This is a genomic window from Streptomyces camponoticapitis (assembly GCF_014646115.1).
Lineage (GTDB): Bacteria > Actinomycetota > Actinomycetes > Streptomycetales > Streptomycetaceae > Streptomyces > Streptomyces camponoticapitis.
In genome coordinates, this window is sequence record NZ_BMMV01000014.1 from 1 (window position 1) to 40,456 (window position 40,456).

At 72.1% G+C, this 40,456-nt stretch carries 29 protein-coding genes and 1 pseudogene; 12 read left to right on the plus strand and 18 right to left on the minus strand.

Annotated features, from left to right (window positions below; all coding sequences use genetic code 11):
* Positions 1–384: 384 nt before the first annotated feature.
* Positions 385–834, plus strand: coding sequence for a PTS sugar transporter subunit IIA (locus tag IEY79_RS21170; RefSeq protein ID WP_189109137.1), 450 nt, complete (start codon positions 385–387; stop codon positions 832–834).
* A 101-nt stretch (positions 835–935) separates the two neighbouring features.
* Positions 936–2,606, plus strand: a complete 1,671-nt coding sequence (gene ptsP / locus IEY79_RS21175; protein ID WP_189109138.1) for a phosphoenolpyruvate--protein phosphotransferase — start codon at positions 936–938, stop codon at positions 2,604–2,606.
* A 58-nt stretch (positions 2,607–2,664) separates the two neighbouring features.
* On the opposite strand, the gene IEY79_RS21180 is transcribed toward ptsP, so the two are convergent.
* Complete coding sequence (locus IEY79_RS21180) at positions 2,665–3,627, minus strand: DUF8829 domain-containing protein (RefSeq protein ID WP_189109139.1); 963 nt, start codon at positions 3,625–3,627, stop codon at positions 2,665–2,667.
* Between the two features lie 75 nt (positions 3,628–3,702).
* Positions 3,703–5,691, minus strand: coding sequence for an acetoacetate--CoA ligase (locus IEY79_RS21185; protein WP_189109140.1), 1,989 nt, complete (start codon positions 5,689–5,691; stop codon positions 3,703–3,705).
* A 225-nt stretch (positions 5,692–5,916) separates the two neighbouring features.
* Here IEY79_RS21185 and IEY79_RS21190 point away from each other — a divergent pair, with 225 nt between their 5' ends.
* Positions 5,917–8,283, plus strand: coding sequence for a glycoside hydrolase family 31 protein (locus tag IEY79_RS21190; RefSeq protein WP_189109141.1), 2,367 nt, complete (start codon positions 5,917–5,919; stop codon positions 8,281–8,283).
* Positions 8,284–8,314: 31 nt separating this feature from the next.
* Here the strand turns inward: IEY79_RS21190 and IEY79_RS21195 are convergent, their stop codons facing one another.
* Complete coding sequence (locus IEY79_RS21195) at positions 8,315–8,872, minus strand: NUDIX domain-containing protein (protein WP_229701008.1); 558 nt, start codon at positions 8,870–8,872, stop codon at positions 8,315–8,317.
* Between the two features lie 60 nt (positions 8,873–8,932).
* On the opposite strand from IEY79_RS21195, the gene IEY79_RS21200 reads away from it, so the two are divergent.
* On the plus strand, positions 8,933–9,793 hold the full coding sequence (locus IEY79_RS21200) for a M15 family metallopeptidase (RefSeq protein WP_189109142.1): 861 nt from the start codon (positions 8,933–8,935) through the stop codon (positions 9,791–9,793).
* Positions 9,794–9,940: 147 nt separating this feature from the next.
* A complete protein-coding gene (locus IEY79_RS21205; protein ID WP_189109143.1) occupies positions 9,941–10,297 on the plus strand; it encodes an Mpo1-like protein in 357 nt (118 codons plus the stop codon).
* A gap of 130 nt (positions 10,298–10,427) precedes the next feature.
* Here IEY79_RS21205 and IEY79_RS21210 read toward each other — a convergent pair whose 3' ends face one another.
* From IEY79_RS21210 to IEY79_RS21225, 4 genes are read right to left on the minus strand one after another with little or no spacing between them, the layout of a single operon-like run.
* The gene (locus IEY79_RS21210; RefSeq protein WP_189109144.1) at positions 10,428–11,036 is read right to left on the minus strand and encodes a GTP-binding protein; all 609 of its coding nucleotides are present in this window, start codon (positions 11,034–11,036) and stop codon (positions 10,428–10,430) included.
* Positions 11,017–11,412 (minus strand): DUF742 domain-containing protein, encoded by a 396-nt coding sequence (locus IEY79_RS21215; protein WP_189109145.1) that lies wholly within the window; start codon positions 11,410–11,412, stop codon positions 11,017–11,019. The genes IEY79_RS21210 and IEY79_RS21215 overlap by 20 nt, the downstream gene beginning before the upstream one ends.
* Before the next feature lie 10 nt (positions 11,413–11,422).
* Positions 11,423–11,869 carry a roadblock/LC7 domain-containing protein gene (locus IEY79_RS21220; protein WP_189109146.1) on the minus strand — a complete coding sequence of 149 codons (447 nt, stop codon included), beginning with the start codon at positions 11,867–11,869 and terminating at the stop codon, positions 11,423–11,425.
* Positions 11,866–14,781, minus strand: a complete 2,916-nt coding sequence (locus IEY79_RS21225) for a nitrate- and nitrite sensing domain-containing protein (protein WP_189109147.1) — start codon at positions 14,779–14,781, stop codon at positions 11,866–11,868. Before IEY79_RS21225 ends, IEY79_RS21220 begins: the two co-directional genes overlap by 4 nt.
* Before the next feature lie 468 nt (positions 14,782–15,249).
* Here IEY79_RS21225 and IEY79_RS21230 point away from each other — a divergent pair, with 468 nt between their 5' ends.
* On the plus strand, positions 15,250–15,741 hold the full coding sequence (locus tag IEY79_RS21230) for a hypothetical protein (RefSeq protein ID WP_229701009.1): 492 nt from the start codon (positions 15,250–15,252) through the stop codon (positions 15,739–15,741).
* 90 nt (positions 15,742–15,831) lie between these two features.
* Here the strand turns inward: IEY79_RS21230 and IEY79_RS21235 are convergent, their stop codons facing one another.
* From IEY79_RS21235 to IEY79_RS21280, 10 genes and pseudogenes are all read right to left on the minus strand, one after another.
* Complete coding sequence (locus IEY79_RS21235; RefSeq protein ID WP_229701010.1) at positions 15,832–20,715, minus strand: hypothetical protein; 4,884 nt, start codon at positions 20,713–20,715, stop codon at positions 15,832–15,834.
* An 84-nt stretch (positions 20,716–20,799) separates the two neighbouring features.
* Entirely contained in the window at positions 20,800–21,714 is a 915-nt protein-coding gene (locus IEY79_RS21240; RefSeq protein WP_189109148.1) for a hypothetical protein, read from the minus strand.
* Positions 21,711–21,851, minus strand: a complete 141-nt coding sequence (locus IEY79_RS21245; protein WP_189109149.1) for a hypothetical protein — start codon at positions 21,849–21,851, stop codon at positions 21,711–21,713. Before IEY79_RS21245 ends, IEY79_RS21240 begins: the two co-directional genes overlap by 4 nt.
* Entirely contained in the window at positions 21,848–23,392 is a 1,545-nt protein-coding gene (locus tag IEY79_RS21250) for a hypothetical protein (protein WP_189109150.1), read from the minus strand. The genes IEY79_RS21245 and IEY79_RS21250 overlap by 4 nt, the downstream gene beginning before the upstream one ends.
* 120 nt (positions 23,393–23,512) lie before the next feature.
* Entirely contained in the window at positions 23,513–27,139 is a 3,627-nt protein-coding gene (locus tag IEY79_RS21255) for a hydantoinase B/oxoprolinase family protein (RefSeq protein WP_189109151.1), read from the minus strand.
* Positions 27,136–28,146: an SGNH/GDSL hydrolase family protein gene (locus IEY79_RS21260; protein ID WP_189109152.1), complete on the minus strand. Its 1,011-nt coding sequence runs from the start codon at positions 28,144–28,146 to the stop codon at positions 27,136–27,138. Before IEY79_RS21260 ends, IEY79_RS21255 begins: the two co-directional genes overlap by 4 nt.
* Positions 28,147–28,433: 287 nt before the next feature.
* Positions 28,434–29,597, minus strand: a pseudogene (locus IEY79_RS21265) (glycosyltransferase); the annotation flags it as partial.
* On the minus strand, positions 29,594–30,823 hold the full coding sequence (locus tag IEY79_RS21270) for a glycosyltransferase family 4 protein (RefSeq protein ID WP_189109153.1): 1,230 nt from the start codon (positions 30,821–30,823) through the stop codon (positions 29,594–29,596). The pseudogene IEY79_RS21265 and the gene IEY79_RS21270, both read right to left, overlap by 4 nt.
* 271 nt (positions 30,824–31,094) lie before the next feature.
* Positions 31,095–32,513, minus strand: a complete 1,419-nt coding sequence (locus IEY79_RS21275) for a HEAT repeat domain-containing protein (RefSeq protein ID WP_189109154.1) — start codon at positions 32,511–32,513, stop codon at positions 31,095–31,097.
* A 205-nt stretch (positions 32,514–32,718) separates the two neighbouring features.
* Positions 32,719–33,135 carry an ankyrin repeat domain-containing protein gene (locus IEY79_RS21280; RefSeq protein WP_189109155.1) on the minus strand — a complete coding sequence of 139 codons (417 nt, stop codon included), beginning with the start codon at positions 33,133–33,135 and terminating at the stop codon, positions 32,719–32,721.
* A 253-nt stretch (positions 33,136–33,388) separates the two neighbouring features.
* On the opposite strand from IEY79_RS21280, the gene IEY79_RS21285 reads away from it, so the two are divergent.
* Positions 33,389–33,583: a hypothetical protein gene (locus tag IEY79_RS21285; protein ID WP_189109156.1), complete on the plus strand. Its 195-nt coding sequence runs from the start codon at positions 33,389–33,391 to the stop codon at positions 33,581–33,583.
* A gap of 46 nt (positions 33,584–33,629) precedes the next feature.
* On the plus strand, positions 33,630–35,309 hold the full coding sequence (locus tag IEY79_RS21290) for a hypothetical protein (protein ID WP_189109157.1): 1,680 nt from the start codon (positions 33,630–33,632) through the stop codon (positions 35,307–35,309).
* Positions 35,310–35,334: 25 nt separating this feature from the next.
* Here the strand turns inward: IEY79_RS21290 and IEY79_RS21295 are convergent, their stop codons facing one another.
* On the minus strand, positions 35,335–36,843 hold the full coding sequence (locus IEY79_RS21295; RefSeq protein ID WP_189109158.1) for an SCO1417 family PLP biosynthesis transcription factor: 1,509 nt from the start codon (positions 36,841–36,843) through the stop codon (positions 35,335–35,337).
* Between the two features lie 104 nt (positions 36,844–36,947).
* Here IEY79_RS21295 and yczE point away from each other — a divergent pair, with 104 nt between their 5' ends.
* The 4 genes from yczE (at position 36,948) to IEY79_RS21315 (ending at position 40,411) form a co-directional block, all read left to right on the plus strand.
* Positions 36,948–37,616 (plus strand): membrane protein YczE, encoded by a 669-nt coding sequence (gene yczE / locus IEY79_RS21300; RefSeq protein WP_189109159.1) that lies wholly within the window; start codon positions 36,948–36,950, stop codon positions 37,614–37,616.
* The gene (locus IEY79_RS21305; protein ID WP_189109160.1) at positions 37,613–38,377 is read left to right on the plus strand and encodes a glycerophosphodiester phosphodiesterase family protein; all 765 of its coding nucleotides are present in this window, start codon (positions 37,613–37,615) and stop codon (positions 38,375–38,377) included. The genes yczE and IEY79_RS21305 overlap by 4 nt, the downstream gene beginning before the upstream one ends.
* Positions 38,378–38,423: 46 nt before the next feature.
* Positions 38,424–39,782 carry an MFS transporter gene (locus IEY79_RS21310; protein ID WP_189109161.1) on the plus strand — a complete coding sequence of 453 codons (1,359 nt, stop codon included), beginning with the start codon at positions 38,424–38,426 and terminating at the stop codon, positions 39,780–39,782.
* Between the two features lie 254 nt (positions 39,783–40,036).
* Positions 40,037–40,411, plus strand: a complete 375-nt coding sequence (locus IEY79_RS21315; protein WP_003959706.1) for an RNA polymerase-binding protein RbpA — start codon at positions 40,037–40,039, stop codon at positions 40,409–40,411.
* The last annotated feature ends 45 nt before the right edge of the window (positions 40,412–40,456 follow it).

A 40,456-nucleotide genomic window follows, 5' to 3' on the forward strand; every position in this document is an offset into this window, starting at 1 on the left:
GCTTCCTTCGTACTCACCCTCTCGGGCTTTCCTCCGGGCTTCCCTTCGGTCCTGCTGTCTTGCGTTTCAAACCCTAGCAGGCCTTTTTCCTTTCCCTGACCACACCTTCCGCAGACATGCGGAAGCCGTAATCCGAGAGGGTTTCTGACTTGATAGGTGCTGCCGACCGCCGACTCGAAGTCGCGTTAGCGTCAGGCAGGGATACGACAGTACATGCCGCCCCTGTTGGCAGGCAAATCGTTTTCCGTCCGCCGTGGGACCCCGCCAACTGGCAGCTCTCGGGCGGAACCGGCACTTCATATGACTTACGCTTCTGAACGGTACGTCGTCCCATGACAGGCAGTGACGACGGCAGACAGATCTCCGCCCCCTGGGAGGCCCCCCATGACCAGCGTGACGTCCCCACTCGCCGGACGCGCCATCGGACTCAAGGCTGTGCCGGATCCGGTGTTCTCCGAGGCCATGGTGGGCCCGGGCACCGCGATCGACCCCATGCGGGAGCCGTCCGAGGCCGTCTCGCCGATCGACGGGGTCGTCGTCTCCCTTCACCCCCACGCCTTCGTGGTTCTCGACTCCGAGGGACACGGCGTGCTGACGCACCTCGGCATCGACACGGTCCAGCTCAACGGGGCGGGGTTCGAGCTCCTCGTCGCCAAGGGCGACACCGTGAGGCGCGGGCAGGGCGTCGTGCGGTGGAATCCCGTCGACGTCGAGGCCGCCGGCAAGTCCCCGGTGTGTCCGGTGGTGGCGCTGGACGCGAGCGTCGAGGCGCTGACGGACGTCGTCCAGGACGGCGAAGTGAAGTCCGGCGACACGCTCTTCGGCTGGCAGTGACCCCGCCGGACGGTCGTCAGGGCCGTCGGCCCTCTTGACCGGCGGTCAGTTCATCAACCGCGGCGATCCGGTCGGTCGTCGCACAACCGGAGACGGGTGCAATGCAGACAACGCTGCGAGGCGTCGGCGTCAGCCACGGGGTGGCCATCGGCGAGGTTCGGCACATGGGTACAGCGGTTCTCGAACCGCCGGCCAAGCAGATCCCGACCGAGGACGCCGGGCGCGAACAGGGGCGTGCGCGGCAGGCCGTCGAGGCTGTGGCCGCCGATCTGATCGCTCGGGGCAATCTGGCCGGTGGTGAGGCACAGGGAGTCCTTGAGGCGCAGGCCATGATGGCCCAGGACCCGGAGCTCATGTCCGACGTGGAGCAGCGGATCGCCGCCGGGAGTACGGCGGAGCGTGCCGTGTACGACGCGTTCGCCTCCTACCGGACCCTGCTCGCGGGCGCCGGTGAGTATCTGGCGGGGCGGGTCGCCGACCTGGACGACGTACGGAACCGGATCGTGGCGCGGCTGCTCGGGGTGCCGATGCCCGGGGTGCCGGACAGCGACGAGCCGTACGTACTGGTCGCGCGTGACCTGGCGCCCGCCGATACGGCGCTGCTCGATCCGACGCTCGTGCTCGGCTTCGTGACCGAGGAGGGCGGGCCGACCAGCCACAGCGCCATTCTCGCCCGCCAGCTCGGCGTGGCCGCCGTGGTGGCACTGCCCGGTGCCGGTGATCTGGCCGAGGGCACGACGATCGCTGTCGACGGCAGCACGGGTGAGGTCTTCATCGAGCCGAGCGCCGAGAAGCGGGCGGAGCTGGCCAAGGAGGCCGAGGAGCAGCGGGCCGCGCTGGCTTCTTCGTCCGGGCCGGGTGCGACGTCCGACGGGCACAAGGTGCCGCTGCTGGCGAACGTCGGTGGTCCCGCCGATGTGCCGGCGGCCGTGGAGGCGGGCGCCGAGGGTGTGGGTCTGTTCCGTACCGAGTTCCTGTTCCTCGACGACAGCGAGCGGGCGCCGTCGGAGGAGAAGCAGGTCGCGGTGTACCGGCAGGTGCTGGAGGCGTTTCCCGAAGGCCGGGTGGTCGTACGGGTGCTGGACGCGGGCGCCGACAAGCCTCTGGACTTCCTGACCCCTGCCGACGAGCCGAATCCGGCGCTCGGTGTGCGCGGGCTGCGGAGTCTGCTCGACCACCCCGATGTACTGCGGACGCAGCTCACCGCGCTGTCGAAGGCCGCCGAGGGGCTTCCGGTGTATCTGGAGGTCATGGCGCCGATGGTGGCGGACCGCATCGACGCCAAGGCGTTCGCCGACGCGTGCCGGGAGGCGGGGCTGAACGCCAAGTTCGGGGCCATGGTGGAGATTCCGTCCGCCGCTCTGCGGGCGCGCTCGATTCTTCAGGAGGTCGAGTTCCTTTCGCTGGGGACCAATGATCTCGCTCAGTACACCTTCGCCGCCGACCGTCAGGTGGGCGCCGTGTCGCGGTGGCAGGACCCGTGGCAGCCCGCGCTCCTCGATCTGGTGGCGATGGCCGCGGAGTCCGCCGCCGCCGAGGGCAAGAGCTGTGGTGTGTGTGGTGAGGCGGCTGCCGATCCGCTGCTGGCGTGTGTGCTCACCGGGCTCGGTGTGACGTCGCTGTCGATGGGCGCCGCCTCGATCCCTTACGTACGGGCGACGCTGGCGAAGTACTCCCTTGCTCAGTGCGAGCGGGCCGCTGCCGCCGCGCGTGCGGCGGACACCGCCGAGCAGGCGCGGGCGGCCGCCCAGGGGGTGCTGTCAGGCGAGTGACCCGCCGGTTCGTCTCCGAGGAGCTTCCCGCCGCGTCGCGGCGGGAAGCTCCTCGCGTTCAGCGGTGGATGTCCCCGTCCTCGATGCCGAGGTCGAAGCCCGCGCGGTACTCCACCCCCGGCTCCGGGGAGATGGGCTCGCCCGTGTCGGCGTCGGTGCAGTAGGCGCTGAAGACCTGGCCTTCACTGAGCGGGTTGAGGCGGCTGTTCCGGAGCCGCCAGCCGTGGAGCCGGTCCGGTGCGTCCGGCCCGGTCGTACGCAGGACGACTCCGCCGGGGCTGTCGAGTGCGATGCCCGCCGCGAGGACGGTCACGAACTCGGCGCTCTCGGACGCGTCGAGCCGCGCGGGCCCGGTGTCGGGCCTCACCACCTGGAGGGCGGCGAGGAGTTGTTCGTCCGGTGCCGGGACGCTGCACACGAGGTGGTGTGTGCCCGGTCCGGCTCGCTCGACGAGATGGGTCAGGAGCCGTGAGGCGCGGTCGAACGAGGCGCGTCCGATGTCCACGCCGCAGTCGGCGCACTCCCCCAGGTCGGCGAGGACCATGGTGGCGTACTCCCAGGTGGCCCTGCGCACAGCGGTGTTGACGAGTTGTGGGACGAGTTGTCCGACGGGCTCTCCGGTGTAGGGCACGACGGCGCCTCCGCTCGCCGCGATGCGGGCGGTGAAACGGCCCCTGGCGATGGCGGTGTCCGGATCGTGCCCGCTCTCCGCGCAGTACTCGGCGAATTCCTCCGGGTCGAAGAGGGCGACGGCGGTGTGCTCCCCCTCGGTGGCGAGGGAGCGGAGCAGTCCGTCGATCCGCCGAAGGTATTTCGGGTGGTCGTCGAAGGCGAAGGTGCGGTAGCGCCGCATGGCGGTGAAGTCCCGTTCGTCGGCGAGCAGCCCGACGACGCAGGGCACTTCGCGGCGCAGTGCGCGCAGCTCGCTCCGTGCGCGCCGCGAGGTGCGCGTCGGGCCGGTCCGTCCGGCGGTCTTCCTCCGGTGTTCGCGGTTGCTGTTCGTGCGGTCGGTGTGCGCCATGACTCCCCCTGAGCGCTGTCGATCAATGCTCACTCAGAGTAGTTGGGGGGTCTGACAACGGCGCGACGACAGACACTAATCGCGATGCGCGCGCCTCTCGCGGGCCAGGGACTCGTAGAAGTGCAGGAGTTCGAGGTTGTCGACGGATCCGGGGTTGACCGCCTTGGCCAGCTCCGTGCCCTGGAGCAGGCGTTTCACCGGGACCTCGATCCGCTTGCCGGTAAGGGTGTGGGGGACGGCCGGGACCTCGATGATCGTGTCCGGGACATGGCGCGGTGAGAGTTCCTGGCGGATGGTCGACTTGATCCGGGCTCGCAGGGTGTCGTCGAGTACGGCGCCTTCGGCGAGGTGGACGAAGAGCGGCATCCAGTAGCCGCCGTCCGGCTCTTCGAGGCCGATGACGAGGGACTCGCGGATCTCGGGGAGGCGTTCGACGGCTTCGTAGATGTCGGCCGAACCCATGCGTACGCCTTGGCGGTTGAGGGTCGAGTCGGACCGGCCGTGGATGACGACCGAGCCGCGGTCGGTGAGGGTGATCCAGTCTCCGTGGCGCCAGACGCCGGGGTACATGTCGAAGTAGCTGTCGTGGTAGCGGCTGCCGTCCGGGTCGTTCCAGAACCGGACGGGCATCGACGGCATGGGGTTGGTGATCACGAGTTCACCGACCTCGTCGGTCACGGGCTGGCCCTGCGGGTCCCAGGCCTGGAGGTCGGTGCCGAGGCAGGCGGCCTGGAGTTCGCCGATGTGGACGGGGAGCGTGGGGACGGCTCCGGCGAAGCAGGTGCACACGTCGGTGCCGCCGCTGACGGAGGCGATCCACAGGTCGTCGGCGACCTCGTCGTGGAGCCAGCGGAATCCGTCGGGCGGCAGGGGCGATCCGGTGGTGGCGACGCAGGCGATCTTGGACAGGTCGTGGTCGCGTGCGGGGTGCACGTCCGCCTTGCGGCAGGCCATCACGTACGCGGCCGAGGTGCCGAAGAGCTTCGCCCCGGTCCGTTCGGCGATTCCCCACTGGGCTCCGGTGTCGGGGTAACCGGGGCTGCCGTCGTACAGGACGATCGTCGTTCCCGTGAGCAGGCCGGAGACGAGGAAGTTCCACATCATCCAGCCGGTGGAGGTGTACCAGAAGAAGCGGTCGCCCGGGCCCAGGTCGCAGTGGAGGCCGATCTGCTTGAAGTGTTCGAGGAGGATGCCGCCCTGGGACTGGACGATTGCCTTGGGGAGGCCGGTGGTGCCGGAGGAGTACAGCACCCAGAGGGGGTGGGCGAACGGGACCTGCTCGAAGACCGGCTCGATGTCCGCGGAGGTGAGGGCGGACCAGTCGAGGGCGCCCTCGGGGGCCGGCGTGCCGAGGAGCGGAATGTGTACCACGGCGCGCAGGGTGGGCAGTTCGGCGCGGAGTTCGGCGACGGTCTTGGCGCGGTCGTGTTCCTTGCCCCCGTAGCGGTAGCCGTCGACGGCGAACAGGACGACGGGCTCGATCTGCTGGAAGCGGTCGAGGACACTGCGGGCTCCGAAGTCCGGTGCGCAGGAGGTCCAGACGGCTCCGACGGCGGCGCTCGCGAGGAAGGCGACGACCGCCTGGGGGACGTTGGGGAGGTAGCCGCTGACGCGGTCTCCGGGGCGTACGCCGACGGCGCGCAGCTCGGCGGCGAGTGAGCCGACCTGGCGGCGCAGTTCGGCCCAGCTGACGGGTGTGGGTCCCTGGGTCTCGTCGACGTGCAGGAGCGCGGGTTCGTCGGCGCGCGCCGGGTCGTCGGCGGTCCGCAGGGCGTGCTCGGCGTAGTTGAGGGTGGCGCCGGGGAACCAGTCGGCGCCGGGCATGGCGCGTTCGCCGAGGACGCGTTCGTACGGGGTGGAGAACCGTACGTCGAACCAGTCGGCGACGGCCTTCCAGAACGTTTCGAGGTCCATGACCGACCAGTGGTGCAGCGCCGCGTAGCCGCCTTCGGCGGGGGCCCCGTACCGTTCGGCCGCCCATGCCTGGAACCTGGTCACGTGCGCCGCCGCGATCCGGTCGGGGTCCGGCTGCCACAGTGGCGCTGGGCTGGCTGCTGAGGTCATGCGGTTGCTCCCCGGGCTGGCTCGACGCGTGGTGTGCGTGGGGCGCGCGCACTCGTGCGGAGGTGCGCCCCGGCTTCCACTGGACGATGCCATGTGATCGTCTCTCGCACCAGACGGGGCCCGCTGTGTGCCTGGATGGGCCGTGGGAGACATATGGCCGGACCATGGGTGAACGGGAGTTGAACGCGGTCTGTTCCGTCTCGGCCGGATGGCAGGCTGAGCAGCATGGACGGTCGTGAACTGCTGCGTTCGATGAAAGATGTCGGTTCGGTACGGGGGATGCGGACGGTTCGGTCGGCCTGGCGGCACCGGCGTGCGGACGAGCGGGATCTGCCGGCGCGTGGCGCGGAGCGGGCGAGGGTGCCCGGACCGATGAGTGGTGCGGAGCCGTTGGCGGGCGGGGGGATCGTCCGGTTCGCACGCGCCGAGCTGCGGGTGTGTGTGGCTGTCGGCGGTGCGGTCTTCTGGGGCTGGGACGGGGCCGAGCCGCTGCCGTCGTACGCGCTGGCGGGCGAGCCGCCCGAGCCGGATCCGCGGGCCGTGCTGGAGCCGGACACGGACGGCGGCTGGCGGGTGGTCTCGGAGCGCGTGATGGTGACGGTCTCCCGGCACGGCGGCGTGGAGGTGGCGACCCCGGGGGGTGTCGTGGTGCGCCGTGAGCTGCCGCCGCGCTGGTGGGAGCTGGTGGACGGGGAAGGACCGGCGCACTGGGCGCAGCGGGCCGAGGTGGCCGCCGACGCGCGTTTCTTCGGGCTCGGCGGGCGGGCTTCGGGGCCGCGGCTGCGGGACGGTGTGTACCGCCTCTGGAACACCGATCCGCGTGGTCACTTCGGTCCCGGCGACGATCCGCTGTACATCACCATGCCGGTGCAGCTCGTGGTGGCGGACGGCGGCACGCACCTCGCCTTCTACGACAACTCGTGGGACGGGCGCGTCACTCTCAAAGAGGGCGAGGAGGGCGCGGGCTCCGGTCATGACCGCCCGGGCACCTCCGAGCTGCGGATGGAGGGCGGTCCGCTGCGCTGCTGGGTGCTGCTGGGCACGCCCGCGCGGGTGCTGCACGGCTGGACGGCCCTGACGGGTGTGCCGGCGCTGCCGCCCGCGTGGGCGCTGGGGCCGCAGCACGCGCGGTGGGGTTTCGGCGGCGCGGAGGAGGTCCGGCGGATCGTGGCGGGCTACCGGGAGCGCGTGCTGCCGCTGTCCGCGCTCCATCTCGACATCGATCACTACGACAGCCATCAGGTGTTCACCGTCGACCGGCGGAGCTATCCCGATCTGCCCGCGCTCGCGAAGGAGTTGGGCGCCGAGGGGGTGCGGCTGGTGTCGATCGTCGATCCGGCGGTGAAGGCGAAGCCGGGGAACGAGACGTACGACAGCGGCTCGGCTGCCGGGGCGTTCGTACGGGACGCGCGCGGCCACGACGTACGGGGCGAGGTCTGGCCGGGCGAGTGCGTCTATCCGGACTTCACCGATCCGGCGGTGCGCGAGTGGTGGGGCGGTCTGTACGAGGAGAGGCTGGCGCAGGGCTTCTCGGGGGTCTGGCACGACATGAACGAGCCGGTGTCTTTCGCGGCGTTCGGGGACATGACGCTGCCCCGGTCGTCCAGGCACGCGCTCGACGGGCGCGGGGGCGACCACCGGGAGGCCCACAACGTGTACGGGCTGACGATGGCGATGGCCGGGTACGAGGGGTTGCGGCGGCTGCGGCCCGACAGGCGGCCCTTCCTCTTCTCCCGTTCGGGCTGGGCGGGCATGCAGCGGTACGGCGGCACCTGGTCGGGCGACGTGGAGACCGGGTGGCCGGGGCTGCGCGCCTCGCTCTCGCTGGTGCTGGGTCTGGGGCTGTGCGGGGTGCCGTACTCGGGGCCGGACGTGGGCGGTTTCACCGGGAGTCCGTCGCCGGAGCTGTTTCTGCGCTGGTATCAACTGGGCGCGTATCTCCCGCTGTTCCGTACGCGCGCGTCGATCGACGCGGGCCGCAGGGAGCCGTGGGAGTTCGGCGACGAGGTTCTCGGGCACGCGCGCGCGGCGCTGCTGGAGCGGGAGCGGCTGGAGCCGTACTTCATGACGCTGGCCCAGCTGGCGCGGCTGACGGGCGCGCCGTACGCCCGTCCGGTGTGGTGGGGCTCCCCGGAGGACCGGGCGTTGCGGGACTGCGAGGACGCGTTTCTGCTCGGGGACTCGCTGCTGGTGGCGCCGGTGCTGGAGGCCGGTGCGGACCGGCGCGCCGTGCGGCTGCCGCGCGGACGCTGGTACGACACGGCGACCGGGACCGCGCACGAGGGGCCGGGTCAGGTCCTGCTGAACGCCCCGAGGTCCCGGATTCCGGTGCTGGCGCGGGCGGGCGCGGTGATCCCGGTCCGGGGCCCGGCCGAGGCCGACGGGACGCCCGGGGGTATCGAGCTGGAGGTGTGGCCTCCGGCGCCGCGGCGTACGGGGGGCGGGCTGGTGGTGCGGGACGCCGGGGACGGGTGGGCGCATCCGGAGGTGGAGCGTTACACGTCGCGGCTGGTGGGCGACGAGGTCGTGGTCGAGCGCGTGACGGACGACGGGGTGGTCCCGCCCGAACTCCCCGTCCGGGTGCGGGGGTAGCGCCCGGCGGGGTTGACGGGGACGGACGGGGTCAGGCGGGGCGGACCGGGGGTTCCGGGGCCGTGCCGTCGTACCGGCCGGCGAACCAGGACCGTACGGCCCGTGTGTGGAGCGGGAACGCCAGCTCGGCCGGGGCGCGCAGCAGGTGCCATCCCTCCGTCTCGTCGGTGGCGACGGTCTCGGGCAGGTCGGCGACGGGGCGTTCCGGCAGGAGTGCGAAGAGCAGCAGATGGCCGCCCGGCGAGCTCATCGCGTCCGCCAGCCGTACGTCCGCCTCGGCGGCGTGGATGCCGGTCTCCTCGCGCAACTCGCGTACGGCGGCGTGCTGCCAGTCCTCGCCGTGGTCGACGAAGCCGCCGGGGAGGGCGATGTGTCCGCGCCGGGGCTCGATGGTGCGGGTGATGACGACGAGCGAGGTGCCCCTGTCGTCGGTCACGGGCAGCAGGGTGACCGCGACCGGCAGGGGGTTGCGGTAGGCGGTGTCGCCGCAGACGCGGCAGGTGCGGGGCCAGCCGGCGCCGGCCGGGTACGGCGAGCCGCAGGTGCCGCAGTGGGAGTTCTTCACGAAGTCGTTTCTGAGGTCGGGCACGCGCGGACTGTAGCCGATGAGACTTTCCCGCGGGCCGGGGAACTGATAGACGGTGTGCCCATGACACGACTCGCTTCCACACTCCGCGCGTTGGCTGCCGCCGCGGCCGCCCTGCTCGCTGTGACCGCCGGGGCTCCGGGGGCCTCCGGGGCGACCGGGACGTCCGAAACCGCCGGGTCCTCCGGGCCGTCCACGTCCACCGGGCCGTTCTCACCCACGGCGCCCCAGGAGTTCGTCGTACTGCGGACCGTGGCGCCGACGATCCTCCATGACATCCGTTACATCACGCCGCACAACTTCATGGGCGAGCCGGTCGACGGCTACGAGCAGCCGCTCTGCGTCCTCACACGCCCGGCCGCGGAGGCGCTCCGGCGGGCGCAGTGGACACTGCTGCGCCAGGGCTACTCCCTGAAGGTCTACGACTGCTACCGCCCGCAGCGCGCGGTCGACCACTTCGTCCGCTGGGCGAAGGACCTGGCGGACGAGAGGATGAAGGCGGAGTTCTATCCACGAGTCGACAAGTCGAGGTTGTTCACCGACGGTTACATCGCCGAGAAGTCCGGGCACAGCCGCGGCAGTACGGTCGATCTGACGATCGTAAAGCTGCCGGCCGAGCCGACCGGGCCGTATGTGCCGGGCGAGAAGCTGGTCCCCTGCTACGCGCCGCAGGGTGAGCGCTTCCGCGACAACTCCGTGGACATGGGCACCGGTTACGACTGCTTCGACACGCTCTCGCACACCGACGACCCCCGCGTCCAGGGTGAGCAGCGCGCGAACCGGCAGCTGCTCAAGACCACACTCGCCGACGTCGGATTCACCAACCTCCCCGAGGAGTGGTGGCACTTCACCCACAAGCCCGAGCTCTTCCCGGACACCTACTTCGACTTCCCGGTGTCCTGGCGCTCGGTCATCGGGCACTGACGCGGGAGACGATCAGCGGATGAACGGCCGGCCGGGACCACCCCCGTGGGCTCCGGCCGACCCTTCACCCCTATCGGACGCGGCGCGCCCGTTTTCGGTTCTCTCCTGCCCGTTTCCCCTTCCCCGCGGACCCGTTACGGTGCCCGTATGGCAACGGAGACAACGGCGACATACGAGTCGTACGAGGAATTCTGGCCCTACTACGTGGCGATGCACTCCCGCGCGGCCACCCGTTGGGTCCATCTCACGGGGACGCTGACCGGCCTCGCCGTGAGCGTCTACGGCCTGGCTCGCGGCCGGAAGCGGTACGCGGCGGCGCTGCCGTTGATCGGCTACGGAACGGCCTGGCCCGCACATTTCTTCATCGAGAAGAACAATCCCGCGAGCTTCGGGCACCCCGCGTGGTCGCTGCGAGGCGACGTGCAGATGATCCGCATGATGCTGGCGGGGCGGGACGCGGAGCTGGCCGAGATCGCGGCGAAGTGGCTCGCCGAGAACCGCTGAGGCGTTGAGCCGCTGAGCATGGGAACTCACGGCCCGTACCCCTGTCGGTGGGGGTACGGGCCGTGTCGGACCGGTGTCGCCGGCAGCGGCGGCGTCGGTGGTGGTGGTCGGTCGTCGGTCGTGGTGCCGGTCAGGTGGTGACCGCGGGTTCGCGCTGCTGCCGGGCGCGGATCATCGCGTGCTCCACGACCGCCACCAGGACGTCCTTGACGGACTCGCGGGTGCGCGCGTCGCACATCAGCAGCGGAACCTCCGGGTCGAGGTCGAGCGCCGTCCGGACCGTCTCGGCGGGGAAACGGATCGCGTCCTCGAAGCAGTTGACGGCCACGGCGAACGGGATGTCACGCCGCTCGAAGTAGTCGACCGCCGCGAAGGAGTCCTCCAGCCGCCGGGTGTCGGCCAGGACGACCGCGCCGAGCGCCCCCTGGGCCAACTCGTCCCAGAGGAACCAGAAGCGGTCCTGGCCCGGCGTACCGAAGAGATACAGCACCAGGTCGTCGCGGAGCGTGATGCGACCGAAGTCCATGGCGACCGTGGTGGTGGTCTTGCCCTCCACGCCCGCGACGTCGTCGACGGGCCGTCCCGCCTCCGTCAGTACTTCCTCGGTACGCAGCGGTTTGATCTCGCTCACCGCGCCCACGAGGGTGGTCTTGCCCACTCCGAAGCCGCCTGCCACCAGGATCTTCAGAGTCACCGGCTCGATCGGCCGCTGTCCACGGCTAGAGCGCCCGAAGACCATTGATCACCTCGCGGAGAATGTTCACGTCCGGCAGCTCGGCCGGCGGAACGGGACGGGTTACGTGCACCAGTTCGCTCTCGACCAGGTCCCCTACGAAGACCCGCACCACCCCGACGGGGAGGTCGAGGCCCGCGGCGAGTTCCGCGATCGACTGGGGACTGGCTCTGCAGAGTTCGACTATCTCCACATGCTCCGGAGACAGGGTCCGGTCGCCGGCGGGGTCGCCGGCGGCGGACGCCGGAATGACGATGGCGATCAGATCGAGCCGGTGCCGGGTCGCGGTGCTGGTCCGGCCGCGTGTCATGGCGTACGGGCGCACCACTGGTCCGGCGTCGCCGTCGAACCAGTGCTTCGGATCATCGCCTGCTTGGCTCATGGCATTCAACTCACCCTGTGGGGGGCTGTCCGGCGCGAGGCGCGGCACCGAGGTGGACCCCGACGCGCTTGACCATGAGCGTCATCTCGTATGCCACCTGGCCGACGTCGGAGTCGGAGTCGGCGAGCACGGCCAGGCAACTGCCGTCGCCCGCCGCCGTCACGAAGAGGAAGGCTTCGTCGAGTTCGACGACGGTCTGGCGTACCTTGCCCGCCTCGAAGTGCCGGCCAACGCCCTTGGCGAGGCTGTGGAAGCCGGAGGCGACGGCGGCGAGATGCTCGCCGTCCTCGCGGGTGAGTTCCTTGGACGTTCCCGTGGCGAGGCCGTCCCCGGAGAGGACGATCGCCTTGCGTATGCTGCCGACCCGTTCCACCAGCTCGTCCAGGAGCCAGTTGAGGTCGCCCGGAACGGATCCGCGGCGTGTGGAATCAGATGCTGCGGCTTTCGGTGCGGTCATCGACCGTCCCCTTCCGGTGTCGTTCCTGCTGTGTCGCCGGGGCCGTTGATGCCTTCGGTGGTGCCAGCGGTGTCTTCGGCGTTGTTCTGCTGGCGGCCACGCTGCCAGCCCCGTTGAAGGGAAGCCATTCGGTTGCGCACTTCCGCCGCGTCCCGCTCGTAGTCCCGTTCGGGGGCGTCGGCGGCCGGTGCCTCGGCGTCCTCCCGTACGGCGTCCCTGAGCTGGGGCGCGAGGCTGGCCTGCCGGACGCGCCGGGGCAGGCCGCCGAGCGGGGCGGGAGACCCGTTCTCGTCTGGCGTCACGGCGGCTCCGTCGGGTGTGGGCGTCACGAGGCGCGAGGCGGGAGCGGGCGCGCGGACGGGCGACGGTGGCGTGCCCGAGGGCTCGCTCGGCGACGGCTCGGCGGACGGGGCGGCGTTCGTGGAAGGAACACCGGCGGACCCCGCGTCAGTAGGAGGCGCGCCCGCGAAGCCGCTCGATGTGGGCTCGGACGCCGGGTGGGCGCCGCCCCTCTCGTCCAGGCGCCTGCCGTGGTCGGCCACCAGCTTCGGGGTCTTGCGGCTGCGGCGGGGCAGCTGCGCCGGGAAGTCACGCGGGACGGCGTCCTCGCGGTCGTCACGGCCAGGGGGACCGTCCTGGTCGGCGGCCTGACGGTGCTGCTCGTGGAGCTCACCGACGCCGGCGCCGCGCGGTGGGCGCGGGCGGCCCGCCTCGTGCCCGCGGGCGTCCCGCAGGTGTTCACGGGCACGGAAGATGCCGCCGCGTTCGCTCTCGGTGTCGTCCAGGTCGCCGAGGTCACCGAGACCGTTGGGAACGTCGACGCGGGTGGCCTGCTCGTCGAACTCAGGCCCGGTGAGCGGTGGTTCGAGTTCGATGGGCCCGTCGAGCACGGAGCGGCTTCCGCTGAGTCCGGTGGGGACCTGCGAGAGCGAGGCGAGCCTGCCGTCGGAGCGGCCACGGCCCTTGTCCGGTCCGAGGTTCTGCCGGTCGAGCCGGAATCCGGTGCCCTGGGTCTCGGGCGCGTCGGTGAGCAGGGCGGCCGGCAGGAACACGATCGCGGTGGTGCCTCCGTACGGAGACGGCTGGAGCGAGACCCGTACGTTCTGCCGCTGGGCGAGCCGGCTGACGACGAAGAGACCGAGGCGGTCGGTGTCGGAGAGCTCGAACTCGGGCGTCTCCGCGAGCCGCAGATTCGCGTCGAGGAGCGCGTCGGAACTCATGCCGAGGCCGCGGTCGTGGATCTCCAGGGTGAAGCCGTTCGCGACGCGTTCGCCGTGGACCTGCACCGCCGTGTGCGGGGGTGAGAACACCGTCGCGTTTTCGAGGAGTTCGGCGACGAGGTGGGTGAGGTCCGCGACAGCCGGGCCGCCGACACCGATCCTCGGCAGCCGCCGGACCTCGACGCGCTCGTAGTCCTCGACCTCGGCGACCGCGGCCCGTACGACGTCCATGAGCTGGACCGGCTTGCGCCACTGGCGGGACGGCGCGGCTCCGGAGAGGATCACCAGGCCCTCGGCGTGACGCCGCATACGGGTGGTGAGGTGGTCGAGGCGGAACAGGTCGGCGAGTTCGTCGGTGTCCTCGGTGCGGCGCTCCATGGCGTCGAGGAGGGTGAGCTGGCGGTGGAGCAGCACCTGGTTGCGGCGGGCGAGGTTGACGAACACCTCCGAGACGCCGTGCCTCAGCTCCGCCTGCTTCACGGCCGCTTCGACGGCCGCGCGCTGGAGGGTGTTGAGCGCCTGACCGACCTGGCCCAGCTCGTCGCGCTCGTACTCCAGTCGTGGCGCTTCCGTCTCGACGTCGACCTGCTCGCCCGCCGCGAGGCGGCGCATGACGCTCGGCAGGCGGACGCCGGACACCTCGTGAGCCTCCTTACGGAGGCCGGAGAGGTCGCGGATGAGGCTGCGCCCGACGCGGACGGAGACGATCAGGGAGACCAGCAGCGCGAGGAAGCCGAGGACACCGGCGATTCCGGCCAGGATCAGGACGTTGAATCCGGCGGGCTCGACCCGGTCCTGGTAGCGCTCGTCGGCCGCCTCGCCCTCACGCTCAAGGCTCTGGAGAACGGGGTTGGACATCTCCTGCCAGCGGGCGGCGTCCACCGAGGCGGGATTCTTGCCCGCGCCCGCGGCGATGATCTGCTCCTCGGCCTCGCGGAGCGGCTGGGTGCCGGGGCCGCCCCAGTACTGCTCGAAGATCTCGCGCTCGGAGGCGGGCAGGACGTCGAGGTTGGTCTCGTAGAGCAGGGTGCGGTTGGCGACCAGGTCGGATATCAGCCGGACCTCTTCCGACGAGACACGACGGCTGATCAGCGCGGAGACGACCAGCGCGTCCTCACGGGAGAGCATCTCCTGGGCGCGGTCGACACCGACGAGAGCACGCGCCTGCTTGTCGAGCTCCACGTCCTCCAGGGCGTGCAGCGTGGACAGGAAGCTGTGGCAGGGGTCGACGAGCCTGTTGTAGAAGTCGAGCGCCTGGCCGCGGGTGACGGTGCTCTTCTCGACGGAGCGGCGGAGCGCGCCGAGGCCGTCGAGCGCGTCGGTGAGCGAGGTCAGCCGTGCGGAGGTGGCACCGCTCATCTGGTCGCGTACCGAGGGGTTCTCGGCGTTCGCCTTGATCTTCGTGACGGCCCTGTCGGTGGCCGCGCGCTGCCGGCGCAGCTCGGCGAGGGAGTCGGAGTTACGGGGGTCGGCGAGGTAGATGAGGGTCTGGCGGCGTTCCCGCTGGACCACTCGGACCGTGTTCTCCACGGGGTCGCCGACCTTGTCGATGATGTAGGCGACGTCGAGGAGCTGGTTGGCCTCCCGGCCGGTGAGTGTGGTGGCGAATGCCCACAGGGCCGTGAGGGAGACGAGCGGCACAAGGAGCAACGCCACGATCTTCCGGCGGATGGACTTCCCGCGAAAGCGCATGGCCTCCCCCAGCTCGACCTTCCACCCGATGCGGAAGGCGTCTTCGTCAGAACCGACAAACCTCGTCAACAAACGGCGTGAGCCTACTACTGCCACACCGACAACTCGAAGCCATGTCCGGTCGTTTTTCGGCCTCAGCCAGGCGAGTTGAGTACGAGTTGTCCCGGTATTCACGGAGATGACTTTCACCGCTGTGGCGCAGAGTACCTGGCGGCACGTCAGTTTTCGCAATCGATCAGATGGCCTGAAGTACCGGGGTGCGGGAATCTTCCGGATCTGTCGCTCGTCTATGTGTTTGGGTACTGACGTACGGAAGTACCGGCTCAGGGCGGGGAATTCGGGGCGAGGGACGGGGCGGGCGGAGGGCGCTTCAGCGCTGTCCGCGCACATTCGGTGCCATGGTTCGCGTGAAGCGGCCGGGGCCGGGCAGTCACCCTGATGTCGGACAGTGGTGGGGAGTTACGGTCCATGAATACGAAGTCGGACACACGAACGGCGACGAAGGCGGCCAGAGAGGCGCCCGCGGAGACCGAGGTCGAGGTCGAGCTGCCGGCCCCGCGCGGCACGGGCCTCTCGGGGCGGCTCTGGGTGGAGGAGCCCGCGATACGGCGCCGGATGCCGGACCCGGTGAGGACGGCTGCGGTGCGGGCCGTGATCATCGCGTCCGTGACGCTGATCCAGGCGATGACGGCGTTCTTCTGTACGCTCGCGGGCTCGTGGCTGGCCTTCCCCATGGTGCTGAGCAGTGTGGGCAGCACGGTGGTGGCGACGTGGGGCGTGCTGGACGTATGGGTGACGCGCCAGGTGTGGAACCAGCGCAACGGTGTGGTGTCGGTGCCGAGCAGTACGGCGCGGCAGCTGCGCAGGGAGCGCCGCAGGGCCAGGCGGGCGGCGCGGGCCGCGGAGCGTGACGGCGGGCGGATACGACGCCGGGGCGCCGGCAGGCTCTCCGAAGCCTGAACGCCCGCGCCCCGGCGGTCGTCGGGTGTCCTGGGTCCTGTCTTCGAAGTAGCGCCGTCCGCCCGCGGGGCGGGACTTCGAAGACACGACCTAGGTGATGTCTCGTGGTGACGGGGCGGTCGGCCTCTCGGGGGTTTCGTCGGCCGCCGCTGTCACCGCCGTGCCCGGTTCCGTCGTCGTGGCGGTGGTCGTGGCGCCGCTCTGGGAGCGTTTGAACATGCGCGTGGCCGTGATCTCGCCGTGCACCGTCTCGCCGTCCGGGTCCTGTTGGGGAAGCCCAGGCCGCAGATGCTCCTCGACGCTGATGTATTTGAGACCCGCCCTCAGGTCCGCGTCGTTGCGCAGCCGGATCACCAGGGGGAATTCGGCCAGCGCCGTCGTGTCGAAGAGGCCCGTCGTATAGAGGAGTTGGACACCGAGCGCGTCGGAGACGGCGCGCTGGAGCTCCAGCAGGTACGTGGCGTTGGCACGGCCGATCGGGTTGTCGAGGAAGAGCGTGCCGGCGTGCCGGTGCTTGTCACGCCCCCGGTCGTTGCTGCGCAGCGCGGCCATCGTGCAGTACAGGGCGATCGCCGCGGTGAGCAGTTGTCCGCCGGAGAAGACGTCGCCCATCTGACCGACGGGGACCCGCTCGGCGCGCAGCACCGCGTCCGGCTTGAGGATCTCGACGGCGATGCCCTTGGGCTGGAGGGCCGCCTGGACGCCGCGCAGCAGCAGGGACATGCCGTCCCTGCGGAGGTCGGAGTTCTTCTTGAGGGCGGCGCGGGTCGCCTCGTCGATGACTTCGCCGAGCCGTTCGGTGAGGGTCGCCTGGTCGGGTTCCTCGAAGCGGATCCGGAGGAATTCCTGACCGGACCACTCCCCCAGCCCTTCGGGCAGCCGGGACAGCCGCTGCGCCGAGCGCAGGGTCGTGAGTGCGGAGTCCACCAGTCCGCGCAGCCGGTCGACGATGGAGTCGCGGTTGCGTTCCAGCTGCTCCAACTCGTCGGTGAGCACGCGCAGCCGGGGTGCGAAGGCGTTCGCCCACTTCGCGGCGTGGTCGGGGAGGGCGACCGCCGGCAGTTCGCGGATCTGCTGCCGGGCGGGCGTCCGTACCTGTTCGTAGCGGGTGGAGTTGGCGTGCCGTACGAGAACGTCGCCGGCTTCCCGGACGGCCGTCTCCGCCGCGGACAGGTCCGTGGCGCAGCCGCGCAGTGAACGGCGGGTCTCGGCGGCGGCGGTCCGGGCCTCCTCGATGTTTCCGGGGTAGGGCTCCGGCGCTTCCGGGGCGTCGTCGGTGTCCTCGTGGGCGGAGCCCCGGAGGAGGTCGCCGAGGAGGGCCGCCGTCTCCTCGAAACCGCCGGTGGCGTCTTCGGCTGTGCGGTGGGCGTGCAGCAGTTCGCCGTGCGCGGAGCGGGCGGTGTCCAACGCGTCGGTGCGCGTGGCGAGTTCGTTGGTGGCCGTGCGGAGCAGGGCCTGGGCCTGCTCCACGTCGGTCGGGACCTGGCTCTCGGGCAGGTCGGTGTGCGACTCGCCCTCGGCGGGTGCGAGCCGTTCGGCCTCGCCGCGAAGGCGCCCCAACTGCTCGCTGGCCGCCGACGCGCGGGACTCCAGCATCTGTACGAGCGATTCGGCGCGGGCGGCCGCGGCCTGGCGGGACGGCCCGTCGGCGCCGTCCGTGCTCTCCAGGAGCTGGGCCGCGCGGGTGCGGACCTTGTTGCTGAGCCGGTCCAGTTCGGCGAGGGCCGCGCCTTCGTCGCTCTCCGCGTGGGCCTGTTCGGCGCGGAGGTCGGCGCCGACGCCGACCTTCTCGTAGAGCTGTGAGGCGGCGCGGTAGGCCTCGCGCAGCGCGGGCAGCGCGGTGCGCGGTGCGTCAGGCTCCGGCTCGGGCAGATTCTCGGGTGCGCCCGCGATCTCGGCGCGTTCGGCCCGGAGCACACGGGCCGTGCGGCGGGCGTCGTCGGCGGCGCGCTGGGCGGCGCGGCGGTCCTCGTCGGCCGCGCGGGCCCGTTCCAGGCAGGCGGTGGCGCGGGCTTCGGACTCCGCGGCGTCGTCGGCCAGGGCCCGGAGTTTGACCTGCCAGCCGGCCCGTTCCCGGAGTCGGAAGGCGAGGCCCGCGAGGGCGTCGGCGACCCGGCGGGCGCGCTGGGCGGCCTCCTGCCGTTCGTCTCGTACCCGGGCGGTGTCCGCTGCGGCTTCGTCGGCCTCTGTCCGGACGGTGCGGGCCTCGGCGAGTTCGGCGCCGGCCGCCCGTGCCAGTTCGTCGGCGGCGTGCGCGGTCTCCGCGAGTTCGGTGAGCCTGCCGGGCGCGCAGGTGGCCCGCCAGGAGCCGAGGCGCGCGGCGATGGCGCGGTCGGCGGAGAGCCGGGCCGACAGGGTGCGGATCTCCTCGTCGCGGGCGGTCGACTTGGCGCGCAGGGACTGCCGTTCGGCGTCGGCGGCGTGCTCGTCGTGCATGGCCGGGTTGGGCGGGACGAGGAAGACACCGCTGTCGCCGCCGGCCGGGTCGCCGTACGGCCCGGGGCCCGGGACCGGCGCGAGCAGCGCCGCAGCCGTACCGACGGCGACTGCCGAGCGCGGCAACAGGGCCGCGCCGGAGAGGACTTCGCGTGCCCTGGTGTGCGAGGCGGGTTCGGTGATGACGACGCCGTCGACCAGTTCGGGCCGGGCCGCGAGGACGGCGGCGTGGTCGGCGGGGTCGACGGCCTGGGCGAGGTAGCGCCAGCCGGGGAGGGCCGGGATGCCGTGCTCGCCCAGATACTCGACGGTGGCCAGCACGTCGGGGCCGGGCGGCAGCAGTCCGCCGTCGCCGAGTGCGCCGAGGATGCGGGAGTCGTCGGCGGCGGCGGTACGGAGGTCGAACAGCTGGCGCTCTGCGGCGGTGACGCCCTGGTCGAGGAGGTCGCGCAGTTCGTCCGCGTACCGGTCCAGTTCCTCGGGGGTGAGGGGCCCTTGGCCCTCGTGGGTGCTTGCGGAGTCCGCGCGGGACAGTTGCCCGGTGGCGGTGCCGGTCCCGTCCCGGCGCTTCGCTCCTCCGGCGCCGCCGGTGCTCTCCTGCGGCGATGCGGGCGTTTCACCGCGCGCCGCCGGGCCGTCCGTGGGAGCAGTCGTGCCGCTACGAGGTCCGGGGACGCCCGCGCGTGGGGACGCGCCGGGCAGGCCGAGCAGTTCGGTGAGGCGCTCCTGCGCGGCGATCGACTCGGCTGTGCGGCGCTCCGCCTCGTACTCGTGCTCGGCGGCGCGGGCGGCGTCGACGGCGCGGGCTTCGGAGAGCTCGGCGCGGGATTCCGCCGACGCGGCCTCCCTGGCCCGGTCCGCCGCCTCGCGTGCCGCCTCCCTGGCCGTGTCCCAGGCGGCGACCGCGGACTTCTCCGCGTCGCTCGCGGCGAGCGCGGCCCGTGCCGGGTCGGCGTCCGGTGCGGTGTCGTCGAGCCAGCCGGCCCGTACCGCCTCGTCGGTCTCCTGCTCGACCTCCGACAGCCGCTGGCGCAGATGGCCGCTCTCGCTGCGGGCGCGCTGCGCCTCGGTCGCCGCCGCTGTCGCGTCGCGGTGCGCGGCCTCGCCGACCTCCTGGAGCGCGGCGGAGCGCTCCTCCTCCTCGTTGGCCAGAGTCTCGCCGTCGGCGGCGGCGGCGTGCAGCGCCCGGACGAGGTCGGCCGCGGCGGTGGCGCGGGCGGCGAGGGCGGGCGCCGCGTCGCGCTCGGCCTCGCGGATCGCGACGGCGACACGCGCCGAACGGTCGGCGGCGGCACGGTGCCGCAGGACGTTCTCCGCGGCCTGCCAGGCGGAGTGGAGCGTACGGGCGTCGCTCAGCTCGCGCCGCCCGGCGGCCGCGGCCTTCTCGGCGACGGTGAGGGCCAGGGAGGCGTGCCGGTAGGCCAGTTCGGCGGCGATGAGCGCGCTGCGGCCACGGGCCCGGTCGGCCTCGGTGACGGTGTGGGCCGCCGCCGTGACCCGCTGGGCGAGGTCGCCCACGCGGTCCCGTTCCACCGCGGCGCGGGCGGAGAGCCTGCGCGCGAGGGTACGGGTGCGGCGCTCGGCGGCGGTGTGGATGTCGCGGGCCCTGGACCGGGAGTCGGCGGCGTCGACGATCCGGCCGAGGAGGTCGACGGAGCCGGCCGTGAAGTCCCGCTCGGCGGTCAACTCGGCGCGGCGGCCCAGTTTGTTGCCGAAGCCGCCGACGAGGTCGGCGAGCCCGTCCGTGTCGCGGGTGTCGGTGACTGCGCGGAGGAGAAGGTCGGTGAAGTCGGAGTCCTTCTTCACCGCGAAGAGTCCGGCGGCCTCGCCCTCGTCCGCGTTCATCTCCCGCTGGTAGCGGAACAGTTCGGGGTCGAGGCCGAGATCTCCGAGGTGCTCGATCCAGCGGTCGTGGATCTCTTCCCAGTACACGTCCAGATGCGGATACGCCTTGCCCGCCTCGGTGATGGCGTCCCGGAATCCCTTCATGGTGCGGCGCCGGCCCCTCGCACCGGAGGCGCCTTCCACCGGTCGCCGGACGGCGGTCGACTCGGCAACCGGCAGCGAGTCGAGGCTCAGCCCGGGGCCAGGCCGGAAGGAGTACCAGGCCTCGGCGAACTTCCGCGGGTCGTTCGACACCTGACGGCCGCGCCACTCGCTGGCCTTGCCGACCACGACCAGCTCACCGGTGAGTGTGTGCTGCCATTCGAGGGCGACGTGCCCGCAGTCGTCGGCGAGCAGGAACTTGCGCAGCACACCGGAGCTGGCCCCGCCGAGGGTGTTGCGGTGGCCCGGCAGCATCACCGAGAAGATGAGCTTGAGCAGGACGGACTTGCCGCCGCCGTTCTCCAGGAAGAGCACACCGGCCGGGGCCGGACGGCGCGGCGGGCCGACCGGCTCGTCCTCGAAGAACTCCGCCTGGGTGGGGGCGGGGTGGGGCACCGGCTCGCCGACTCCGCGCAGGTCGAGCACGGTATCGGCGTAGCGCGCACCGGCAGGCCCGATGGAGTAGAGGCGGACCCGGGACAGCTCGTACATGGCGGCGGACTCTCGTCGTGGTCAGGACCGGATGGAAACCGGCGTGGTGGGGGCTGCTGGATTCGGGGGGCGGGGCCGCCGGGCTCAGGAGTGGAACGGCAGTCCGGCGTCGGCGACCAGGTCGAGGTCGTCCGGGTCGGGTGGGGGCAGCAGCGTGGCGGATCCGTCGGTGACCGGTACGACGCCGAGGGCGAGCAGTTCGGCCATGGCGGCGCCGCCGGCCATGTCGCGGACCTGGAGCTGGTAGCGGGCCGTGGTGCGGTACGCGCCTCCGGCGTCGTCACCGGTGCGGTGCAGGAAGCCGGAGTCGGTGAGGAAGGCCATGGCCTTGCCGATGATGCCGGTGGTGGAGCCCGCGAGTCTGCGTGCGTCCTTGGTGGCGCCGGTCGCGCTGCGGCGGGCGTAGACGCGCCAGGCGGATTCGAGGCCGGGGGCGTCGGTCGCCGGGTCGGTGTTCTCTCCCTCTTCCTCGGCCTTCTCCTCCAGCCTGCGGCAGGCCTGCCGGACGAAGGCGTCGACACCGTTGACGGTGATCCGGCCGATGTACCCGTCGTCGGCGAGGTCCTCGGGGCGGGGGAAGGCCATGGCGGCGACGGCGAGATGGGCCAGACCGTGCAGGAAGCGGTCGGCGGAGTCGGTCGAAGCGCGGCGGGCGTAGTCGCCCATACGGACGGCGAACACGGAGTCCTCGGCCGCCGTCACCGCCATCCCGGCGCGGGCGGAAACTTCGAGGACGACGAGGCCGAGGCCGGTGGCCACCGCGTCGGCGATCCGCGCGAAGGAGGATTCCTCGCGGTAGCGGCGGAGCAGGTCCGCGTATTCGGCGTCCCGCGCGGGCAGCAGTTTGGGCTGGAGCCCGAAGGAGACGAGGCGGGCGGCGTCGGCCGCGTCGGCGGGGGTGACCGCGCCGCCCGGCGGCTCGGGGACAGGCGCGCGGGGTGTCTCGCCGCTGCCCGGCTCGCCCCACGCGGCGCCGTGCTCTGCCTGGTGGTCGCTCACGGGCGCTGCTCCTTGCTGAGAACGGTCCTGCCGAGGGTGGTCCTGTCGCGCGTGATCGGGTCACGGGCTGTCGTGCCGGCGGCGACAGGTGTGCCGTGCGTGCGGGTGGCCCGATCCGCTGGGCCGGTGGGCTTCATGCCGCCTCCGTACGGTCGGCGGTCATGCCGGCGGCATCCAGCAGAGCCGTGCCCAGTATGAGATCGGCGCCGCCGAACTCCGGGTCGTCGAGGGGAGTCCCGTCGTCCACGGCGAACAACAGCCGCTCCTCGCCCTGCCGGTAGGCCGTACCGACCGGCGGACTGGCCGCGTGGATCGCGAGCAGCGCGACCAGATAGGGCAGGTCCGGATCGCGGCGGCGGGCCTCGGCGAGCAGGCCCGAGAGCCTGCGCGGCGCGTCGTGCTCCAGGTCGAGCAGCTCCATCGCGCTCGCCAGCTGCTCCTCGCTGAAGCGGCTGTCGTCGGGGGTGGCGATCAGATCGGGCTCGGGCATCTCCGCGCCGAGGTGCTCCCGCTCCACAGGGGGCGTGAGCAGCAGGTCCACGAGGTCGCCGACCCGCACGGACGCGGGCGTACGCAGGCCGGTGCCCCGGGCGAAGAACGCGTCGGTGACCCGGCTCGCCCGGTCGAACGGCAGCGGCAGGAGCGGGGCCACGAGTTGGCCGTACAGATCGAGCCCCGTCCGTGTCGTGGGCTCGGCGAAGGCCTGGCGGTCCTGCTCGGCGCGGAACAGCGGGCCGGCCTCCAGGAGCCGGGACTGGAGCTGGGTGTGCCGGCGGATGCAGTCCTTGACGATGTCGACCAGTTCGGCGGCGCGGCGCTTGTGCTCGGCCGTCTTCGGGTCGGCGCCGGTCTCCGCCTCGTCGCGCGACTTGCGGATGTTGTTGAGGATCGCGTTCTCGTGGCGGTAGCGGTCGGCCACGTGGTCGAGCGCTTCGGCGATCATGTCCGGCACGGCGTTGAGCCAGTCGACCGCGCGGACGTTGCGCCGGGTCGCCTCCAGGGTCCTGCGCAGCGTCTCCGCGTACTGCACGGTGCGGTAACGGGCCTGTTCGGCGGCGAGTTGGGCGTCGGCGAGCCGTCCTCTGCTGATCAGCACCTCCAGCTTGACCTCGGCGGCGATCTGCGCGCTGGTGACGTCCGTGTCCAACGCGCCCACCAGCACGTTGACCGCTTCGTCGGTGGTGCGCAGATAGACGCTGCCGCCCTGGCCGGGGACTTCCTCGATCAGTTTGAAGTCGTAGTCCCGCCGGATGTAGACACCGTCCGCGCCGAAGGTGCCGTAGACGGCGCGGAAACCGCGGTCGACACTGCCGACGTTGATCAGATTCTCCAGCACCCAGCGGGCCACCCGCTCGTGCTCGGTGGCCGGGCGGTGCGGCGCCTGGGCCGCGACGCGCGGCAGGAGTCTGGCCACTATCTGCTCGTGGTCGGCGCCGGTGTCGAAGTCCATGTTCAGCGTGACGAGATCGATCGCCGCGAGCGCGACCTCCGCCATCGCGTAGACGGAGTACTCCCCCGCGAGATTGGCCTTGCGGGTGTCGAGGTCGTGCAGCGGCGCGGTGCACGCGAGCGCGCGCAGCCTTCGCGCCAGCCCTTCGTCGGCGGCCGGGCCCTGGGCGAGCCGCGGCCCCGCGCTGAGCTGGGGCGGAACAGGGTCCGTCGAGGCAGGCGAAGTCACGCTGAACAGATTAGGTCCTCGGACTGACAACGGTCGAAACGACGCAGAAGCCCCAGCGGTACCGGGCGGGCCGGTGCCGGGCGCGGCGGGCCGGTCACCGGCCCGCCGCGCCCGGCGAGTTCACTCCCGCGTGCCGTATCCCCCGCCGCCCGGTGTACGCAGGACCAGTACGTCGTCCACGGCCACGTCCGCGGAGTCGACCCCCTTCAGCGGGGTGCGCGTCCCGTCCGCGCGCTCCACCTCGTTGGCGCCGAGTTCGCCCGGCTCGCCGCCCGCCATGCCGTAGGGAGGCACCGTGCGGTGCCCGGTCAGCAGCGTCACCGTCATGGGCTCCAGGAAGCGGATGCGCCGGACGACTCCGTTCCCGCCGTCCCAACGGCCCGCCCCGCCGCTGCCGTTCCGGACGGCGAATCCGTCGACGCGCACCGGGTAGCGCCATTCGAGCACTTCGGGGTCGGTGAGGCGGGAGTTGGTCATATGGGTCTGGACGGCGTCGGCTCCGTCGAAGCCCTCTCCCGCGCCCGATCCGCTCGCCACCGTCTCGTAGTACTGGACCCGTTCGTTGCCGAAGGTGAGGTTGTTCATCGTGCCCGAGCCCTCGGCCTGGACGCCGAGCGCCGCGTACAGCGCTCCCGTCACGGCCTGCGAGGTCTCCACGTTGCCCGCCACCGTCGCCGCCGGGTAGGTCGGCGACAGCATCGAGCCGTCGGGCACCCGTACGTCCAGCGGCGCCAGACAACCGCTGTTGAGCGGGATGTCGTCGGCGACCAGCGTCCTGAAGACGTACAGGACGGCGGCCATCACCACGGAGCGGGGCGCGTTGAAGTTGCCTTCCTGCTGAGGTGAGGTCCCGGTGAAGTCGACGACCGCGCCGCGGGCCTCGCGGTCGACGCGCACGGCGACCTGGATGACGGCGCCGTTGTCGGTCTCGTAGCGGTAGGAGCCGTCGCTCAGCCCGGCGACGATTCGGCGTACGGACTCCTCCGCGTTGCGCCGGACATGACCCATGTAGGCGTCGACGACGTCGTAGCCGAACTGCTCGGTCATGCGGCGCAGTTCGGCGATGCCCTTCTCATTGGCGGCGATCTGGGCGCGCAGGTCGGCCAGGTTGGTGTCCGGGTCGCGGGAGGGGTACCGCGCGCCGGCGAGCAGTTCACGTGTCTCGGTCTCGCGCAGCCGGCCGTCGCGTACGAGCAGCCAGTTGTCGAAGAGCACGCCCTCCTCGTGGATGGTCCGGCTGAAGGCGGGCATCGAGCCGGGCGTGATGCCGCCGATCTCGGCGTGGTGGCCGCGCGAGGCGACCAGGAAGCGCAGGTGTTCGCCCTGTTCGTCGAAGACGGGCGTCACCACGGTCACGTCCGGGAGATGGGTGCCTCCGTGGTAGGGGTCGTTGACCGCGTACACGTCGCCGGGGCGCAGTGAGTCCTTGTCCCGCTTGAGCACCTCCTTGATGGATTCGCCCATGGAGCCCAGGTGGACGGGGATGTGCGGCGCGTTGGCGATGAGATTGCCCTGGGCGTCGAAGAGCGCGCAGGAGAAGTCGAGCCGTTCCTTGATGTTGACGGAGTGGGCGGTGTTCTCCAGCCGTACGCCCATCTGCTCGGCGATCGCCATGAAGAGGTTGTTGAAGACCTCCAGCAGCACCGGGTCCACGTCCGTGCCCGCGGCGACGCGGGGGGGGCGGGGGCTCACGCGGGTGAGGAGCAGATGTCCGAGGTCGCCGACGGCCGCCTGCCAGCCGGCGTCCACGACGGTCGTCGCGTCGGCCTCGGCGATCATCGCGGGGCCCTCGACGGTGTCGTCGGGCCGCAGGTCGGGGCGCTGGTGGAGCGGGCAGTCGCGCTCGGTGCCGTCGACGAACATCCGTACCGTCGCGGGCGGTACGGCCCCGCTCCCGCCGCCGCCTTCCACCGAGGTGGCCCGCGCCGCGTACTCGCCGTGCGACGCGGCCTTGCCGACGGCCTCGACCGACACGGCCTCGACCACCAGGGGTTTGTCCATGGTGAAGGCGTACCGCGAGCGGTGTTCGTTCTCGAATGCCGCCGTCATCCCGGCGGCGTCGCCGAGGGGTACCGCCAGGCTCGCGTCCGTTCCGGCGTACCGGAGCAGCACGCGCGCGTGGGTGGTGATCGCGTCGTCCGGGACGGAGTCGGCGCGCAGTTCTGCGCGGGTGCGCTCGGCGAGGGCGTCGCACAGTTCCCGTACCCGGCCGAGCGTGTCACCGGCGGCGTCCTCGCCGCCGAGTTGCGCTTCCACCGACTGCTCGCGCATGGCGGTGGCGTCGGCGAGCCCGATGCCGTAGGCGGAGAGGACACCGGCGAGCGGCGGCACGATCACCGTGTCGACGCCGAGCGCGTCCGCGACGGCGCAGGCGTGCTGGCCGCCGGCGCCGCCGAAGCTGGTCAGTGCGTAGCGGGTGATGTCGTGCCCGCGCTGCACGGAGATCTTCTTGACGGCGTTCGCCATGTTCAGCACGGCGATCTCCAGGAAACCGGCGGCGACTTCGGCCGGTTCGCGCCGTACACCGGTGGCCCGCTCGACCTCCGCGGCGAGGGCGGCGAAGCGCTCGCGCACGACGCCGGCGTCCAGCGGCTGGTCGCCGTCCGGGCCGAACACCGAGGGGAAGTGCGCCGGTTGGACCCGGCCGAGCATCACGTTGGCATCGGTGACGGTGAGCGGCCCGCCCCGGCGGTAGCAGGCGGGGCCCGGCACGGCGCCCGCCGAGTCGGGTCCGACGCGGTAGCGCTGGCCGTCGAAGTGCAGCACGGAGCCGCCGCCGGCCGCGACGGTGTGGATGTTCATCATGGGCGCGCGCATCCGCACCCCGGCGACCTGGGTGCCCAGTTCTCGCTCGAACTCCCCCGCGTAGTGGGAGACATCGGTCGACGTGCCGCCCATGTCGAAGCCGACGACGCGGTCGAAACCGGCCTGCCCGGAGGTACGGGCCATGCCGACGACACCGCCCGCCGGTCCTGACAGCACGGCGTCCTTCCCACGGAAGTGGGCGGCCTCGCGGAGCCCTCCGTTGGACTGCATGAACATCAGCCGGATGTCGCGCAGTTGGGAGGCGATCTCGTCGACGTAGCGCCGCAGGATCGGGGACAGGTAGGCGTCCACCACGGTGGTGTCGCCGCGCGGCACGAGTTTGATCAGCGGGCTGACCTCGTGGGAGCAGCTGACCTGGGTGAAGCCGGCGGCGCGGGCCGCCTCGGCGACGGCGCTCTCGTGGGCGGGGTGGCGGTAGCCGTGCATGAGGACGACCGCGGCGCTGCGGAAGCCGTCGTCGTACGCCTCCCGCAGCCGTGCGGCGACGGCTTCCGTGTCCAGTGGCCGCACGGTGGCGCCGTGCGCGTCGACGCGTTCGGGGACCTCGATGACGCGTTCGTGTACGGCCTCGGGCAGCACGATGTGGCGGTCGAAGAGGCGGGGGCGGTTCTGGTAGGCGATCCGCAGCGCGTCGCCGAAGCCCTCGGTAATGAGGAGGACGGTCGGCTCGCCACGGCGCTCGAGAAGCGCGTTCGTCGCGACGGTGGTGCCCATCTTCACCTGGGCGATCCGGTCGGCGGGGACCGGATCGTCCGGTGCTACGCCGAGGAGCAGCCGGATCCCGGCCACCGCCGCGTCGTCGTACTGCTCCGGATTGTGCGAGAGCAGCTTCCTGGTGACGAGGCGTCCGTCGGGCCTCCGCCCCACCACGTCGGTAAAGGTGCCGCCACGGTCGATCCAGAATTCCCAGGGCCCATTCATTCCCCCATTCTGGCAAGGGGAGTGACCGGGGGCAGTGCTGTCAGGGCGCGGGAGAGCGCGTGTTCGGCGCGCGCGTCGAGACGGGTGGCGGTGCCGCGCGCCAGGTGGCGCATCTCGGAGCCCGCGAGCCACAGCAGTTCGGGCAGCAGGTCGGTGCTTCTTCGCACCATCCAGCCGGCGCCCGCCGTCGCCATCCACAGCAGCGCCTCTGTCCGGGTGGGCTGGGGCCGCTCGGGCTCCTGGGGCGGCGGCGGACCCAGTGTCAGGCCGCGCGCGGTGAGCATCGCGTGGAACTGGGCGGCGATCATCCGGTGACCGCGTTCGCCGGGGTGCAGCCGGTCGGCGCTCCACAGGGAGCGGTCGGCGACCCACTCCGGGTCGGCGGCGTGCAGATGGACCGCGCCGTACCGCGCGGAGAGCTCGTGCGAGAGGGCGTTGACCGCGCGCTGTCTGCGCGCGAGCGGTCTCGCGAGCGGCGCGGGCAGGCCGAGCATGATGCCGGGGTCGGGGAGACAGGCGGTGAGCAGGACGGTGCCGCGCGTGGTGAGGGCCGCGCAGACCTCGTCGAGGGCGCGGGCGATGGCGGCGATGTCGAAGGCCCGGCGGAGGGTGTCGTTGACGCCTACGACGACGGAGGCGATGTCGGGCGCGAAGGCGAGCGCGGCGGGGGCCTGCCGCTCGCGTACGTCGCGGGTCAGGGCGCCGCTGGTGGCGAAGTTACGGAAGACGGGGGCGGGTTCGGCCCCGGCCGGGCTCGGCGCCTTGCGGCCGGGACGGCCACCGGGGCGGCGGCTCGTCCGGCCGACCGGCCGGCCGACGTCTCCGTCGGCCGTCCCGAGCGCCTCGGCGAGCAGGACCGCCCAGCCGCGCCACCCGCCGTCCACGCGGTCCCCCACGCCCGCGGTGAGCGAGTCACCGAGGGCGGCGAAACGCACCGGCCTCGGTACGGAGGGCTTCGTGGAGACAGCGACCTCGGGCGGCGCCCCGGGGTTCGCGTACACGGTCATGACGGACCCCCGTTCGGAGGCCGCACCGGCGCGGCCGAAAGGGACGCGGCTGACGTGACCGGTGTGGCGGCGGGGAGGCGGGGCACGAACGGCACGGACGGCACGGACGGCACGGAGGGAACAGCGGGCACCGACGACGCGGCGATGGGCGATTCCGCTGTCAGGGGCCTGACATCAGGCATGACATCGGACACGGCATCAGGCATCACGGCGGGCACGAACGGCACGGTCGTTCCTACGACGGAGGTTCCCGTCGCCGCGGGCGGCCCGACGGCGGACCTCTCCGCCGGAAGCACGTCCCGTCCCGTGAGCACCGGCGCCTCGTGCGCCGCCAGGAAGGCGGCCACCGCCCGGTCCCATCCGAAGAGCTCGGCGCGCGCCCGCGCCGCCGCGCGACGCGCGCCCTCCGGACGGGCGAGGAGTTCCTGTACGGCGTCGGCGAACGCCCGCGGCGTGTCCGCCGCCGTACAGCCCGCCGCGCCCAGGATCTCCGGGAGTGCCGACGTCGCGCTGGAGACCACGGGCGTGCCACTGGCGAGTGCTTCGAGCGCGGACAGGCCGAACGTCTCGGCCGGTCCCGGCGCCAGGCAGATGTCCGCGGAGGCCTGAAGGTCCGCCAGCTCCTCCCGGTCGCCCACGTGCCCGAGGAACTCCACGGGCAGCCGCCGCTCGCGCGCCCGGCGGGCCAGGCCGCCCGCCAGCGGGCCGTCCCCGGCGACCACCAGCGACGCCCGCACACCCCGGCCGATGAGCACCGCGAGGGCGTCGACGGCGGCGGCCGGGCGCTTCTCCACGGAGAGCCGCGAGCAGAGCAGCAGCAGGACGTCGGCACCGCGCGCGTACTTGGCGCGCAGGGCCTCGCGGCGCCGGTCCGGCCGGCACCGCACCAGGTCGACACCGAGCGGCGCGCGCACCACGTTGCGCGCGCCTATCCGGACGAACTCACGCTCGGCCCACTCGGTGGTGCACACGATCCGTGAATACGCCCAGGCGCTGCGCTTGTTGAGCCGGTCGGCGGCCCGTTCGGCCGCCGAGTCCGGTACGCCCCACGTGCGCAGCACCCCGTCGGCCGTCTCGTGGGACACCATCACCGAGGGGATCCGGCGGCGGCGAGCCCACTCCCCGGTCCACCGCAGGGTGGTGCGGTCGGAGACCTCCAGGCGGTCCGGGGCGAGGGATTCGAGCAGAGCGCTCAGGCGCCGGCGGCTGGTGAGCACGCGGTAGCCGCCGGTGCCGGGCAGCACCGCTCCGGACAGGGTGATCACGCGCCCCTGTGCCGTTTCCACGTCGCTCGGCCGCTCACCGGGGACGATCAGGACGGGTTCGTGCCCGGCGGCCCGGTAGCCCGTGCCGAGCTCCTGGAGGGCGGTCCTGAGGCCGCCGGAGGCCGGGGTGACGAAGTTGGCCAGCCGTACGATCCGTATGCCGCCGGAGTCCGCTGTGCCGCTCATGCGACCACCGCCGTGCGCTCGCCGAGCACCTCCGCGTAGTGGTCGAGCAGTTGGTCGCCCACCGCTGCCCACGTACGGCCCTCGACCGTGGCGCGCGCCGTGCGTCCGTAGGAGGCGCGCAGTTCCGGGGCGTTCTGGAGGTCCCTGATGGCGCCGGTGACGGCGCGCGCGTCGTGCGGCGGCACCAGCAGCCCCGTGCGGCCGTGGTCGACCAGGTCGAGCGGTCCGCCCGCCGCCGGCGCGACCACCGGTGTGCCACTGGCCATGGCCTCCTGGACGGTCTGGCAGAACGTCTCGTACGGCCCGGTGTGCGCGAAGACGTCGAACGAGGCGAAGATCCGCGCCAGTTCGTCTCCGGTCCGGCGGCCGAGGAACACCGCGCCGGGGAGTGTCGCGCGCAGGGACGGCTCGCTCGGCCCGTCCCCGACGATCACGACACGGACGCCGGGCAGTCCACAGGCGCCGGACAGAAGTTCGACGTGCTTCTCGGGCGCGAGCCTGCCGACGTAACCGACGATCATCTCGCCGTTGGGCGCGAGCCGGCGACGCAGTTCGTCGTCCCGCAGGTCGGGCCGGAACCTGACGGTGTCCACGCCGCGCGGCCAGAGCCGGACGCGCGGTACGCGGTGCTCCTCCAGGTCCCTCATGGCGGCGCTGGACGGGGCGAGGGTGCGGTCGGCCGCGCTGTGCACGGCGCGCAGCCGCCGCCAGGCGGCCGCCTCGCCCGCGCCCATGTAGGTACGCGCGTAGCCGGCGAGGTCGGTCTGGTAGACGGCGACGGCGGGGATGCCCAGCCGTGCGGCGGCGGCCATGCCGCGTACGCCGAGGACGAACGGCCCGGCGAGGTGCACGACGTCCGCCCGGTGCGCCGCGAGGGTCGCGGCGACCCGGCGGCTGGGGAGGGCGACGCGTACCTGGGGATAGCCGGGCAGCGGCAGCGAGGGAATGCGCACCACGGGGCACGGTGCGTCGGAATCGATCGTGCGGGGAGAGGTGGAACGGGGAGAGGCCGTGAGGGGAGAGGTGGTGCGCGGGGACGGGGAGAAGGAGGCGGCGGGGGACGGGGAGGTGGCCTCGGCGGCCGCTGACGCGGCTGCCGATGAGGCCGGTGCGATGACGAGCGGGTCATGGCCGCGTGCGACGAGGTGCCGGGCGGTCTGGAGGGCGCAGTGCGCCACGCCGTTCACATCGGGCGGGAAGGATTCGGTGACGATGACGACACGCATACCCGTGTTCTCGCCGTACCGAGGGTGGTCCCGCCAACGTGGATCTTTCCGCGTGGAAAACGTCCCGTGAGCATTGGTGTTTCAAGGGCCCGAGCGGAACTTCGGGGGCCTCACGGCCGTTCGCGCCCCTGATCGCAATCGGCGTGCGCCGGGCGGTTCACTTGCTGGAATCCGTACGGCCATGCCTGCCCGGTAGAACCCGCCGACCGCCCGGGAGACGCGCGTCCGAGGGTCTTGCCCCGCCCGGCGCGCCCCCGGGCGGAGCGGCCGTTCATACGGCGGGCGCGTCAGGGCCGATCCGTCTCCGTACGGCGGTCTGCACCTCGGCCTCCTCGGCCGGATCCGCAGCGAGTCGGCGCAGCCTGTCGGCCACCCGTACGTCGCCGGTCTCGGCGTGCCGCGCGGCGACCTCTCTGGTGGTCTCCTCGCAGTCCCAGAGGCATTCGACGGCGAATCCCGCGGGGAACGAGGGGTCGGTGGCCGCGAGCGCCCTGGCCGCACGGCCGCGGAGATGCGAGGAGGCCGTCTCTCGGTAGACATGGCGCAGGACGGGCGCCGCACAGCCGATGCCGAGCCGTCCGGTGCCGTCCACGAGGGTCCACAGGCGGGGCGCGTCGGGCCCTTCGGACCGTACGGCCTCCCGGAGGGCGCCGAGCACGAGCTGGGTGTCCTGCGGACCGCCCCGGGTGGCGAGGACGCCCGCCGCGGAGGCGCCGAGGGCGTCGGGCCGGTGCACCCAGCCGCGCGCCCGGTCGACGGCGGCGTCGCCGCACATCCGCTCGAAGGCGGCGACGGCGGCTCCTGACAGGCTCTCCGACGGATCGGCCGCCGCGGCCTCGATCAGGTCGAGGACGGCGGGATCGCGGGCCTCGGCGAGGTAGTGCAGCGCCGCGGAGCGCGCGCCGTCGGGGCCGCTGCGGCCCGCTTCGACGATCTCGGCGCGGTCGTCGGGTCCGGCGACGGCGGTCAGACACCGGGCAGCGGGGACGTGCAGGGTCGTGCCTCGTTCGAGGCCGTCCTGCGCCCATTCGAAGACGGCTTGGACGCTCCAGCCGGGGCGCGGTCCGCTCGGCCGCAACTGCTGCTGCCATCGGTCGAAGGAGCCCTGTTCCTGAGCGGCCCTGACGCGGACGGCGACCGCCTCGCGCGGGTCGTCGGCCCAGAGCCGCCAGGGCCTGGGCTCGAACGCGCCCCGCAGGGCGGTGGCCAGCTCGGCGTCACCCTCGGGTGTGGTGGGGAATCTGGCGAGGATCCGCGGAGCGAGTGATCGCAGTCCCGCGTCGTCGTCGCGCAGGGCCAGCTCGTCCAGCGCCCAGGTCCAGTTGGAGCCCGACGCGGCGTACCGGCGCAGGAGCGCCAGGGCGTCGTCCCGTCCGTAGGAGGCGAGGTGCCCCAGTACGGCGAGGGAGAGCCCGGTACGCGACTCCTCGGTGTCGAAGTGGTCCTCGGCACGGAAGAGGTGGTGTTCGAGCGCTTCGAGATCTCCGTGGAGGTCGAGATAGAGACGTGCGTAGTAGAGGGAGCGGTTCTCGACCTGCCAGTCGTGGCGCGGGTCGTTCATGACGCAGTGGTTGAGGGCGTTGAGCGCCTCGGCACGGGGTGCGGCCAGCGCGTGCAGAGTGCCGTCGCCGCGCCCCCTTTGCAGCAGGCCGAGCAGTGTGCCGCTCGGCGCTATGACTGGATCGAACATGGGGAGAGCCTCACATCAAGCTGTCGACGCAACCGGGGGGTGGGGATGCCTAGGCTGCCTAGGCCGCGCGACAACATCGCTCGACCGTCGTCTCCTGCTTGGTGTAGACCATCTTCCTCTGCCTCTCGTCGGTGGCCCCTTCCGGGCCCGACGTCATGATGACCCACCCATTTCGCCACCGCGACCACATTTACGACGCCTCCCTTCACCGCGCTCCGAACAGCTCCAGCAGGTCCGTCTTCCCGAACATCCGTGCCGTATCCACGGCGGAGGGTGTTCCGGCTGTCGGATCGGCCCCGCCGTCGAGCAACTCGCGGATCACGGCGTCCTCTCCTTTGAAGACGGCGCCGGCCAGTGGCGTCTGCCCGCGGTCGTTGGCGCGGTCGGCCTCGGCGCCGCGCGAGAGCAGGGCCGCGACGGCGGGCGCGTGACCGTGGTAGGCGGCGAGCATGACCAGGGTGTCGCCCCGGTCGTTGGTGAGGTTCGCGGGGACACCGGCGTCGACATAGGCGGCGAGCGTCTCCGTCTCGCCCCGGCGCGCGAGGTCGAAGACCTTGGTCGCCAGTTCGACGACGTCGCTGTCGGGAGCGGCGCCGTGGGAAGGATCCGGGGCCTCGCTCATCGGTGAACCGCCTCTCATGCCGCTGACCTGGGACGCACGACTGCGGCGCCGTACGAGTGAATCGACAGATTACTGCCCCGTAGACCACTCCGGGGCGACAGAGGCCGTAGCAAGCGGCGCGCGGGACCGTACTGTCCGCCGGTCAAGTGAAATTCCAGGAATTTCACCCACTTGCACCTTTTATCACATGGATACTTACTGTGAGCATGGAACAACTCATGGTGACTGTCCCCCTCGACCAGGAGAACCCCTCATGATCCTGTCCATGTCAGGCGTCGTGCTGCTCGGAATCATCGTCTTCCTCTTCTTCAGGAAGGACGGGCTCAAGGCATCCCACGCGCTCGTCTGCGCGCTCTTCGGCTTCTATCTCGCGGGCACAGCCATCGCCCCGAGCATCACGGCCGGGGGCGCCAGCCTCGCGGGCCTACTGGGCGGGATCAAGTTCTGACCGCCTTCCATCCCACCAGCACCTTCCGCACCTTCAGGAGACCGACGTGGCCCGGCGACCACTCCCCCGCATTCTGAGCAGCGGCAGCGCTCACATCACTCGCAGCCGAGAGATGGCCCGCTCGGCCGCCGACAGCGCCACCGACGTCCTCCATCCGCTGATCACGATCACCCGTGGTCTGCGCCTGCTGGCCGGCGCGGGACGGCGGAAATGGGCCGCCACGCCCAAGGACCGGCGTGGTCCCGCGCTGTTCCTGGTGGCGGCCCTCGTCCTGGTGGTCGCGCTCGTCCCGTACGGACCGCTGCTCGCCCTCATCTCGGTGATGGCGGTGGCCGGCTGGCAGGGCCGCGACCGTACGCCGTCCCGGACCGGGCCCGACGAGGCGGAGCTTCAGCGCCTGCGTTCTCTTTACGAGGCGCTGGTGCCGTACTTCTCCCTCCCCGAGGACCCGAACCCGCTCTTCGCCCACGGCGGGGAGTGGGAGAAGGCCTTCGACGAGTACGAGTTCGACGCCGACGGGCGTCTCACCCGGCTGCGGGTGTCGTACCCGCCGTACTTCATGGACGGTGAGCACTCCTCCCGCGTACGGATCGAGCACCTGATGTACGCGAAGTCCGGGCGCGGCAGGGAGTACCTCTTCGACTGGGACGAGGAGGGCAACGAGCTCGTCATGAGCGTGCTGCCCCCGCTTCCCACCGGCATCGCCGCCCAGCGCTTCGTCACCGCCCCCGGCGAGACGGTGCTCGGCTTCACCGACGCCGGCGCGGTCCGGCGGACCGTCCCGGTCAGGGAGGGCGACGAGACCCGTGACGCCCCTCCGGTTCTCTGGCGTACGGGCGCCCGGTCGACCGAGCCTCATCTGCTCGCCGTCGGACGCCCGGGCAGCGGCACCACAAGTCTGCTCCGCTCGATCGCTCTCCAGGCGCTCCCCCACGGCGACGTCGTGATCGTGGAGGGCGGCGGAACCGGTGAGTACGCCAGTCTCGACGGGCGTACGGGCGTTCTCGCCGTGGAGCGCGGGCTCTCGGGCGCGCTGGCCGGTCTCGAATGGGCCGCCAACGAGACGGAACGGCGGCTGATCGCCGCCAACCGTGCCCGGCAGTCCGGTCACGCCGTGCCCGAGGACACCAAGCGCCCCCTGTGGCTCCTGCTGGACCGGCCGAGCGCCTTCGCCCATGTGGCGGCCGCCGACGGGCGGCCCGATCCGCAGGAGCTGCTCCACGTGCCGTTGCGGCACGGCAGGGCCGCGAACGTGACCGTGGTCGTGGCGGAACAGTTCGAGACCCTGGACGCGCTCAGTGAGACCGTACGGACGCACACCCGCGCCCGGGTCGTGCTGGGCGCCGCCACGCGCGAGGAGCTGGAGTCGGTCCTCGGCGCACCGCCGCACACCATCCCCACGCCGGACATCCCCACCGGCCGGGGTTACGCGCGGCTCGGCACCGGCCCGGTGCTCAGACTCCAGGTCCCGGCCACGCCCGATCCGTACGACGACGCCACGAGCGACGCGCACCGAAGGGCGGTCCTGGAGCTGCTGCCGGACCGGCACACGCCGCTCCACGGATCGACGGCGGCCACCACGCGGGCGCCCGAACCGGGTCCGGAACCGGCCGCGTCCGCGCCGCCCGCACCGGACCCGGAGCCCGGTCCCCCGGCTCAGCCGCGGTCGAGGCACCAGCGCCAGAGCCCGGCGCCGGTGCCCGCCGCCGTACCGGCCGAGGGCTGACCGTCCCCGGCCGTTCGCACACCGCTCAGGCGACGAACGTGCGCGGCGCGTCCGTACCGGCGCGCGCGCCGCTCTCCACGAGACGCGCGGCAGCCGCCAGCCGTACGGCCGCCTCGTCGGCGACGGGGCCGCCGACGGTGAACGGCAGCCGTACGTAGCCCTCGAAGGCCCCGTCGACGCCGAAGCGCGGTCCGCCCGGCACCCGTACGCCCACCCGTTCGCCCAGCTCGGCGATGCGCGAGCCCGACAGGCCGCCGGTGCGCACCCAGAGCGTCAGTCCGCCGCGCGGCACGTCGAACTCCCAGCTCGGCAGCTCCCTGCGGACGGCGGCCACCAGCGCGTCGCGGTTCTCTGCGGCCTGGGCACGCCGGATGTCGACCGCCCGCTCCCAGCCGCCGGTGCCCATCAGCCAGTTGATCGCGAGCTGTTCGAGCACGGGGGTGCCGAGGTCGGCGTAGGCACGGGCGGAGACCAGCGAGCGGATGACCTCGGGCGCGGCCCGGACCCAGCCGATGCGCATGCCCGCCCAGAAGGCCTTGCTGGCGGAGCCGACCGTGAGGACGGTGCTGCCAGCGGGATCGAAGGCACAGACGGGCGGCGGCAGTCGCTCACCCGGCCGGTCCCCGTCCAGATACAGCTCGGACATCGTCTCGTCCACGACGAGCACGGTCCCCGCCGAACGCGCCGCCTCGACCAGCGCCCGGCGCTGGTCCTCCGTGGCCAGGGCCCCCGTCGGGTTGTGGAAGTCGGCGACGACGTAGGCGAGCCGGGGCGCGGCCTCCCGCAGCACCTGGCGCCAGCGCGGCAGGTCCCAGCCCGCCAGCCCCTCGGCCATGGCGACGGGGACGAGCCGCGCGCCCGCCTCGCGCATCAGCTGGAGGATGTTCGCGTAGCTGGGCGACTCGACGGCGACGCGCTCGCCGCGCCCGGCGAAGAGATGACAGATCGCGTCGATCGCGCCCATGGCGCCGGTGGTGACCATGATCTGCTCGGGCATGGTCGGGATCCCGCGCGCGGTGTACCGGTCGGCGAGCGTCTGGCGAAGCGCGGGCAGCCCCGCCGGGTAGTCACCGTGGGTGTGGGCGTACGGCGGGAGCTCCTCCAGCGCGCCCTGCACGGCGCGGGTGAGCCAGGGCTCGGGCGCCGTCAGGGCGGCGCAGCCGAGGTCGATCATGGAGCCGAGGGAGTCCGGCGGCAGCGGTTCGAGGCCGCGGGCGGGCAGCGGGTTCCCGGCCGGTACGGCGGTCCAGCTCCCGGCGCCTCTGCGTGATTCCAGGAATCCCTCGGCGCGCAGGGCCTCGTACGCGGCGGCCACCGTCGTACGGCTGACGGAGAGCGCGAGTGCCAGTTCGCGTTCGGCGGGAAGCCGGGCGGCGACCGGGACGCGGCCTTCGAGGACGAGCAGCCGCACCCCGTCGGCGAGGGCGCGGTAGGCGGGCGGTTTACGGGTGCCGGGGCCCGCGGGCCGGGACTGCTGGGCGTTGAGCTGTCGCGCGAGCTGAGCCGCTCCGACCGCTGAAGTCCACTGCGTCATTGAAACCAGTCCACCTTCCCCGAATTGGCCATGGTTGACCCTCACCACCCAGCCACAGAGTGACACAGCCCAGTCCACTCCTTCCACCTCCGGAGGACAGCACCTTGCCCACCACACCCGTTCTCCGGGGAAAGCGGCTTCCGCGCCGGCTCGTCCAGCTCTACACAGGTCTGGCCCTGTACGGCGTGAGCTCGGCCCTGCTGGTCAGGGGCGGCCTCGGGCTGGAGCCGTGGGGTGTACTGCACCAGGGTCTGTCGACACGCACCGGGCTGACCATGGGCGTCGTCTCGATCGTCGTCGGCGCGGTCGTACTGCTGCTGTGGATCCCGATCCGGCAGCGCCCCGGGCTCGGCACGGTCTCCAACGTCTTCGTGGTCGGCATCGCGATGGACGGCGCCCTGGCCCTGGTCCCGGACGGCCGCGGCCTCGCCGTACAGATCCCGCTGCTGACCGCGGGCATCGTCCTCAACGGCGTGGCCACGGGCCTCTACATCGCGGCCCGTTTCGGCCCCGGCCCCCGGGACGGCCTGATGACAGGGCTGCACCGGCTCACCGGCTGTTCGGTGCGGCTGGTCCGTACCGGGATAGAGGTGGCCGTCGTCGCCACCGGCTTCGTCCTCGGCGGTTCCGTCGGGATCGGCACGATCGCCTACGCGCTGGCGATCGGGCCGCTCGCCCAGTTCTTCCTGCGCGTCTTCGTCGTCCCGCCGACGGCGGACGGCGGCACGGCCGTCGCCGGGGGTTCCCCCGAGCAGGCCATACTTCGGCCGTGACTCCCGTACGCCATCCCTATCTGGACCATCCGTCGCCGATCGCGTTCGCCCACCGGGGCGGCGCGGCCGACGGGACCGAGAACACGGCGGCCGCGTTCCGGCGCGCGGCCGCGCTCGGTTACCGCTACTTCGAGACCGACGTGCACACCACGTCCGACGGCAAGCTCGTCGCCTTCCACGACTCGACGCTCGACCGGGTCACCGACCTGAGCGGCCGGATCTCCGAGCTGCCGTGGAGCGAGGTGAGGCGGGCCAGGGCCGGCGGCGGAGAACCGCTCCCGCTCTTCGAGGATCTTCTGGAGGAGTTCCCCGACGCCCGCTGGAATGTCGACATGAAGGCGGAGCCCGCACTCCACCCGCTGCTCAATCTGATCGGGCGGACGGACAGCTGGGACCGGGTGTGCGTGGGCTCCTTCTCCGAAGCACGGGTCGCGCGGGCGCACCGGCTGGCGGGTCCCCGGCTGGCCACGTCGTACGGCGTGCGCGGGGTGCTCGGTCTGCGGATGCGCTCGTACGGGGTGCCCGCGCCGGTCCGCGACGGCGCCGTCAGCGCGCAGGTCCCGCAGCGCCAGAGCGGTCTGCCGGTGGTCGACAGACGCTTCGTACGGACGGCGCACTCCCGGGGTCTCCAGGTGCATGTCTGGACGGTCAACGAGGCGGATCGGATGCACGCGCTCCTGGACCTCGGCGTGGATGGCATCATGACCGATCAACTGGAGACGCTGCGCACGGTGTTCACCGAGCGCGGGGTCTGGCACTGACGGTTTCCGGATGTTCCCCACGGGGGACGAATGAGGGGGCACGCGGGTGACCGCCGACACCGCGGACCTGACCGCCGACGAGACGGGCCGAATACGCGAGCAGCGCGGCTGGTACTTCTACGACTTCGCGTGCTCCGTCTACTCCACCAGCGTCGTCACCGTCTTCCTCGGGCCGTATCTGACGAGCGTGGCGAAGGCCGCCGCCGACGCCGACGGTTTCGTCCATCCGCTGGGCGTCCCGGTACGGGCCGGTTCGGTCTTCGCGTACTCGGTCTCCGTCTCGATCGTGCTGGCCGTGCTGCTGATGCCGCTGGCCGGAGCGGCGGCGGACCGGACCGGGCGGAAGAAGCCGCTGCTGGCCGTCGCCGCCTATGTGGGGGCCGGGGCCACCGCGGGCATGTTCTTCCTGGACGGCGACCGCTATCTGCTGGGTGTCGTCCTGCTGATCGTGGCGAACGCCTCGCTGTCGGTGTCCATGGCGCTCTACAACGCCTATCTGCCGCAGATAGCCACGCCCGAGGAGCGCGACGCCGTGTCCTCACGCGGCTGGGCCTTCGGCTACACCTCGGGCGCCCTCGTCCTCGTACTGAACCTGATCCTCTACACGGGCCACGAGTCCTTCGGTGTATCGGAGTCGACCGCCGTACGGATCTGTCTGGCCTCCGCCGGTGTCTGGTGGGGCGCCTTCACCCTCATACCTCTGAGCAGACTGCGCGACAGACGGGTGGAGAAGCACGGCGGCAGCGCGGGCGAAGGGGCGCTCGGCACGGGCTGGCGCCAGCTGATGGCCACCTTGCGCGACATGCGCCGCCATCCCCTCACCCTCTCCTTCCTGCTCGCCTATCTGATCTACAACGACGGCGTGCAGACGGTGATCTCCCAGGCGTCGGTCTACGGCTCCGAGGAACTGGGGCTCGACCAGACGACGCTGATCACCGCCGTGCTGCTGGTGCAGGTCCTGGCGGTCGTGGGCGCCCTCGGCATGGGCCGGCTGGCGCGGATCCACGGGGCCAAACGGACGATTCTCGCGTCCCTCGCCGTCTGGACGGTGATTCTCGCGGCCGGTTACCTCCTGCCGGCGGGGGCTCCGGTCTGGTTCTTCGCCCTCGCCGCCGCGATCGGCATGGTGCTCGGCGGGAGTCAGGCGCTGTCGCGCTCGCTCTTCTCGCATCTGGTGCCGCGCGGCAAGGAGGCCGAGTACTTCGCCGCGTACGAGATGAGCGACCGCGGGCTGAGCTGGCTGGGGCCCCTGGTTTTCGGGCTCGCCTATCAGGTGACCGGCAGCTACCGGGACGCGATTCTCTCCCTGGTGGTCTTCTTCGTGATCGGCTTCGCGCTGCTCGCGAGGGTGCCGGTGCGCAGGGCCGTTGCCGAGGCCGGAAACCCCGTGCCGGAGCGGATTTAGACGTTGAAGTGAAAGCGCGGTAGTGTACGCCGTTGGCCTGCCAGCCGGACCGTCACCGCGTGTCACAGAAGCGAAAACGTGGGATGACATCCAGCGCCAAATGTGACAAACCGGGCACTGGTGGGTACAACAAGGGGCGGCACGACGGCGACGCATGACCCGGCACGGGAATCTTTACCGCCGACCGGACGTTGACCGGAAGACGACGACAGCGACACCTGTCCTGTGGGCGACAAGCCCGGGAGGCACGATTCATGAGTGAGCGAGCTCTCCGCGGCACGCGACTTGTGGTTACCAGCTACGAGACGGACCGCGGCATCGATCTGGCCCCGCGCCAGGCGGTGGAGTACGCATGCCAGAACGGCCATCGATTTGAGATGCCGTTCTCGGTAGAGGCGGAAATTCCGCCGGAGTGGGAGTGCAAGGCGTGTGGCGCCCAAGCACTCCTGGTGGACGGGGATGGTCCCGAGGAGAAGAAGGGCAAGCCTGCGCGTACGCACTGGGACATGCTCATGGAGCGGCGCACACGCGAGGAGTTGGAGGAGGTGCTGGCCGAACGGCTGGCAGTCCTGCGCTCCGGCGCCATGAACATCGCGGTGCATCCGAGGGACAGCCGAAAGTCGGCCTGACCCTGTCGGGACCGCCACAACAGCACAGACAGAGAGCCGTGGGGG

Coding starts and splice junctions, on each gene's coding strand:
- IEY79_RS21170 (WP_189109137.1), top strand. CDS start 385: ATGACCAGCGTGACGTCCCCACTCGCCGGACGCGCCATCGGACTCAAG.
- ptsP (WP_189109138.1), top strand. CDS start 936: ATGCAGACAACGCTGCGAGGCGTCGGCGTCAGCCACGGGGTGGCCATC.
- IEY79_RS21180 (WP_189109139.1), bottom strand. CDS start 3,627: ATGGCGCACACCGACCGCACGAACAGCAACCGCGAACACCGGAGGAAG.
- IEY79_RS21185 (WP_189109140.1), bottom strand. CDS start 5,691: ATGACCTCAGCAGCCAGCCCAGCGCCACTGTGGCAGCCGGACCCCGAC.
- IEY79_RS21190 (WP_189109141.1), top strand. CDS start 5,917: ATGGACGGTCGTGAACTGCTGCGTTCGATGAAAGATGTCGGTTCGGTA.
- IEY79_RS21200 (WP_189109142.1), top strand. CDS start 8,933: ATGACACGACTCGCTTCCACACTCCGCGCGTTGGCTGCCGCCGCGGCC.
- IEY79_RS21205 (WP_189109143.1), top strand. CDS start 9,941: ATGGCAACGGAGACAACGGCGACATACGAGTCGTACGAGGAATTCTGG.
- IEY79_RS21210 (WP_189109144.1), bottom strand. CDS start 11,036: ATGGTCTTCGGGCGCTCTAGCCGTGGACAGCGGCCGATCGAGCCGGTG.
- IEY79_RS21215 (WP_189109145.1), bottom strand. CDS start 11,412: ATGAGCCAAGCAGGCGATGATCCGAAGCACTGGTTCGACGGCGACGCC.
- IEY79_RS21220 (WP_189109146.1), bottom strand. CDS start 11,869: ATGACCGCACCGAAAGCCGCAGCATCTGATTCCACACGCCGCGGATCC.
- IEY79_RS21225 (WP_189109147.1), bottom strand. CDS start 14,781: ATGCGCTTTCGCGGGAAGTCCATCCGCCGGAAGATCGTGGCGTTGCTC.
- IEY79_RS21230 (WP_229701009.1), top strand. CDS start 15,250: ATGAATACGAAGTCGGACACACGAACGGCGACGAAGGCGGCCAGAGAG.
- IEY79_RS21235 (WP_229701010.1), bottom strand. CDS start 20,715: ATGTACGAGCTGTCCCGGGTCCGCCTCTACTCCATCGGGCCTGCCGGT.
- IEY79_RS21245 (WP_189109149.1), bottom strand. CDS start 21,851: ATGAAGCCCACCGGCCCAGCGGATCGGGCCACCCGCACGCACGGCACA.
- IEY79_RS21255 (WP_189109151.1), bottom strand. CDS start 27,139: ATGAATGGGCCCTGGGAATTCTGGATCGACCGTGGCGGCACCTTTACC.
- IEY79_RS21260 (WP_189109152.1), bottom strand. CDS start 28,146: ATGACCGTGTACGCGAACCCCGGGGCGCCGCCCGAGGTCGCTGTCTCC.
- IEY79_RS21270 (WP_189109153.1), bottom strand. CDS start 30,823: ATGCGTGTCGTCATCGTCACCGAATCCTTCCCGCCCGATGTGAACGGC.
- IEY79_RS21275 (WP_189109154.1), bottom strand. CDS start 32,513: ATGTTCGATCCAGTCATAGCGCCGAGCGGCACACTGCTCGGCCTGCTG.
- IEY79_RS21280 (WP_189109155.1), bottom strand. CDS start 33,135: ATGAGCGAGGCCCCGGATCCTTCCCACGGCGCCGCTCCCGACAGCGAC.
- IEY79_RS21285 (WP_189109156.1), top strand. CDS start 33,389: ATGATCCTGTCCATGTCAGGCGTCGTGCTGCTCGGAATCATCGTCTTC.
- IEY79_RS21295 (WP_189109158.1), bottom strand. CDS start 36,843: ATGACGCAGTGGACTTCAGCGGTCGGAGCGGCTCAGCTCGCGCGACAG.
- IEY79_RS21315 (WP_003959706.1), top strand. CDS start 40,037: ATGAGTGAGCGAGCTCTCCGCGGCACGCGACTTGTGGTTACCAGCTAC.